Annotated in this window: 49 protein-coding genes, 1 tRNA gene and 3 pseudogenes (2 of these 53 only partly in view); 32 read left to right on the top strand and 21 right to left on the bottom strand. The window is 61.8% G+C overall.

Annotated elements, in window-relative coordinates; genetic code table 11:
* From C8C92_RS26450 to rfbC, 7 genes and pseudogenes are all read left to right on the top strand, one after another.
* Positions 1 to 1873 carry the 3' portion of an HDOD domain-containing protein gene (locus C8C92_RS26450; RefSeq protein ID WP_243420369.1) on the top strand. Its footprint begins 281 nt before the window's first position, so the window shows 1873 of its 2154 coding nt (coding positions 282-2154); the start codon falls outside the window, past its left edge; its stop codon occupies positions 1871 to 1873.
* A gap of 5 nt (positions 1874 to 1878) precedes the next feature.
* A complete protein-coding gene (locus C8C92_RS26445; protein WP_116745724.1) occupies positions 1879 to 4083 on the top strand; it encodes an EAL domain-containing protein in 2205 nt (734 codons plus the stop codon).
* 3 nt (positions 4084 to 4086) lie between these two features.
* Positions 4087 to 5691, top strand: coding sequence for an SEL1-like repeat protein (locus C8C92_RS26440; RefSeq protein WP_116745723.1), 1605 nt, complete (start codon positions 4087 to 4089; stop codon positions 5689 to 5691).
* A 180-nt stretch (positions 5692 to 5871) separates the two neighbouring features.
* A complete protein-coding gene (locus tag C8C92_RS26435) occupies positions 5872 to 6576 on the top strand; it encodes a DUF4197 domain-containing protein (RefSeq protein WP_116745722.1) in 705 nt (234 codons plus the stop codon).
* A gap of 378 nt (positions 6577 to 6954) precedes the next feature.
* On the top strand, positions 6955 to 9888 hold the full coding sequence (locus C8C92_RS26430; RefSeq protein ID WP_099761937.1) for a YjbH domain-containing protein: 2934 nt from the start codon (positions 6955 to 6957) through the stop codon (positions 9886 to 9888).
* A gap of 66 nt (positions 9889 to 9954) precedes the next feature.
* Positions 9955 to 10107, top strand: a pseudogene (locus tag C8C92_RS27915) (IS3 family transposase); the annotation flags it as partial.
* A gap of 34 nt (positions 10108 to 10141) precedes the next feature.
* Positions 10142 to 10429: pseudogene (gene rfbC, locus C8C92_RS27910) on the top strand (dTDP-4-dehydrorhamnose 3,5-epimerase); the annotation flags it as partial.
* 61 nt (positions 10430 to 10490) lie between these two features.
* Here rfbC and C8C92_RS26420 read toward each other — a convergent pair.
* The 3 genes from C8C92_RS26420 to C8C92_RS26400 all read right to left on the bottom strand — a co-directional run bounded on the left by C8C92_RS26420 (position 10491) and on the right by C8C92_RS26400 (position 13889).
* Positions 10491 to 10904, bottom strand: a complete 414-nt coding sequence (locus tag C8C92_RS26420) for a diacylglycerol kinase (RefSeq protein WP_207781052.1) — start codon at positions 10902 to 10904, stop codon at positions 10491 to 10493.
* 1082 nt (positions 10905 to 11986) lie between these two features.
* Entirely contained in the window at positions 11987 to 13111 is a 1125-nt protein-coding gene (locus tag C8C92_RS26405; protein ID WP_133250840.1) for a hypothetical protein, read from the bottom strand.
* A gap of 49 nt (positions 13112 to 13160) precedes the next feature.
* On the bottom strand, positions 13161 to 13889 hold the full coding sequence (locus tag C8C92_RS26400) for a hypothetical protein (RefSeq protein WP_165829553.1): 729 nt from the start codon (positions 13887 to 13889) through the stop codon (positions 13161 to 13163).
* Here C8C92_RS26400 and C8C92_RS27355 point away from each other — a divergent pair.
* Entirely contained in the window at positions 13879 to 14124 is a 246-nt protein-coding gene (locus tag C8C92_RS27355; RefSeq protein ID WP_133250838.1) for a hypothetical protein, read from the top strand. The two genes, C8C92_RS26400 and C8C92_RS27355, sit on opposite strands and share 11 nt — an antisense overlap.
* 41 nt (positions 14125 to 14165) lie before the next feature.
* On the opposite strand, the gene C8C92_RS26395 is transcribed toward C8C92_RS27355, so the two are convergent.
* A complete protein-coding gene (locus C8C92_RS26395) occupies positions 14166 to 15149 on the bottom strand; it encodes an HNH endonuclease (RefSeq protein WP_243420445.1) in 984 nt (327 codons plus the stop codon).
* A gap of 427 nt (positions 15150 to 15576) precedes the next feature.
* On the opposite strand from C8C92_RS26395, the gene C8C92_RS26390 reads away from it, so the two are divergent.
* From C8C92_RS26390 to C8C92_RS26380, 3 genes and pseudogenes are all read left to right on the top strand, one after another.
* Positions 15577 to 15650, top strand: a tRNA-Gly gene (locus tag C8C92_RS26390).
* A 92-nt stretch (positions 15651 to 15742) separates the two neighbouring features.
* A complete protein-coding gene (gene trmB, locus C8C92_RS26385; protein WP_116745717.1) occupies positions 15743 to 16423 on the top strand; it encodes a tRNA (guanosine(46)-N7)-methyltransferase TrmB in 681 nt (226 codons plus the stop codon).
* Between the two features lie 84 nt (positions 16424 to 16507).
* A pseudogene (locus tag C8C92_RS26380) lies at positions 16508 to 16639 on the top strand (UDP-glucose 4-epimerase); the annotation flags it as partial.
* A 146-nt stretch (positions 16640 to 16785) separates the two neighbouring features.
* On the opposite strand, the gene C8C92_RS26375 reads toward C8C92_RS26380, so the two are convergent.
* The 7 genes from C8C92_RS26375 to C8C92_RS26345 all read right to left on the bottom strand — a co-directional run bounded on the left by C8C92_RS26375 (position 16786) and on the right by C8C92_RS26345 (position 24652).
* Positions 16786 to 18072: a Glu/Leu/Phe/Val dehydrogenase gene (locus C8C92_RS26375; protein WP_071075270.1), complete on the bottom strand. Its 1287-nt coding sequence runs from the start codon at positions 18070 to 18072 to the stop codon at positions 16786 to 16788.
* Between the two features lie 277 nt (positions 18073 to 18349).
* Positions 18350 to 19330 (bottom strand): LysR family transcriptional regulator, encoded by a 981-nt coding sequence (locus tag C8C92_RS26370; protein WP_116745716.1) that lies wholly within the window; start codon positions 19328 to 19330, stop codon positions 18350 to 18352.
* Between the two features lie 44 nt (positions 19331 to 19374).
* On the bottom strand, positions 19375 to 19860 hold the full coding sequence (locus tag C8C92_RS26365; protein ID WP_133250836.1) for a hypothetical protein: 486 nt from the start codon (positions 19858 to 19860) through the stop codon (positions 19375 to 19377).
* Positions 19857 to 21680, bottom strand: coding sequence for a DNA helicase RecQ (gene recQ / locus C8C92_RS26360; RefSeq protein ID WP_099761942.1), 1824 nt, complete (start codon positions 21678 to 21680; stop codon positions 19857 to 19859). The genes C8C92_RS26365 and recQ overlap by 4 nt, the downstream gene beginning before the upstream one ends.
* 6 nt (positions 21681 to 21686) lie before the next feature.
* The gene (locus C8C92_RS26355; protein ID WP_099761943.1) at positions 21687 to 22532 is read right to left on the bottom strand and encodes an undecaprenyl-diphosphate phosphatase; all 846 of its coding nucleotides are present in this window, start codon (positions 22530 to 22532) and stop codon (positions 21687 to 21689) included.
* Between the two features lie 167 nt (positions 22533 to 22699).
* The gene (locus C8C92_RS26350) at positions 22700 to 23848 is read right to left on the bottom strand and encodes an MFS transporter (protein WP_116745714.1); all 1149 of its coding nucleotides are present in this window, start codon (positions 23846 to 23848) and stop codon (positions 22700 to 22702) included.
* A gap of 33 nt (positions 23849 to 23881) precedes the next feature.
* Positions 23882 to 24652: a DeoR/GlpR family DNA-binding transcription regulator gene (locus tag C8C92_RS26345; protein WP_116745713.1), complete on the bottom strand. Its 771-nt coding sequence runs from the start codon at positions 24650 to 24652 to the stop codon at positions 23882 to 23884.
* Between the two features lie 231 nt (positions 24653 to 24883).
* Here C8C92_RS26345 and C8C92_RS26340 point away from each other — a divergent pair, with 231 nt between their 5' ends.
* Positions 24884 to 25867, top strand: coding sequence for a DUF5655 domain-containing protein (locus C8C92_RS26340; protein WP_116746133.1), 984 nt, complete (start codon positions 24884 to 24886; stop codon positions 25865 to 25867).
* Between the two features lie 22 nt (positions 25868 to 25889).
* Here the strand turns inward: C8C92_RS26340 and C8C92_RS26335 are convergent, their stop codons facing one another.
* From C8C92_RS26335 to C8C92_RS26320, 4 genes are all read right to left on the bottom strand, one after another.
* On the bottom strand, positions 25890 to 26171 hold the full coding sequence (locus C8C92_RS26335) for a YkgJ family cysteine cluster protein (RefSeq protein WP_116745712.1): 282 nt from the start codon (positions 26169 to 26171) through the stop codon (positions 25890 to 25892).
* 69 nt (positions 26172 to 26240) lie between these two features.
* Positions 26241 to 27110 (bottom strand): head GIN domain-containing protein, encoded by an 870-nt coding sequence (locus C8C92_RS26330; protein ID WP_116745711.1) that lies wholly within the window; start codon positions 27108 to 27110, stop codon positions 26241 to 26243.
* A 174-nt stretch (positions 27111 to 27284) separates the two neighbouring features.
* The gene (locus C8C92_RS26325; protein WP_116745710.1) at positions 27285 to 28532 is read right to left on the bottom strand and encodes an ATP-binding protein; all 1248 of its coding nucleotides are present in this window, start codon (positions 28530 to 28532) and stop codon (positions 27285 to 27287) included.
* The gene (locus tag C8C92_RS26320; RefSeq protein ID WP_099761949.1) at positions 28522 to 29874 is read right to left on the bottom strand and encodes a sigma-54 dependent transcriptional regulator; all 1353 of its coding nucleotides are present in this window, start codon (positions 29872 to 29874) and stop codon (positions 28522 to 28524) included. The genes C8C92_RS26325 and C8C92_RS26320 overlap by 11 nt, the downstream gene beginning before the upstream one ends.
* Before the next feature lie 257 nt (positions 29875 to 30131).
* Here C8C92_RS26320 and C8C92_RS26315 point away from each other — a divergent pair, with 257 nt between their 5' ends.
* The 7 genes from C8C92_RS26315 (at position 30132) to C8C92_RS26285 (ending at position 38000) form a co-directional block, all read left to right on the top strand.
* Positions 30132 to 31427 (top strand): efflux RND transporter periplasmic adaptor subunit, encoded by a 1296-nt coding sequence (locus C8C92_RS26315; RefSeq protein ID WP_243420367.1) that lies wholly within the window; start codon positions 30132 to 30134, stop codon positions 31425 to 31427.
* 31 nt (positions 31428 to 31458) lie between these two features.
* Positions 31459 to 32139 (top strand): ABC transporter ATP-binding protein, encoded by a 681-nt coding sequence (locus C8C92_RS26310; RefSeq protein ID WP_116745709.1) that lies wholly within the window; start codon positions 31459 to 31461, stop codon positions 32137 to 32139.
* The gene (locus C8C92_RS26305) at positions 32136 to 34526 is read left to right on the top strand and encodes an ABC transporter permease (protein WP_116745708.1); all 2391 of its coding nucleotides are present in this window, start codon (positions 32136 to 32138) and stop codon (positions 34524 to 34526) included. The genes C8C92_RS26310 and C8C92_RS26305 overlap by 4 nt, the downstream gene beginning before the upstream one ends.
* A gap of 184 nt (positions 34527 to 34710) precedes the next feature.
* Positions 34711 to 35361, top strand: coding sequence for a TetR/AcrR family transcriptional regulator (locus C8C92_RS26300; RefSeq protein ID WP_071075280.1), 651 nt, complete (start codon positions 34711 to 34713; stop codon positions 35359 to 35361).
* A 169-nt stretch (positions 35362 to 35530) separates the two neighbouring features.
* Positions 35531 to 36181 carry a protein-L-isoaspartate O-methyltransferase gene (locus tag C8C92_RS26295; protein ID WP_116745707.1) on the top strand — a complete coding sequence of 217 codons (651 nt, stop codon included), beginning with the start codon at positions 35531 to 35533 and terminating at the stop codon, positions 36179 to 36181.
* A gap of 13 nt (positions 36182 to 36194) precedes the next feature.
* Positions 36195 to 36518, top strand: coding sequence for a rhodanese-like domain-containing protein (locus tag C8C92_RS26290; protein WP_116745706.1), 324 nt, complete (start codon positions 36195 to 36197; stop codon positions 36516 to 36518).
* A 141-nt stretch (positions 36519 to 36659) separates the two neighbouring features.
* A complete protein-coding gene (locus C8C92_RS26285; protein ID WP_116745705.1) occupies positions 36660 to 38000 on the top strand; it encodes a TolC family outer membrane protein in 1341 nt (446 codons plus the stop codon).
* 69 nt (positions 38001 to 38069) lie between these two features.
* Here C8C92_RS26285 and C8C92_RS26280 read toward each other — a convergent pair whose 3' ends face one another.
* The gene (locus C8C92_RS26280) at positions 38070 to 38537 is read right to left on the bottom strand and encodes a DMT family transporter (protein ID WP_243420366.1); all 468 of its coding nucleotides are present in this window, start codon (positions 38535 to 38537) and stop codon (positions 38070 to 38072) included.
* 91 nt (positions 38538 to 38628) lie between these two features.
* Here C8C92_RS26280 and C8C92_RS26275 point away from each other — a divergent pair, with 91 nt between their 5' ends.
* Complete coding sequence (locus C8C92_RS26275; protein ID WP_116746132.1) at positions 38629 to 39534, top strand: LysR substrate-binding domain-containing protein; 906 nt, start codon at positions 38629 to 38631, stop codon at positions 39532 to 39534.
* A 4-nt stretch (positions 39535 to 39538) separates the two neighbouring features.
* On the opposite strand, the gene gloA is transcribed toward C8C92_RS26275, so the two are convergent.
* The 3 genes from gloA to C8C92_RS26260 all read right to left on the bottom strand — a co-directional run bounded on the left by gloA (position 39539) and on the right by C8C92_RS26260 (position 40905).
* Positions 39539 to 39946, bottom strand: coding sequence for a lactoylglutathione lyase (gloA, locus tag C8C92_RS26270; RefSeq protein WP_010401713.1), 408 nt, complete (start codon positions 39944 to 39946; stop codon positions 39539 to 39541).
* A 124-nt stretch (positions 39947 to 40070) separates the two neighbouring features.
* Entirely contained in the window at positions 40071 to 40493 is a 423-nt protein-coding gene (locus tag C8C92_RS26265; protein WP_099761956.1) for an OsmC family protein, read from the bottom strand.
* A gap of 145 nt (positions 40494 to 40638) precedes the next feature.
* A complete protein-coding gene (locus tag C8C92_RS26260) occupies positions 40639 to 40905 on the bottom strand; it encodes a hypothetical protein (RefSeq protein WP_099761957.1) in 267 nt (88 codons plus the stop codon).
* Between the two features lie 256 nt (positions 40906 to 41161).
* On the opposite strand from C8C92_RS26260, the gene C8C92_RS26255 reads away from it, so the two are divergent.
* From C8C92_RS26255 to can, 7 genes are all read left to right on the top strand, one after another.
* Positions 41162 to 42133, top strand: a complete 972-nt coding sequence (locus tag C8C92_RS26255) for an NAD kinase (protein ID WP_243420365.1) — start codon at positions 41162 to 41164, stop codon at positions 42131 to 42133.
* A gap of 47 nt (positions 42134 to 42180) precedes the next feature.
* A complete protein-coding gene (gene recN / locus C8C92_RS26250) occupies positions 42181 to 43848 on the top strand; it encodes a DNA repair protein RecN (RefSeq protein ID WP_116745703.1) in 1668 nt (555 codons plus the stop codon).
* Positions 43849 to 43998: 150 nt separating this feature from the next.
* Positions 43999 to 45108, top strand: a complete 1110-nt coding sequence (gene hemH, locus C8C92_RS26245) for a ferrochelatase (protein WP_116745702.1) — start codon at positions 43999 to 44001, stop codon at positions 45106 to 45108.
* 344 nt (positions 45109 to 45452) lie between these two features.
* Complete coding sequence (gene grpE / locus C8C92_RS26240) at positions 45453 to 45974, top strand: nucleotide exchange factor GrpE (protein WP_071075290.1); 522 nt, start codon at positions 45453 to 45455, stop codon at positions 45972 to 45974.
* A gap of 91 nt (positions 45975 to 46065) precedes the next feature.
* Positions 46066 to 48009: a molecular chaperone DnaK gene (gene dnaK / locus C8C92_RS26235; RefSeq protein ID WP_099761960.1), complete on the top strand. Its 1944-nt coding sequence runs from the start codon at positions 46066 to 46068 to the stop codon at positions 48007 to 48009.
* Positions 48010 to 48169: 160 nt separating this feature from the next.
* Entirely contained in the window at positions 48170 to 49303 is a 1134-nt protein-coding gene (gene dnaJ, locus C8C92_RS26230) for a molecular chaperone DnaJ (RefSeq protein WP_071075292.1), read from the top strand.
* Positions 49304 to 49437: 134 nt separating this feature from the next.
* Positions 49438 to 50109 (top strand): carbonate dehydratase, encoded by a 672-nt coding sequence (can, locus tag C8C92_RS26225; protein WP_071075293.1) that lies wholly within the window; start codon positions 49438 to 49440, stop codon positions 50107 to 50109.
* Between the two features lie 21 nt (positions 50110 to 50130).
* Here the strand turns inward: can and C8C92_RS26220 are convergent, their stop codons facing one another.
* A complete protein-coding gene (locus C8C92_RS26220) occupies positions 50131 to 50616 on the bottom strand; it encodes an SEL1-like repeat protein (protein ID WP_116745701.1) in 486 nt (161 codons plus the stop codon).
* Positions 50617 to 50827: 211 nt separating this feature from the next.
* On the opposite strand from C8C92_RS26220, the gene C8C92_RS26215 reads away from it, so the two are divergent.
* The 4 genes from C8C92_RS26215 (at position 50828) to C8C92_RS26200 (ending at position 54475) form a co-directional block, all read left to right on the top strand.
* A complete protein-coding gene (locus C8C92_RS26215; RefSeq protein ID WP_099761962.1) occupies positions 50828 to 51712 on the top strand; it encodes a TauD/TfdA family dioxygenase in 885 nt (294 codons plus the stop codon).
* Positions 51713 to 51802: 90 nt separating this feature from the next.
* Positions 51803 to 52759, top strand: a complete 957-nt coding sequence (locus tag C8C92_RS26210; protein WP_243420444.1) for an ABC transporter substrate-binding protein — start codon at positions 51803 to 51805, stop codon at positions 52757 to 52759.
* Between the two features lies 1 nt (position 52760).
* Positions 52761 to 53606, top strand: a complete 846-nt coding sequence (locus C8C92_RS26205; protein WP_099761964.1) for an ABC transporter ATP-binding protein — start codon at positions 52761 to 52763, stop codon at positions 53604 to 53606.
* Positions 53603 to 54475, top strand: a complete 873-nt coding sequence (locus tag C8C92_RS26200) for an ABC transporter permease (protein ID WP_116745699.1) — start codon at positions 53603 to 53605, stop codon at positions 54473 to 54475. The genes C8C92_RS26205 and C8C92_RS26200 overlap by 4 nt, the downstream gene beginning before the upstream one ends.
* Here the strand turns inward: C8C92_RS26200 and C8C92_RS26195 are convergent, their stop codons facing one another.
* A complete protein-coding gene (locus tag C8C92_RS26195) occupies positions 54476 to 55363 on the bottom strand; it encodes an HTH-type transcriptional regulator ArgP (protein WP_099761966.1) in 888 nt (295 codons plus the stop codon).
* Between the two features lie 144 nt (positions 55364 to 55507).
* Between C8C92_RS26195 and C8C92_RS26190 the strand changes: the two genes are divergently transcribed.
* Positions 55508 to 57382 carry the 5' portion of a PBP1A family penicillin-binding protein gene (locus C8C92_RS26190; RefSeq protein ID WP_116745698.1) on the top strand. 564 nt of this gene lie beyond the right edge of the window, so 1875 of the gene's 2439 nt are visible here — the first part of the coding sequence; the start codon lies at positions 55508 to 55510; its stop codon lies off the right edge, out of view.

Raw genomic sequence — 57382 nt, 5'->3', positions numbered from 1 at the left:
CTTCCAGACCTTCAACGGCTTTCCCCATTCCGGCAGTACGGATTTGCGCGCCTTCTGGAAAAGCTCGCTGTCGGTCGCCGTCATGGCGCGCGCGCTGGCCAAGGCCATGGCCTATCCGCACGTCGAGGAAGCGTATCTGGCAGGCTTGCTGCACAACGTGGGCCGCCTGGCCTTGCTGGCCACGGCGCCGAAGGAATACGCGTTCAATTTCACGGCGCGCGACGATGCCGCCCTGTGCGCGGTGGAGCAGCGCACCTTGCAGATCACGCATGCCGAAGCGGGCGCCTGGCTGATCGAGCGCTGGCAGCTCGATTCCTTCCTGGCCGACAGCGTGCTGTATCACCATGAACCGCTGGCGCGCCTGGAGGCCAGTCATCCCTTGATCCGCATCGTGCGCCTGGCGCACCTGCTGTGCTGCCATGCCGACGATGCGGAATCGATTGCGCAGGCGGCGCAATTCTGCGCGCTGGAGCTGGAGGTACTGGACAAGCTGGCCGGCAGCGTCGCGCGCCAGGTGCAGCAGACGGCTCAGCATCTGGGCATCGACCTGGCCGGCGCGGACGATATCGCCACCCCGCCCGCGTATGCGCCGCCATCCGTCGATCCGGTGCAGCAGCGCCTGTCCGACGAAGTGCGCAACATGGTGCTGGTATCCGAAGTGGGCCAGACCTTTGCCCGGCAGCAGGGCGAGAGCAGCCTGCTCGAAGCCATCACCCGCTCGGCGCGCATCCTGTTCGATTTCGACACCGCCATCATCCTGCTGCAAAACCCCACCGGCCATGCGCTGGTGGGCGTGGCGGCGGGCGAACATCAGCAGCGCCTGGCCGGCTTCTCGATCCCGCTGGCCAAGGGCGGGCCCCTGGCCGCCGCGGCGCTGGAAGGCAAGCAGGCGTTCTTGAAACGCGACATGCCGGCGCTGGGCATCGTCGAGGAGCAGATGTTTCGCATTCTTGGTACCGATAGCCTGGTCTGCGTGCCTTTGGTGGCGGGCCAGCGCAGTCTTGGGGTGCTGATCGGCGGCGTGGCGGCGTGGCAGATTGCCGCTTGCCAGAAGCGCGAGGGTTTCCTGCGCGCGTATGCCAACCAGGCCGCCATGGCGCTGGAAACGGCCGTCAGTGCGCGCGGCCTGGCACGGCGCCAGCTCGATCACGTGGCCGAGGAGTACCGCACCGCCTCGCGCCGCGTCGTGCATGAAGTGAATAACCCGCTATCCATCATCAAGAACTATCTGAGCGTGCTCGATCACAAGCTGGAGAAACAGCAACCGGTCAGCAGCGAGATGGCTATCCTGAACGAAGAGATCGACAGGGTCGGGCAGTTGATCGGCGGCCTGGCCGATCTGCAGCCGGTGGCGTCTAGTGGCGTGACCGATTGCGCGCGCGTGGTCGACGATGTGCTGCGATTGTTCCGCGCCACCGACTTCCTGCCGCCGAAGATCGAGGTGGTCACGCGCATGCAGGACGCGCCATGCGAGGTGGAGGCCGATGCCGGCATGCTCAAGCAAATCCTGCTCAACCTGCTGAAAAACGCCGTCGAAGCCTTGCCCGATGGCGGGCGCATCGAAGTGGCGAACCGTGGCCACGTCAACCGCGACCGCCGCCTGTACCTGGAACTGTGCGTCAGCGACAATGGCGCCGGCCTGGCGCCGGAGGTGCTGGCCAATCTGTTTTCCCCTGTGCGCAGCAACAAGGAAGGGGCGCATCACGGCCTGGGCCTGTCCATCGTGCACGATTTGGTCACGCGCCTGCATGGCGTGATCGGCTGCCGCAGCAGCAAGTCCGGCACCTCGTTTGAAATCCTGCTGCCCATTCCCTTGCCGGCGAGCGCTGCAGCCGCGCTGCCCGGGCCCGGCAATACCGCCCTGTCTTTGTAACGTCCATGAACTCCTCCGCCATTCCATTTGACCTGGAAAACAGCCCGCGCATCCTGCTCGTCGATGATGAGCCCCGGCTGCTCGCTTCCCTCCACGAATTGCTGAAGGACCGCGGCTACCAGCTGTACACGGCCACCTGCGGCAGCGAGGCGCTGGCGCAGTTGTCGAAACTGCGCTTCGACCTGATCCTGCTCGACTTGCGCCTGCCCGACATGAGCGGCCATGAAATCATGGACCACATCAACCGGCGCGGCATCGAGGGCGACGTGATCGTCATGAGCGGCGACGTCGGCATCGAGGCGGCCATCGGCGCCTTGAAGCGTGGCGCCTACGATTATCTGCGCAAGCCTTACAGCCGCGAGGAGCTGCTCAAGACGGTGGAGAACGCGCTGCAAAAGCGCAAGCTGGCGCTGGAAAACGAGCGTATCGCGCTGCAGCTGGAAAACTCGGAAAAGATGTACCGCTACCTGGTCGACAGCTCGCCCGATATCATCTATACCCTGAACCACGAAGGCCGTATCACCTTCATCAATGATCGGGTGCAGCAGTTGCTTGGCTTTAGCCGCGAAGAGCTGATCGGCAGCCATTATTCCATCCTCGTGCACGACGAAGACCAGGAGCGGGCGCGCTATGCCTTCAATGAGCGCCGCCTCGACGAGCGCGCCTCGCGCAATGTGGAGCTGCGCCTGAAGTGCCATAGCGGCAGTGGCAGCGACCGTACCTTCAACAACACGCTGATGACGATTCCGCTCAATTCGATCGGCATGCACGGCCTCGATCACGACGCCAGGAAGCAGGAATATTTCGGCACGTATGGCGTGGCGCGCGATATCACCGACCGCAAACGGGCCGAGGAAGTCATCTCCTACCAGGCTTACCACGATATCCTGACGGACCTGCCGAACCGCATGCTGTTCAAGGATCGCCTGGGCCTGGCCGTGATCCAGGCGCGGCGCAAGCTGACGGAGCTGGCCGTGATGTTCATCGACCTCGATCGCTTCAAACTGGTCAACGATACCCTGGGCCACGTGAAGGGCGACGAGTTGCTGCAGCAGGTGGCGTTGCGCCTGAAGGATTGTTTGCGCCGCGGCGATACCCTGGCGCGCCAGGGCGGCGATGAATTCACCATCGTGCTGCCGGAACTGCGCGACCGCCAGGATGCGCGCCTGATCGCCGACAAGTTCCTCGAATGCCTGCACCAGCCCTTCGACCTCGATGGCAACCAGGTGCATATTTCGGCCTCCATCGGCATCGCCATCTATCCGGGTGACGGCGAGACCATCGACGAGTTGCTGCGCCACGCCGACATCGCCATGTACCAGGTCAAGGCGCTGGGCAAGAACGGCCACAGTTTTTATCACGAGTCCATGCTCGACGTGTCGCACCAGAAGATCGCGCTCGAGCAGAGCCTGCGCAAGGCACTGGAGCTGAACCAGCTGGAAATGTATTACCAGCCGCAGGTGGACGTGATGACGGGCCGCATCGTCGGCGCCGAAGGGCTGATGCGCTGGAACCACCCGCAGCGGGGCTTGCTGACGGCCGGCGAATTCCTGCCGTTCGCCGAGGAAAACGGCTTGATGCTGCCGATCTCGGACTGGATGCTGGGCGCCCTGTGCCGCGACCTGGTGCAGTGGAACGCGGCCGGCGGCGAAGCCGTGCGCCTGTCGCTGAATCTGTCGCCGCAATACCTGGACCGGGGCGACTTTTTCGAAAAGATGCGCGGCGCGCTGACGCGCTACGGCATCGCGCCGGAAAAAATCGAAGTGGAAATCACTGAAAACATCTGCATCCGCAATCCGCAATATGCGATCGAGCAGTTGAACAAACTGTGCCAGCTGGGCGTGTCGGTCGCCATCGACGATTTCGGTACCGGCTATTCCTCGCTGTCGTATCTGCACCGCTTCCCCATCCACACCATCAAGATCGACCAGTCGTTTGTGAAGGAAATCCACGACGAGCATGGACACTATCCCGTGATCCTGGCCATCATCTCGATTGCGCGCGGCCTGGGCCTGCACCTTATCGCCGAAGGCGTGGAAACGGAAGGCCAGGCGCGCTATCTGCAGGACAAGGGTTGCACCACGATGCAGGGCTATCTGTACCACCGGCCCATTTCGCTGGGCAGCTTCATCGGCGTGCTGCAGGAGCAGAACCGCCTGATCGTCGATGCCGCCCCCGCGCTGTCGCAGACGCTGGCCATCGAGGCCTGAGCCATGCCGCCTGCCGCTCCCCGCTCCGCGCCCGTTCATTCCACGGCCGCGCATTCCACGGCTGCTCATTACACAGCCGATTATCTGCGCCTGAAAGGGCAGGCCGAGAAGGGCAATGCGCATGCCCAGCACAGCCTGGGCTTCATGTATTTCAACGGCCAGGGTATCGAGCAAAGCTATGCGCTGGCGCTGCACTGGTATGGCCTGGCTGCCGCGCAGGGACTCGAGCACGCCCAATACAACCTGGGCGTGATGTGCCAGAAGGGACAGGGCGTGGCGCAGGATTTCGTGCAGGCCGCGCACTGGTACCAGCAGGCGGCCGAGCAGGGTTACGCGGCGGCGCAGTACAACCTGGGCTGGCTGTATGCCAAGGGCCAGGGACTGGCGCAAGATAGCGGGCAAGCCATGCTGTGGTTCAGCCGCGCGGCCGAGCAGGGCGACGCGGGCGCGCAAAACAATCTGGGCATGATGTATGACAATGGCAAGGGCGTGCCGCAGGATTTCGTGCAAGCCATCAATTGGTATCGCAAGGCGGCCGAACAGGGCTATGCGCGCGCCCAGTTCAACCTGGGCCTGCACTACGACAATGGCCAGGGCGTGCGGCAGGACCGCCAGCAGGCGACCGCCTGGATGCGCAAGGCGGCCGAGCAGGGCTATGCGCCGGCCCAGTTCAGCCTGGCGCTGCGCTATGAAAACGGCGACGTGCTGCCGCAGGACAGCGGGCAGGCGATCAGCTGGTACCGGCGCGCGGCCGGGCAGGGCCACGCCAGTTCGCAGTTCAACCTGGGCCTGATCTACGACAATGGCCAGGGCGTGCCCTGCGATAAACAGGCGGCGCTGGCGTGGTACGTGAAGGCGGCAGGGCAGGGCCACGCGGCGGCCCAGCACAACCTGGGCCTGCACCATGAACATGGCGCGCAGGACTATACCCGCGCGCAGGTGTTCTACCGCCAGGCGGCCGGGCAGGGTTTTCCTGCCGCGCAGTATCAGCTGGGACTCCTGTATGAGCATGGACAGGGCATGCCTGCCGATGCGCAGGAAGCCATCTTCTGGTACCGCAAGGCGGCCGACCAGGGACATGTGCGGGCGCAATTCGACCTGGGCCTGCGCTATGAACATGGCCAGGGCGTGCCGCAGGATCTGGCGCTGGCGCTGGAGTGGTACCGCCGCGCCGCCGAGCAGGACTACGCGCCGGCGCAATACATGCAGGGCGTCTTGCACGACCGCGACGATGGTCCGGCGCCCGACAGCCAGCAGGCCTGCGCCTGTTACTGCCGCGCCGCCGCGCAGGGCCACAGCCTGGCCCAGTTTGCGCTGGGCCTGCGGCACGACAATGGCCAGGATGTGCCGCAGGATTATGCTGCCGCCTGGGACTGGTACGCGCTGGCCGCGCGCCAGGGCCATGCGCGGGCGCAACTGAATCTGGGCTTGATGGCGGCCAGCGGCCAGGGTGGCCCGCTCGATTTGCAGCAGGCGTATATCTGGCTGTCGATGGCCGTCGCGGCCGGCGTGGCCGGTGCGGAAAAATCCTTGCGCCAGACAGCGGCGCGCATGCGCGAGACAGATCTGGTGCGGGTGCGCGAACATCTGGCGGCGATAGCAGGCTGAGCTGCGCCGCCGGCGTTAGCGTGCGCGGATACAACAGTAGGTGCTGTATAGTCCTTTCCCTCCGCCATCTGCGGCCCCCTTGTTTGCCCCGGACACAACAAATTGCTGCAGTATTTGCAGTTTTGATGTGCTAATGTTCCAGCAGAAGGTGGTCTGACTAGTCTTTAGAAAAGGAAAACCATGCGCCTGAACCCTTTCCCTGGCCGTCCGGCCGCCGTCCTGTGCGCGCTGGCGCTGCTGTCGTCCGGCGCAGGCGCCGCCAGTCCCCTCGATGCCCTCAGCAACCAGGATGCCAGCAATGGTTTGAAAGCGGCGCTGCAAGCCGGTTCCGCTGCCGCCGTATCGAAACTGGGCGTCGAGAATGGTTTCCTGAACAACGACAAGGTCAAAATCAAGCTGCCAGGCATCCTGGAGCAAGCCCAGCCTTTGCTGAAAATGACGGGCCGCGGCCAGCAACTGGACGATCTGGTGGTGGCGATGAACCGTGCCGCCGAATCTGCCGTGCCCATGGCCAAGCCTTTGCTGCTCGATGCGGTCAAGTCGATGAGCGTGACCGATGCGAAAAATATCTTGTCCGGTGGCGATACCTCCGTGACGGATTTCTTCCGCCAGAAGACCTCGGCGCCGCTGGCCGTCAAATTCCTGCCCCTCGTGAAATCCGTGACCGACCGTTCCGGCCTGGCCGGAAAATACAACAGCACCATGAGCCAGATCGGCAAGACGGGACTGGTGCCGCAGCAACAATCGACGGTGGAAGGCTATGTCACGGACCGGGCGCTTGACGGCCTGTATCTGATGATAGGCGAGGAAGAGAAAGCCATCCGCAGTAATCCGCTCGCGTATGGCAGCAAGATTATCGGCAAAGTATTTGGCAGTTTGAAGTGAGTATAGAGGCGTGCTGCGAAGCCGCAGGCGGCGTTTGCGCCGCACTGACAGGTGTCGCGCAAGGGAAACAAGTTAAGCATTTGCTACAAGAAAATAATGTTAAAATTCCGCGACATACATTCCAGGGGCATGCTTAAGCAACGCTCAACTGCCCGGAAGTGCCGAATTTAGTGGCGAACTGATGCGTGGTATTGCGAGATGCCCGTCGGTTGGCCTTTTTTCGTTTTATTCACGTCCCCCAAGCTCATTGATTTTCTGAAGACATCGTCAGGAATTCCAGGTGCAGGATATTTTAGGTAGCCGGATTTGTTAAGCGTACTCAGAAAATCAATTAAATATACCTGGTGTGGCTGCCTGGTGCTTGGCGCGCCTTCGGCGATGGCCGCGACGCCGAATCACGGTGGTCAATCCGGGTATATCAATATGCCCAGCGCCGTGGTGGAAACGGACGGTACCTTCAGCGTCGGCTATAGCTACGACAGCCCGTACGGTCAGTTGTGGGTCACGTCGGATATCCTGCCTTTCCTGCAAATGACGGGACGTTATGTGTCGATCACGGGCATTGCTGGTTTTACCAATGTGCCCGGTGAGTATGGCAGTGGCTATGGCCGCTACAAGGATAAAGTCGTCGACGGAAAATTGCGCCTGTGGACGGAAACAGAGTGGATGCCATCGGTCGCCGTCGGCATGACGGACCTGTTCGGTACCGAGCTGTTCAAGGGGCAATATGTGGTTGCCACTAAGACTTTTGGCGCCCGCAAGAATATCGAAGCGAGCCTGGGCTATGCGCATAAACGCCCAGACGGCGTGTTTGCCGGCGCGCGCTGGACCCCGGCCTCGCTGCCGCGCTGGTCGGTGGTGGCCGAGTACGATGCAACGAATTACGTGCGCGACTTCCGCGCCAGCGAAACGACTGCCGGCAAGCGCCGCAAGGGCGCCTCCGTGGGCCTTGAGTACCGCTGGGGCTGGCTTGCCCTGCAAGCGGCACGCAGCCGCGACCAGTTCAGCCTGAACGCCTATGTCAGCATTCCGTTTGGCGAGCGCGAGTTCGTCCCCAAGGTGTATGAGCCAGCGTATTTCGTCGACGACAAGAATCCACCGCCACTGCCGAGCAAGGAAGAATGGCACCGCGACGCCGTGTACGGCGCCGATCTGGTAAAGGCGCTGGTAAAGCAGGACTACAAGAATATCCGTGTCGAGCAGGAAGGCAATACCCTCAGCCTGAGCCTGACCAACAGCCGTATTTCGACCATGGGCCGCGCCGTTGGCCGTGCCGCGCGCACTGCCGTCGCCTTCACGCCGAAGGGCGTGACGACCCTGCGCATCACGTACACCAAGCTGGACCAGCCGATCGCCACCTACGAATTCTTTGATTTGCCAAAACTGAACGACTATTTGGCAGGCAAGATCGACCGCAAGGCTTTCCTCGACGTCGTGCTGCTGCGCTATCCGGAGAAAAGCGATGTCATCCGGGATGATCAGCAAAGCTGGCTGAAAGAATTCCTCGACACGCCGGCGCCCGTCGTGGCCGCTGCACCGGTACCGGCTGCGGTACCTGCCGCCGCATCGGCTCTGGCCATTGCGCCCACTGCGCCTGTCGTTGCGCCGGCAGCGCCCGCGCCCGCAGCCGTCAAGCCAGCCGATGTCCTCAAGGATGATGGCAAGCTGGCCGTCGGTGTCGGCGTCGATGGCGACGTGGTGCAAATCAAATCGCTGGACCGGGAAGCGAACCGTTTCAAAATCGCTCCCAAGGTGGGCTTCTTCTTCAATGATCCGAGCGGCGCTTTCCGCTATTCGATTTCGGCCGTGGCCAACTATGATCGCCGCCTGGGCGATGGCCTGTACCTGAATAGCGCGGCCAGCCTGCAGTTGCTGGAAACGGTATCGGGCGTCAAGCAGCCATCGAACAGCAACTTGCCTCATGTGCGCACGGATGTGGCGGAATATTTGCGCGGCGGACGTTTCTCGTTGAGCCGCGTCTTGCTGAACAAATATGACAATCCCGCCGAGCGCGTGTATACCCGCCTGTCGGCCGGCTTGTATGAAGACATGTTCCGCGGTGTGGGCGGCCAGGTGCTGTACCTGCCGAAGGACAGCCGCTGGGCGGCCGACGTGGCCGTCGATGCCTTGCAGCAGCGTGGCTACAAAGGCTTGCTCGACTCGCTCGACTACAAGACGGTGACGGCAATCGGCTCCCTGCACTACCGCTTGCCGCACGACATTACCGTCACGGCGCGTGCCGGCCGCTTCCTGGCGAAAGACACGGGCGTGCGCGTGGAATTCAAGCGCCGCTTCCAGTCCGGCATCGAAGTGGGCGCCTGGTACACGCATACGAACGGCAACGATATCACCAGTCCTGGCACGCCATCGAAGCCCTATCAGGACCGTGGCATCTTCCTGTCCGTGCCCTTGAACAGTATGTTGCCGATGGATACGCAGTCGACGGCCGGCTTCTCTATTTCCCCGTGGACACGCGACGTGGGGCAGATGGTAGCCTCGCCGGGTGACCTGTACGATATGCTGGAGCGCCCGCGCGCCGATATGCACAGTTACGATGGCCTCGGTAATTTTGCCGAGCGTCCCGACGAGCAGAACCTGCCTGCGGTGAATCCACCAGACCGGCCATTTGTCAGCCCGTGGCCCGCCATGCGCGCGCGCCTGCAGCAATCCGCATCTGCTACGCCGAGCGCCCCTGAATGGCTTAAGGCGACGGCGGTGGTCGGCGGCGTGGTACTGGCATCAGCCCTCAGCGACAAGCCCGTCGACCGTTTCGTCAAGAAACATGAAGATTCCAGGGTGTACCGCAACTGGGACAAGCTGGGCAAGGCCATGCCATACGCGGTAGTGGGAGCGGCGGCGGCCGCCTTCGCCCTGGGCGATGAGCGCATGCAAAATACGGGACTCATTTCCCTGCAATCGGTTGCTGCGGCCACGGGCGTGGCGGTGGCCGGCAAATATGCGTTTGGCCGTGCCCGTCCGGAGGAAGACCTCGGAGCGTGGAGCCGTGTCGGCAGCGGCAGTTCCCGTTCGAACTCATCCTTCCCTTCAGCGCATGCCGCCATCGGCTTTGCCGCCGTGACGCCGTTTGCCAAGGAATACGATGCGCCATGGCTGTACAGCGTGGCTGCCGTGGGTTCAGCCGGCCGCGTCTTTGGCCGCAAGCACTGGGTGTCCGACACGGTCGCCGGCGGCATCGTCGGCTACGCCATGGGCAGCTGGCTGTGGCACGCGCAGCGCGACCAGAGCAAATCGGGTTTGTCGATCAACCCTGGCCCGAAAGAAATCAGCGTGACCTGGCGGAGTAAATACTAAGTCCTGTGGTATTGGGGAATCCCTCCGTCCGGCTTAAGCCGGACATAGGTCTACCGGCTCGACATTCATCAACGTTACGCCACCCGGGCAGACGCGAAAGCCGCAATACAGGAATACATCGAAAGCTTTTACAGCCGCCAGCGGCGCCACTCGCGCCTCGGCAATGTTCCGCCCGCGTTGTTCGCTGAAAAATTCAGCAAACAGCCACGGGCGGCTTGAAACAAGAGTGTCCGCTATTGACAGTACACCTCAGACCGCTGGCATCGTGTTCGATGTGGCTATCGACTTGCGCAAGAGTTCGCCAACGTTTGGCTGCTGGGTAGGTGTCGAGTTATCGGCGTCCAACAAACGCCAGTTGTGGATGGTGGAAGGTTTTGCCCGCGGTTTCGTGATGACCAGCAACAGTGCCGAGTTCCTGCACAAGACCACGGACTAATGGGTGCGGGAACTCGAGCGCAGCATCCTGCGGGATGATCCGGCGATCAGGATCGACTGGTCGCTCGAAGCAGAGCCATTGTTATCCTGCAAGGACAAAGCGGGCACCTTACCGGACGCCGCCGACGTCTTTGCCGGACCGCGGACGCCAGCATGGCGTGACGTGTTCAGTACGCCAATGTTTCAACTAAGAAAGCGACAAAGACGCCCACGGCGCTCAGGCTGAGGACGAGGACCGCTCCTGCGGCGCAATCCTTGGCAATTTTGATACTGGGATGCAAGGCCGGGTGCAAATGGTCGCTCAGCTGCTCAAGTGCCGTATTGAAGAGTTCCGCCGCGAGGACCATGCCGCAGTTGAGCAGCAGCAGCGCCCACCAGATCATGGCTGGTTTGCTCCAGGCAAGCACCAGCACTACCAGGAAGGTGGCAAGGCATTGCAGCCGAAAGCTCGATTCCAGGTGGATGGCGGTAGCTATGCCTTCCAGCGCGTATTTCATGCGCTTGAAAAAAGGCTGGTTCTTCATGGACATGGCAGTAGGGTCTTGATGTGGGAAGATTCGGTTATCGCGGGCATATGGCAAGACTCATGCTTTTGCAACCGAGCAGGCCAGCTGATAGCAATTATTCTTGAGGAAGCAAAAATAAAAGCCCATTTTCAAATGACATGAAAAAGGGCTTTTATTGTGACGCTGGACATATCGCTAGGACATGTCAGCTATCTGTGCTGCAGGTCCACCACCCTTTGGCTCGACATCAAGCCGAGGGGTCGATCTTGGCTGCCTGGGCAGCCAGGTATTAATGGTGGCTTGGGGTGGTGTGCGTGGTGGTCGAATCCGAGCTTGCTGCACCGGCCACAACGGCAACTGCTGCGCCGATGGCGATCAGGGCGCTCGTGCTCAGGCCGGCAGCAGCGCCAATACCGGCAGCAGCGCCAGCGCCAGCGCCAGCGCCAGCGCCAGCAGCACCAGCAGCGGGTGCTGGAACAGGTGCGCCACCAACTGGTGCCGTCGTTTGAGCCATGGCTTGTGCGGAAGCGAAGCACAGGATTGCCGAAGCGATCAGAATTTTCTTCATGGGATATCCTTTTAGGTTGAACAGCGGGAATGCTAAACTGTCACGCGATTGTAGCAACATTTCTCCCGCTAGTCTGCGCCACACCGTTCAAGGCAACAACATTTTATTGTATTCTCGGCATATTCCAGGCTATTCACCGTATCTCGCTGCCCGAAATGTTGCTCTGAATCAACAAAAACGGTGCCATGCAGATACGGTAGTCGATGTTTTTTGTCAAATATCGCGAGAATTCCTGATGAATTCGAAAGCGATCCACAAGTTTGCCAAGTCCTTGCCATCCCGCGTAAAATGCAGGCTTCGCGGGTGTAGCTCAATGGTAGAGCAGAAGCTTCCCAAGCCCCTCCACCTCGTCAAGAGCGACTGTTCATGCGGCTCTGAAGCGCATGAGTCTGCGATCACACCAAAACTCCACCTTAATCAACAAGTTACGTGCCATCACATTTTCGACCCCGCAACTTGTCGAAAAAGCTGCTGATGTGTACTTCTTGCAACTAAACCAAGAATTCGCCTGCTTGTGCCCAGTATCAGACATTGCATTGTTCGTCTTCGACGAAACTGAGGTCGCGAAGGCAGAGCGCTCCGCACAATTCTAAAGGTAGTACCCTCGTACAACTTGCCCGCCCTCCAGTTCCAGAAGCACACGTGGGTTTTGAGCGTGCACCAATCGTTGCTGCAGTTCGTGGACCTGCGCGGAATCTTGTGTGATTAGTTGTTGAACTTTAGCTACCTTGGCTTCAACCATATGTGCATTGGCCTGAGTGCTCTTGCTCAACTCGAAGACCGGCTTCATCTTGCTCAAGTGCAAATCCACGCACCGCTTGGTAACGTTCCACTGATTCAGCAGACCTTGCTCACTGTTCAATTCCTCCAAATAATCATTGCCAGCAAGCACAAATTCCTTGTTCCCTCCGTGTTTGACAAACAGGATCAAGTTCGCCGCCAACAAGCATTGCATACCCAGCAGGTACTCACGCTGCAGATGACTGACCCGGTCTATTTTATTTTGCAATGCGCTTCGCAAATCATTAGAGCCGAACCAACTGGTGCAATCAAAATTCTGGACTTCTGCGTTTGCGTCCTCTAAGTCGCGACGAATGTGCATCACCTGGGCACGTACTTCTTGCGTCTTCTGGGCTAACAAGTGCAAAGTATCAGTGTGCACGCACTCGCCCTCCCCAAGGAGCATGCCAACGCGCTGCAAATGCTCCTGAAACGCTTCGATTTTTACAAGCCTTGATTGCTCCAGGAACTTGTGGATACCCTTGACTTGCTGCTCAATAGCTTTTAGGCGCTCATTGATATCAGCAAGATGCTTCTGAGCAAGCACCTGCGAAGCGACATTTAGTATCAATCCGGTTGTTATCGAAGATTTCAAATGCTTGGCTTCGTGAAAACGCGCCTGTGCTCCAAATTTATTCGAGCCTTCTTTGTAAACAGCGCCAATCGCACCGCTGCCATCTTTGGCCTGGACCAGTTTGCTGTATTCGAAGGTACAGGTCATCAGTTGCTTGGAGTTGCCAGCCACTGCCACAGCGGAGGATGGTACCAATCCCAGCAAATTGTTGAATCGAGATACGCTGTTTGAATCAAGTGCCGAAGTCTGAGATACAAGACCTGCATGCGTTTCGTCAGCTTGGCGAAACTTTACCAATGAGTGATTATGTTCATCCAGCAAATCCATCTCTGGCACGACTGGCAGGCGTCCCTCGTTCATATTCTTTCTCGCTTCTTCAGTGTCAATCGGTTTATTGGCTTGACTAAAACTACGCCTTGGCAGTCAACATCTTGATTCTTGCAATTTGTACTATGAATGGAATCGTGATGCGATACGCTTCGCTTACCGACTGCACCGCAAACCAAGATGCAGTCGCGATAGCAGCAGGTGGAAGCATCCTCAGAGCCACAAAAACTGCTGCACTAGCCGTTGCAGACAGCCCAAAAGCAATGCCTTCAGTATTAAAGCTTAAATTTTTATCTATCTCGAAGAATCCGCTCACCACTTGAATCCCTGTACAGCGGTCCCACCGCTCACGAGCGTCCATCGTTTTCCAGTTCTCGCCAAACAAGCTGAGAACAATCTCCCGCTCTTTTTGTAACGAAGATTTGGTTTTACTGTCCTTTCCATTGAGCTTCTTGTGTGCGTCGGTGAGTAATTCAACGTAAGGAACTGGCTCATCACGAAGAAGGTTCATTATGGAGTGGCCGCCATACTCTTGCAATTCATGCAGTAAATTCCGCAGTCCATCCTCGGTGTAAGTTTTTTCTGCCTTCTGATGTAGCAAAAAATCCCTTATAGATGACGACAAGGCTAGACGCCCCGCGCCGTTGTCGGTCAACACACTCACAAGAAAATCTATCTCTTCTCTATTGCTGTGCTGCAGCAGCTTTAACAAGGCTGTATCGCATTTGACGATCTTTTGCATAGGTGTATATCCATTTTTCAAGCTGAACTGTTTATGATTTTCCGCCGCTGGACCACTCATGTTTTCCATCTTGGGCGCGATGGAGGACGTGATGATCTTTGCCTATGTTCTCAGGCCGGAAATTAAGGTGTCAGCCGCACGCCATTGCTTTAAGCGCAAGTTTTTGGCTGCAAAAGAAAAAATCGCCTCCGGCCGATGCGATTATATGGCTTGCGAAATACTGAAGGGAAGAAGGTATGCTTATTTTTATTATTGCATGCTGCCAGGTCCACAGAGCATATCGGGAGCCGGATCTTCACTATGATGAGAGATGGATCGTTGGTGATTCGATAACGCGTGGTGTCGTCAGTGATCGATATCAGTTAGAAGCGATGCCCTATCCGCGATGTGTAGGCTGTACAGCTGTTCGCGCGACTCGAATACATGTAGACGGTGGTAGTTAAGGTAATATATTTGGTCGTCTTCGAAAGGTGGGGTATTGATCTCAGGATCGATGTGCCATGCGTGGAGTAAGGCAATGTCGAGGTTCTTAGCGCATAAAAGGCTACCTTCGTCGGTAAAGCTGATCCAACCACCATCAAATAAATGGTCGATATGGGGCGCGAGCATTAAGCCATTAGCGCCATCATGATGCTCCCCATCGGCGCAGACGCGCCACGGCTTTATATGACTGGCGACCAAGTGCCGGGAGTCATTAATACCTGTGAGCCGGCAGGCATGGCCGCGAGCAAGAACAGCCTCTCGGAAGCTGCCTTGGCCGATGCGTGCCAATGCGATCTGCTGACGCATTACAGCGCTATAGGCAGGGTTTGCCTCTATGCGTTCAACAACAGTTGACTCATCGATGTCTTGCGCACTGCGTACACGCTCGTCAAGCATGCTTTCAAGAATGTGAAAGAGTTGTTTTCTAGGATTAACACGTCTTAACGCTGGGCCACTAACAGGCGCAACGGCACTAACTTCTCTCTTCGTACGTGTGACCGCCGTATCCCAGTCAACCGCCAGCGAGCGTACGATTTGATCGGGATTAGGATAAAGCTTGCCAGCACCATCACTCTTTTGCAAATTTTTCGGATAGGCAACGGTGCCGATGGCTACAAATCCCGCTTCCTTTTCATAGGCAAACACTAGTTCGCCTGGCGCCATTTCTTCTAGATTGTTAGCGTACTGCTCTGGGGACTCGGCTGGGGTTACAAACAGGCATTTGGCGTCTAGCCAGTGCTTGAACGCAGAGGTATCCCCACCCGCACGTAAATATGGGGTGGTTTCATCAAATTTGTAAAAGCTAGCCATGTCGGTATCTACAAACCACATTGTAGGACGTGCCACTGTTTTCAAAAGCTTACTCCTCGCCACTCTGCGTTGTCTGCGTGCTGTGTTTCATGGATGGTTCCCGTATTGAAAAAACGTGGAAACAGAATGGAACTCTACCATCAAAACTATATTGAGCTGCTGCAACTTCTCCCAGGCCTGCCTGATATGAACAGGCCAACTACGTTGTTCGAAAAAATATCAAAGAATGGTTAATATGTAACTTTTTTTGTATCGTTGTGAGTTGGGTGTCACGGCTGCTTGCCAGTACACGGCGAAAGAGGATGATCAAGACGTGATAGGTTGAATTGTTAAAATCGATCTCCTACTTTTTGATCCGCGTTAGCCATCACACCTCGCTGAAATCGGCCATCGCATTTTCGATCGCAGCAACCATGCGGCAACGTTGCCAACAGTGGTGAAAGCCGCGTAAAATGCAGGCTTCGCGGGTGTAGCTCAATGGTAGAGCAGAAGCTTCCCAAGCTTACGACGAGGGTTCGATTCCCTTCACCCGCTCCATTTTTCGCTGGCGCCTGGTTTTATGCGGCGCGGCCACTTATTTCTTCATTCCCATGTCTTCTGATACCCCAGCAAACGGCCCGGCGCGGCCGATGATGTACGATCCGACCGAACACCGCATCCGCAGCTTCGTGACCCGCGCGGGACGGCTGTCTGTCGCGCAGGCGCGCGCGCTTGAGACCCTGGGGCCGCGGTTCCTGGTGCCTTTCGCCAAGGAACCGCTGGACTTCGAACAGGTGTTCGGCCGCAAGGCACCGGTCATCCTGGAAATCGGTTTTGGCATGGGGGCGACGACGGCGCATATCGCCAAGGCCATGCCGGAGAAGGATTTTATCGGCGTCGAAGTGCATACGCCCGGTGTCGGCAGTCTGTTGAAACTGATCGGTGAAGAGTCGCTGACGAATCTGCGCCTGTTGCAGCACGATGCCGTGGAAGTGCTGACGCACATGATTCCTGCCAATTCGCTGGCCGGCATCCACGTGTTTTTCCCCGATCCATGGCACAAGGCACGCCACAACAAGCGCCGCCTGATCCAGTCGCCATTCGTCAAGCAGCTGACCGATCGCCTGGCGCCGGGCGGCTATCTGCATTGCGCCACCGATTGGGAAGATTACGCGGTGCAAATGCTCGATGTGCTGGGCGCGGAGCCGCAGTTGCGCAATAGCGCCGATGCTTATGCGCCGCAGCCGGCGTATCGCCCGCTGACCAAGTTTGAAAACCGTGGCTTGAAGCTGGGCCATGGCGTGTGGGATCTGGTGTTCATCAAGAAATAAATTCTCTTTGGCGGCTTGCCCACCGGTGCTGTTTGCACGAGAACCAGCCTGCCGCAGCGACGCCGCAGGCTTTTTCATGCGCGTGAGGAGATCCTGGCCGATGTCGTGCATGCCGACGCCCAGTGGCAAGTCGGTGTGCTGCGCTATTTCAACCCTGTGGGCGCGCATGCCAGCGGCTTGATCGGTGAAAATCCGGCTGGTATTCCGAACAACCTGATACAAAAAATCCCGCTCACACGCAAGTGTAGCGGGTTTTTTTTGGAGCGCCATTAAACCAATAGCGTCAAAGGTAGCAATGGCGCCTGAAAAATGTCGGGGGCTAGGCACGGCAACAACGCCCCAGGCATTTTCTCAGGCAGCCATTACGGGTAGAGGCCGCGCACTTCGCGCGCTTGCAGGACGCGCGTGCATGCCAGGATGAAGGTGGCGGTACGCATCGACACTTTCTTCTCTTGCGACACTTGCCATACCGCGTCGAACGCTTCGCGCATGATGCGGGTCAGGCGGCTGTTGATTTCCTCTTCGGTCCAGAAGAAGCTCGAGAAGTTCTGTGCCCACTCGAAGTAGCTGACGGTCACGCCGCCGGCGTTGGCCAGCACGTCCGGCACGATCAATACGCCACGGTCGGTCAGGATGTCGTCCGCTGCCGGCAGGGTCGGGCCATTGGCGCCTTCCAGGATGATCTTGGCGCGGATGACTTGTGCGCGTTCAGCCGTGATCTGCTGTTCCAGCGCGGCCGGGATCAGGATGTCGCAATCGATGCCCCAGAAATCTTCGCGCGGCACGAATGCCTCGGCGCCCGGGAAACCTTCGACGCTGCCCACTTCGGCCACGTGTGCCAGCAATTGCGGGATGTTCAAGCCGCCGGCATGCACCACGGTGGTCTTGTGGTCTTGTACCGCGACGATTTTCGAACCGGCTTCCGCGAACATGCGTGCAGCGACGCCGCCCACGTTGCCGAAACCTTGCACGATGACTTTCGCGCCTTCGAGCGACATGCCGACCTTCGCGGCCGCATCGCAACCGACGACGAACACGCCGCGGCCCGTCGCATCGCGGCGACCCAGGCTGCCGCCCAGCGAGATTGGTTTGCCCGTTACCACGCCGGTCGACATGTTGCCGCCGATCATGGCGTAGCTGTCCATCATCCACGCCATGACTTGTTCATTCGTGTTGACGTCCGGCGCCGGGATATCCTTGTTCGGTCCGATGATCATGCTGATCTCGCTCGTGTAGCGGCGCGTCAGGCGTTGCAGTTCATTGCGCGACAGGGTCTTCGGATCGACACGGATACCGCCCTTGGCGCCGCCGTATGGCACGTTGACCGCTGCATTCTTGACCGTCATCCAGGCCGACAGCGCCATCACTTCCGACAGGGTCACGTCCTGGTGGAAGCGCACGCCGCCCTTGCCGGGGCCGCGCGACAGATTGTGCTGCACGCGGTAGCCTTCGTAGTGGGCAATGCTGCCGTCATCGCGCTCGATAGGCACGTCGACCGTCAGGATGCGCTTGGGACGCTTCAGCGTTTCCACCCAGCGCGACAGGTTGCCCAGGTACGGCGTAACGCGGTCGATCTGCTCGAGGTAGACGCCCCATGGGCCGAGGTCTTCAGGATTGAGGTAGGAAGGAAGTGCGTGCTTGCTGGTCATGCTTGATAAGCTCCTGGACAAAACGGTGGTGTAATGCCGAAAAATCTACTGCGCGTCGTGCTTTGCGGCCGGCGATGCTCGCTGTACCTTCGTACAGCTGCGCTTCTCGGCCACAAATCACTGCCGCTCGCTACGATTTTTCCTGGCATTCAAAAATGCTGTGGTAGGCGCAATCAATTGAGTTGCGCGCAGCGGAACCGCATCGTAGGCGATAGCCTCATGCCCCGGCCAATGCTTTGTGCGCATCCGGTTATGCATTTATTGCATAGTTAGGAGATCAGGATGGAATTGCGGTGACGGCTGCGCGCCGGCGTTTTTTTCCGCCGCGCGCGGCGCTTTCCTGCGCCTGCACCAGGTACTGCCACAGGCTTTCGACGATCTGCTTGCCGGGGCGCAGGCTTGACGGGCGTTCGCGGTACAAACGGATTTCCAGTTCGATTTCCCAGCCCGGCGCACCGCCGTCGGCGCGCGCCAGGTGCTTGTATTTGACGTCGCGCATGACGGCCGATTCGGGCAGGAAGGCGATGCCGCGCCCTTCCAGCGCCATCATTTTGAGGCCTTCTGCCATATCCGTTTCGTAGCAGGTTTCCAGGAACAGGGGCGCCTTGGCGTCGGCCACCAGCAGTTCCACCATGCGTCCCAGGTAGGCATTGCTGGTGTAGGAGAGGAAGGGCAGCGGCTCCTTGGCGCTGCCGGGCAGGACGAAGTCGGGTACCTTGTCCTGGCCGCAGCGCGCATACGCGCGCACGGTTTCGCGGCCCATCACCAGCATGTCGTAGCGGCCAGGGTCGAGCTGCACCGGCTGGCGCGGATGGTGGTAGCACAGCAGCAGGTCGCAGCCGCCATCGACCAGCTGCAGCACGGCGTCGTGCACGTTGAGGGCCATCAAACGGCTGTTGATCGGTGCAAAACCGTCTTCCAGCGCCGTCAGCCACTTCGGCATGAAGGTTAGCGACAGGGTATGCGGCACGGCGAAGTCGACGCTCGTTTGCGTGGCCGCCCGCTTGCCGCGCAACAGGGCGCGCACGCCGTTGATCTGCCCAAGCATTTCCAGCGCCTGCTCGTAAAACACGGCGCCGGCCGGCGTCAGGCGCGTGGGGTAGGAGGTGCGGTCGACCAGGTCGATGCCGAGCCAGTTTTCCAGCGACTGGATGCGCCGCGAGAAGGCTGGCTGGGTGACGTGGCGCAGGGCCGCGGAACGGCTGAAATTATGCGTTTCAGCGAGCGAGATGAAGTCTTCCAGCCATTTGGTTTCCATCGCGGCAGCGTTCCGTTATCAAGGGCAGGGGCAAAGTAAAGTGGTCAGGGCGTATCGGGCGATACCGGCGCCTGGTACAACGCAGCGGGCAGGCCGAAGAAGGACGGCGGGCCAAGCGTCGTGCCATCGAGCGAGCCGCCCGCGTTCAGTCCCTTGTTGATGGCCGACAGCAAAGAGCTGCGGTCGGCCAGGTTCTGCATCAGCGCGCGCGGGCCGTTGTGAAAGGTGTGCTGGGCGATGTCCAGGGCGACGACAAAGATCGGTTCGCGGCGCAGGGGGAATTCCACCCACTCGCCATCCTCGTCCTGGGCGCAGAAAGTGTCGGGCAAGGTCATGTTTTCGGCGCCGGTAAGGTGCGACGCCAGTACCAGGCCGAAGGCTTCCGGCACCACGTCGGCCAGGCGGCGCACGGTAAGGTCGTCGCCGACCAGGATACGGACTTGCGCTTCCACCGCGTCGTCGGCATCGGGCTGGGCGCCAAGGATTTTCACGGCCTGATAGATCAGGTCGGACGAGAGTGCTTTCATCACATCATCTCCAGGATCATGGCGACGATTTCGTCGCCGTACGAGGCCAGTTTTTTCTCGCCCACGCCGCTCACGCCGCGCATCTGCTCGAGCGAGGTAGGCTTGGCCTTGGCGATTTCGCGCAGGGTGGCGTCGACGAAGATGACGTAGGCCGGCACGTTGTGCGTGCGCGCCGTCTCCACGCGCCACCAGCGCAGCTTGTCGAAAATCGCCTGTTCGCTGGTCGACAGGTCCGTCTCGACATAGCCTTTCGCCACGCTGGTGCTGCGCTTGCTGGTTTTGACCGGTTTCTGGTACTGGCGCAGCTGCACCTTCTGGCCGCCCTTGAGCACGGGGCGCGAAGCGTCCGTCAGTTTCAGCGAGCTGTATTGTTCATGGTCGACCGAGACGAGGCCCAGCGCGATGGCCTGGCGCAGGATGGCTTTCCATTCCGCTTCGCCCAGGTCCGAGCCGATGCCGAAGACGGACAGCGAATCGTGGTGCCAGGTCTTGATGCGTTCCGATTCCACGCCGCGCAGCACGTCGATCACGTGGCCGCCGGCGAAGCGCTGGTCGACGCGGTAGATGGCCGACAGCAGTTTTTGCACGGGCACGGTGCCGTCGAAGGACACGGGCGGCACTAAACACGTGTCGCAATTGCCGCACGGCGAAGCCGGTTCGCCAAAGTATTCGAGCAATCGCATGCGGCGGCAGCTGAGCGTTTCGCACAGGCCCAGCATGGCGTCGAGTTTGACGCCCAGCACGCGCTTGAAGGTGTCGTCCGCTTCCGATTCGTCGATCATGCGCCGCTGCAGCACCACGTCCTGCAAGCCGTACGCCATCCAGGCGTTGGCGGCCATGCCGTCGCGGCCAGCGCGGCCCGTTTCCTGGTAATAGCCCTCGATGCTTTTCGGCAGATCCAGATGCGCCACGAAGCGCACGTCGGGCTTGTCGATGCCCATGCCGAAGGCGATGGTGGCGACCATGACGATGTTTTCTTCGCGCAGGAAGCGCGCCTGGTTGGCGCTGCGCTTGGCGTACTCCATGCCGGCGTGATACGGCAGGGCGCGGATGCCGCTCTGGTTCAAAAATTCCGCCGTCTCTTCCACCTTCTTGCGCGACAGGCAGTAGACGATGCCGCAGTCGCCCGTGTGTTCCGTGTTGATGAAGTCGAGCAGCTGCTTGCGGCCATTCGCCTTTTCCACGATCTGGTAGCGGATGTTCGGACGGTCGAAGGACGAGACGAACTGGCGCGCATCTTCCAGTTGCAGGCGCATGGCGATTTCGGCGCGCGTCTGCGGGTCGGCCGTGGCGGTCAGCGCGATGCGCGGCACGTCCGGGAACTGCTCGTGCAGCACCGACAGCTTGATGTATTCGGGACGGAAGTCATGGCCCCACTGGGCCACGCAATGCGCCTCGTCGATGGCGAACAGGGAGATTTTCGACGCCTGGAACAGGTCCAGGCAACGCTGCGTCATCAGGCGCTCGGGCGCCACGTAGACGACGTCGATGCCGCCCGTGCGCACCAGGCGCTCGATGCGGCTCGCCTCTTCGTAGGTTTGCGTGGAATTGAGGAAGGCGGCGCGCACGCCGACTTCGGCCAAAGCGTCCACCTGGTCCTGCATCAGCGCGATCAGCGGCGAGACGACGACGCCCACGCCATCGCGCAGCAGCGCGGGAATCTGGTAGCACAGCGACTTGCCGCCGCCCGTGGGCATCAGCACCAGCGCGTCGCCGCCATGGCTGACGTGATCGACGATGTCGGCTTGCTGGCCACGGAAGGCCGGATAGCCGAAAACGGTTTGCAGCAGGTGCAGCGCGCGCTGCTCAAGATCTTGATTCATAGTGCCTTATTCTGCCCAAACAACCCAGCCGTAGTGGGCGCTGGCCAGGACCAGCAAGCCAAACACAATGCGGTACCAGGCAAAAAACGTGAAGTCGTGCGAGCTGATGTAACGCAGCAGCCAGCGCACGCACAGGAAGGCGGAGATGAAGGCGGCCACGGTGCCCAGGCCGAACAGGGGCACGTCGGTGGCCGACAGGATGTCGCGCGCTTTGTACAGAGAATAGGCGGTGGCGGCCAGCAGCGTGGGGATGGCCAGGAAGAACGAGAATTCGGTAGCCGTCTTGCGCGACAGGCCCAGCAGCATGCCGCCGATGATGGTCGAGCCGGAACGGCTGGTGCCGGGAATCAGTGCAAACGCCTGCGCGCAGCCCACTTTCAAGGCGTCGAGCGCGGTCATTTCATCGACCGAGTTGACGCGCACGGTGACGGGATTGATGCGCGCGCGGCGCTCCACCAGCAGGATGATGATGCCGCCGATGATGAAGGCCATGGCGACGGGCACGGGCTTGAACAGCGCATGCTTGATCATCTTGCCAATCGCCAGTCCGATGACGGCCAGCGGGAGGAAGGCGATGGCCACGTTCAGCACGAACTTGCGCGATTTGACCTCGGTGCTGAAGGTGGACAGCACACTGCCGATGCGCTGGCGGTATTCCCAGCACACGGCCAGGATGGCGCCGGCCTGGATGGCGATTTCGAAGACATCCATGACTTCTTTCGATACATCCTTGGTAAAGTCGAGCAGGCTGCCGGCCAGGATCAGATGTCCGGTGGACGAAATCGGCAAGAATTCGGTAAAACCTTCGACCAGCCCCATGATGATGGCTTTTAACGCAAGAATGAGATCCATAGATGTATAAAAGAGTATAAGTACGGGTATAAGTGGCAGGATGGGGTGAGCGCGTGGCGCCAGCAATGCGCGCGGGGTCGAAGCTTACCACGACAGAGGCTTGCTGACCTTATTTGGGCGCTGACGGACGGTGCTTTTTAGTGCCGTCCGCCAGGCAAGAGGGAGGATCAGGATACCTGTTTTGCCGGCGCCACCAGGCGCGCGCTGGCCGCCACCAGCAGCAGGGCGGCGCCCAGCATGGCGAAGGCGATATTCAGGCTGGTGGCGTGCGCCACGAAACCGATGACGGCCGGACCGGCCAGGATGCCGGCATAGCCGATGGTGGTGATGGCCGCCACCGCCAGGCTGGCCGGCATGGCGCGCTGGTTGCCGGCGGCCGTGAACAGGATGGGCACGATGTTCGCCGCGCCCAGGCCGATCAGCACGAAGCCAAGCATGGCCAGGCTGGCGTGCGGCGCCAGCACGGCCAGGAAGAAGCCGGCCGCCGCGCACAAGCCGCCAAAAGTAAGCACCCGCTTGCCGCCAAAGCGGCTGACTACCTTGTCGCCCGTAAAGCGGCCCACCGTCATGGCGATGGCGAAGGCGGCATAGCCGAGGCCACCCTTGGCTTCCTCCACGCCGCGCGTGGTGGTGAGGAACAGGGCGCTCCAGTCGAGAATCGCGCCTTCGGCCAGGAAGACGATAAAACACAGCAGGCCGATGAAAATGACGGCGCCATGCGGCATGACGAACAGCGGCGTCTTTTCGCCCGAGGCCGACGCCGTCGGCAGCAGATGGCCTTGCGCCGCGCCCAGCACGCCGCACAGCAGCAGCATCACCACCACGCAGGACCAGGCCGGTGTCAGGCCCAGCCACAGCAGCAGGGCCATGCAAGCGGCACCGGCGAAGCCGCCCACGCTGAACAGCGCATGAAAGCCCGACATCATGGCGCCGCCGTTGGCCTTTTCGATGATCACGGCCTGGATGTTGATGGCCACGTCGAACGTGCCCATGGCCGCGCCGAACACCAGCAGCACCAGACCCAGTTGCAGCGGCGTGGCGGCCAGCGCCAGGCCGGGCAGGATGGCAGTCAAGAGCAGGCCGGCGCCGACGATGACCTTGCGGCAGCCGAAGCGGGCCGTGAGCATGCCCGTAAACGGCATGGCGCACAGCGAGCCGGCGCCTAGGCACAGCAGCAAGATGCCGAGCGTGGCTTCATCGAGGCCCAGGCGCGACTTGGCGTAGGGAACCAGCGGTGCCCAGGCGGCCATGCCGAGGCCGGCGGCGAAGAAAACCAGGCGCGTGGCGCGTTGTTGCAGGGTACCGGTGAGATGCATGGGAGAGCTTTTCCAGAGTCGGGGTGGATAACATCAGGCGCGGGTGCGCAGCACTTGCACGCCCAGCCGTTGAAAGGCGGCCACATGGGCCGCGTCGGCATCGGCTTCGAGCACCAGGTACTGCAGCAAGCCCGTGGCCAGCACGCCGAAGGGGGCGGCCGTGCCCAGCTTGTCGCTGGTGACGGCGACCACGACGGCCTTGCTGGCGCCGGCGATGCTGCGCTTGAATTCGGCCTCGTCATAATTAAAGGCCGTTACGCCTGCGTCCGCATCGGCGCCGCAGGCACCGAGGAAGCACAGGTCGGGATGCATGCGCTCGACCGTGCGCAAGGCCTGCGGTCCGAGGCTGGCGCCCGCGCGGCGGTCGACCCTGCCACCCGCCATGATCAGCTCGATTTCCGGGCGTTCCATCAGCGCCATGGCAATCGAGGGCGCATTCGTGATGACAGTGAGCGCCAACTCCGGCAAGGCGCCGGCGATGGCCAGGTTGGTCGATCCCGCATCGAGGAACAGCACCTGGCCCGCGCGCACGAGGGACACGGCGGCCTGCGCTAGGCGCGCCTTGCGTTCCGGCGCTTCCTGCTTGCGCTGGGTCAGGGTGCCGCCATCGGGCGCCAGCGGCAGGGCGCCGCCATACACGCGCTGGCACAGGCCGGCCGCCGCCATCTCGCGCAGGTCGCGCCGTATCGTATCTTCGGACACGTCGAGCTGGCGCGCCAGGTCCAGCGCCAGCACGCGGCCGTCGGCGTGCAATTGTTGCTGGATCAGCGCATGGCGTTGTTTGAGGAGCAGGGTGGCGGACATGGGTCTATTTCTAAAACGTGCAGGAATGCGCATGAATATACGCAAACGTGCAAAACTCGTCAACGTTTACCTGATGTAGGTATCTTCCTCAGGATTGGCGCGGGCAGGGACTGCCCACGGCATCCCTGTTGCAAATGAATTTGCAAAAAAGATAAATTTACGTTTATGCTCATCGCCGATATCTTGATGCACCTTGGTGTTTGCTTGCCGAGGAATAAGGGAAACAGACGGATGAGTGACATTAAACTTTTCAAGTTGGCCAATGGCCAAGCCCAGGAATTGCAAGGTAGCGCATCGGATCTGGAAAAACCATTACAGACCCTGATCGAGGCAAACCTCGAAACTTTGCTGAGTATTCGTTTCCTGGCGAGCGAGTATTCGACCGGCAAGACGCATGCTGGCCGCATCGATTCCCTTGGATTGGATGAGAATAATTGCCCGGTCATTCTTGAGTACAAACGGTCGGTTGGTGAAAATGTCATCAATCAAGGTTTGTACTACCTGGACTGGTTGATGGACCATCAGGCCGACTTTCAACTGCTGGTCCTCGATAAGCTGGGCAAGCTGGCATCGGAGGCCATCGACTGGAGCGCGCCGCGGGTGATTTGCATTGCGGCCGACTTTACCAAGTTCGATAGCCATGCCGTCCAGCAGATAGGCCGGACGATTGAACTTATCCGCTACCGCCGATTTGCAGAGGATCTGCTTCTGCTCGAGTCCGCCAGCGCTGGCATGGATCCAGCAACAAAGAAAGGCACCGCCAGGCGGCAGACGTCGCTGCCAGCCAGGTTGGAAACCATGGCTGCTGGGTCCGCAGATGGGGGCACGAACAGGTCGACAGGACCAGACAAGGCATTTGTGGAAATACTGACAGGTCTGTCGGAGCCCATGCGTCAGTTGCTGACCTCGCTGGAGGATTACACGATGTCGTTGGGGGATGACGTTGAGCGTAAGGAACTGCGCTTGTACTTGGCGTTCAAACGGCTGAAGAACTTTGCCACCGTGGTGATACACAAGAAGAATTGCCTCGCGCTGTACTTGCACGTCGACCCGGCGCCCGTATTGCAGGTCCTGCCAAAAGCGCGCGATGTGACCGCCATCGGGCATTGGGGCACGGGTAACCTGGAGATCAGCATCAGCACACTCGCCGAACTTGATGCGGCAAAGCCGTTCATTTTTGCCGCGTATGCAGGTCAGCGTGGCGTGAAAACGTAGCGGACGGTGATCTGTGCGCGTGTCAGTTGTGGGGTGTCGTTGCCTGTTCCAGTTCGTCCAGCCAGCGGATGGCATGTTCGCGGCTGGTACCGCACATGTCTGCCGATGGCTGCAAGCCGCCGCAAAACGCGGGCCGCTGCGGCTGGCCAAAGATCTTGCAGCGGTTGTCGTCGGCCAGCTGTATGCAGCGCACGCCCGCAGGTTTTCCATCCGGCATGCCGGGAATCGGGCTGGTGATGGACGGTGCGGTGCAGCAGGCGCCGCAGGATGGGCGGCATGCCAGGGAAACGGCGGGGGACGGCATGGCGATGAGTGAAAAGGGATAGGGGCCGACAGTATAGCAAGCCGGCCCGCGTGCTTCGCCAGAGCGCGTTTAGCGCACGATGCTGACGCGCTTGCCCGACAGGGTGCGGCGGGCCGGATCGCCATGCACGGTGATGCGGCCGGAACCGCTGGCGCGGGCATTGACTTCATTCTGGACGGTGACATCGATGTCGCCGGAACCGTTGCTCGCCAGATAGGCAACGTCGCTGCGCAGGGCCGCCAGGTTGATGTCGCCCGAGCCATTCACGTTGGCGTCGAGGCGCTGCACGGTGCCGCTGGCGCTGATGCTGCCCGAGCCGTTAAGGGCCACGTTGATGCGTTCGCCGCGCAGGCTGCCCAGCTGGATATTGCCCGAACCGTTCTGCACCGCGTCGGTGTTGCCGCTGGCGAGGGCCGCCGCGTTGATGTTGCCCGAGCCATTGTTGGCCACGTCGAAGCGTCCCACCGTGCCCGACAATTCGCTCTTCATCGAACCGCGCTGCTCCAGGCTGAAATCTTCGCCATTGAAACCGCTGGCCACCAAGCGGCCCGAGCCGGAAATGCGGATCTTCTTCAATTGCGGCGTCGTATAGATGACGTGGATGCCATTGCTGCTGCGAATGTTCGTATCGCTCCAGATGCGCAGGGTATTGCCGCTCACTTCACTATGGATGCGCGGCTGCAGATTGCTGTCCGCCTCGATCACCAGCGATGTTGCCGGGCCGACGCGCACGTCAATCTTCATATCGATGCGCTTCATGCTGTCGATGTCGAGCGTGTTGATGGTGCTGACCTGGCGCACATCGCGGCTCACTTGCTCGTTGCCCTGGATGGCTATGCCGCCCGTGTCGGCATAGCGCACTTCGCCATCGTTGGGGTTGATGACGATGGCGCAACCGCCAAGGGCAACGGCACAGCACAGGGCCAGCAAGGTACGCATGGTGTTTCCTTTATGATAGTTCAGGACAAGAAAAAAGCCGGCTGCCGCGCCGCGGCTGCCGTGCTGTCGATAACAAGATAGCAAAGCGCCTATCTTTACTGAACGCAAATGCGATGAACTGCGTAAAACGCGGCGTGAACTGCTGGCGCGTGTACCTGATGCGGTGCCGTCGGCTTAAAAGCTGAGCAGGAAACATGCGCCGGCAGCGACCGGGCGCGCATGGCGCAAGGTGCCGCCGTTGGCATGGGCCAGGTGGCGCACCAGCGCCAGGCCGATGCCGCGCCCCTGTTTCCTGGTCGAGAAAAACGGCATGAAAATGTGCGCGGCCAGCGTATCGGGCACGCCATGGCCGTTATCGCGCACCTCGATGCGCAGACGCGCGCCCCGGCTCAGGCGGGCGCTGACCGTCACGCGCGGCGCGGCAATATCCTGCGTGGCCTCGGCCGCATTTGTGAGCAGATTGATCAGCGCCTGTTCCAGCTGGCCTGCATCGATCCGCACTTCCAGCGATGCCGGTTCGACGGAAAATGTCGCCGTGCCGCCGCGCGCCTGCCAGGCCGGTGCCAGCAGGGCTTCCAGGCGCTGGAACAGGTGTTCGAGGCGCACCGTTTCGGGCTGCGGCGCGGGCACGCTGGACAGGCTGCGGTAGCTGGCCACGAAATCGGCCAGGCTGGCGGCGCGGCGGGCGATGGCGTCGAGCGCTGTCGCCAGGTCGGCATGGATCTCGTGCGGCAGCAGGGGGCGCACGTCCGCCAGCAGGTCGCAGGCCGTGCGCGACAGCGAGGCGACGGGCGTGAGCGAATTCATGATTTCATGCGTCAGCACTTGCACCAGTTCGCGCCAGGCATTGAGCGCCTCGGCTTCCAGTTCGCTTTCCACCGGCATCAGCGCGGCCAGGTGTTGCGGCGCGCCTTGCAAGGTCAGCGCCGCCACGGCCACCAGCGCCCGTTCCACGCCCCGTTCCGTGTCAAAACTGAGCAGGCGGCGCTGGCCGGGAGGCTGCGCCGCCAGCAGTTGCTGCCACCGCTGTGGCTCGCTCGCATGCCCGGGCGCCAGCTGGCGCCGGGCGCTGGCGTTGAGTGGCGTCACCTTGTGTTCCACGGCGCCGCTCTGGATACGGAACAGGGCAATGGGCGCGTGTTCGAGACAGGCTTCGAGCGCCCTCAGCGATTCTTCATCGGGCGTTGGCGACGCTGCCGCCGCCATGGCCGCTGTCGTTGTCGACTCCTGGCGCGACACCCGCAGCGCCAGGCGGTTCAGGCAGCGGCACAGCAGCCACGCCGGCGGCATCGCCAGCAGCAGGCACAGCACGCTCAGGCGCGGCGACGCGAGTGCGAAAAAATACCCGGCGGCGCTGGCCAGCGCCAGCATGGCGGCGATGCTGGCGCTGGCCGTCGTCTTGAGGTTGCGCTCAGATGCCATGTTTGTTCAGCTTGCGGTACAGCGCGGCGCGGCTGATGCCCAGGGCCTTGGCTGCATGGCTGATATTGCCGTCGACCTGTTCCAGCGTGCGATGGATGGCGTCGCGTTCCAGCGCGCCGAGCGTCTGGCGTGCGTGGGCAGGTGTCGCGGGCACCGCTGCCGCCTGGGCGTGGCTGTCGAACAGGCCGAAGTCGCTGCGCGTGTAGTGCGCCTCGCCCCCCAGGATCACGGCACGTTCGCAGGCATGGCGCAGCGCGCGCACATTGCCCGGCCAGTCATGCTGTTGCAGGTAATCGAGCGCCTCCGCTGCGGGCGTGCGCGGCGTGCGCTGGTACTGGCTTTCGTAGTGCGCCAGGTAATGCCGCAGCAGCATGGCGATATCATCGCGGCGCGCGCGCAGCGGCGGCACGCGCAGCACGATGGTATTCAGGCGGAACAGCAGGTCGGGCCGGAACACGGCCGGATCGAACAGCCGCGCTTCATCGACATTGGTGGCGCTGAGGATGCGCACGTCGATCGCTTCCGGACGGTCCGCGCCCAGCGGCGTCACTTCGCGCCGTTCCAGCGCCGTCAACAGCTTGGCTTGCGCCGCCAGCGGCAGGTTGCCGATTTCATCGAGAAAGAGCGAGCCGCCGCGCGCCGCCTGGAAGCGCCCCGCGCGTTCCTGTCTGGCATCGGTGAACGCGCCTTTGCGATGGCCGAACAATTCGCTTTCAAAGGTAGCCTCCGGCACGGCGCCCATGTCCACCGCCAGCATGGGACCGGCGGCGCGGCGCGAGGCCTGGTGCAGGGCGCGCGCCACGAGTTCCTTGCCGACGCCGTTTTCACCGAGCACCATCACATTCGCCTCCGTGGGGCCGACGCTGGCGACCATCGCGCGCAGCTCGCGCATGGCCGGAGAGTCGCCCATCAGGTCTGGCGCGGCAGTGGCTGTGGCGGCCGTACCGGCGCGGCGCGCCAGCGCATGTTCGACGGTGGCGGCCAGGCGCGCGTTGTCCCAGGGCTTGGTGATGAAGTCGCCCGCGCCGCGCTGCAGCGCCGCCACCGCCAGCGGCACATCGGCATACGCCGTCATGGCGATCACGCAAGGCGGCCGTGGCAGCGCGCGCAGCAGGTCGAGCAAGGCCAGGCCTTGTGCGCCATCGGTCTGGCCGGGCTGGAAATTGAGGTCGAGCAGCACCACCTCCGGCACCGCCCTGGCCAGCAGTGCGGGCAGTCCTGCAGGGTCGCACAGCGTATCGATTTTGCCGTCGCGATAGCGCCGCCGCAGCAGCAGCTGTGCGGCGCAGGCGACATCGATATCGTCGTCGAGGATCAGGACGTGGGCTGCGGTGTTGGCCATGGAGAGCATAGTGAGCGTCGGTCGGTGGCGCATTCTAGCAGCCGTGCTGGTATCGTGGCGGCCGCTGCGGGCATGCCTGTTTGCCGGCGCTGTGCGCTTGCGAACAGTCGCTGTCCGGAAATGGACACTGCGGGATACCGCGTCGTGCCAGCATGCTTGGCGAACGGCTGCGGGGCGCATGTCCGCGTGGCGTCCGCTGCTGGCACGCTGCTTGCTGATAGATGGCGAATACTTGTGCCAAAGACGTGAAAATAAATATGCGTGCTCCTCCATCTGCCATGCCCCATTTGCCGTCCAGCGGCGCCGCCATGGATACGCGCGTGCCGCGCAGCCGGCGAAAATTTGTCGTTGCCGGCCTGGCGGGCATGCTGTTGCTGGCCGCGCTGGCCGCCGCTGGCTGGTGGGCCATGCCACGCGGCTTGCAGGTGCCTGTCGCCGAATTGCGCATCGGCGCCGTGGCGCGCGGTATTTTCCTCGATGAAGTGGTGGTGCGCGCCAGCGCCGAGCCGCTGCATTCCGTGCTCCTCGATTCGGTCGAGTCGGGCCGCATCGAAGAGGTGCTTGCCAGTGATGGCGCACTGGTGAGCAAGGGCCAGCTGCTGTTCCGTATCTCCAATCCGCAGCGCAACCTGGAACTGCTGGCCCGCAAGGCCGAACATGCGCAGCAGATTTTCAACTTGTCCAATTTGCGCGTGGCGCAGCAGGCCAGCACCAGCGAGCATCAACGCCGCCTGGATGACCTGGCGTTCGCGCTGCAGCAGGGTGGCAAGCAGCATGCGCGCAATGTCAGGCTGGCGGCGCAGGGCTTCATTTCCAGCGTGGCGCTGGAGGAATCGGCCGACACGCTGCTGCAGCAGCAGCGCGCGCTGGCGCAGGAACAGCAGGCGGCGCAGGCGGAGTCGCGGGTGCGCCGCGATGCGGCCAGCCAGCTTGGCGCGTCCATCGCCGGCCTCAGTTCGGGCTTGCTGCTGGTCGGTGCCACGGTCGACGCCCTGGCCGTGCGCGCGCCGTCCGCCGGCCGGCTGACGGACTTCCGGCTGCAGGTGGGCGAGTCTATCGCGACGGGCAAGAATGTGGGCCGCATCGACGACCCTGTGCGCTACAAGCTGTCGGCCAGGGTGGACGAGTTTTACCTGAACCGCATGGCGGCGGGACGGCAGGCCAGCATCGTCCAGGCTGGGCAAAATTACGCGCTGAGCGTGCAGACGATTTATCCGCAGATCAAGGAGGGCCGCTTCACGGTGGAACTGGTGTTCACGCACGGCCAGCCGCCCGTGCTCAATCCTGGGCAAAGCCTCGATGCGCAGATTACCCTGGGCGAGCCGGCCGCCGCGCTGCTGCTGCCGAACGGCGCCTTCATCAACGACAGCGGCGGCGCCTGGGTCTACGTGCTCGATGCATCCGGCGGCCAGGCGCAGCGGCGCGCGGTGCGTATCGGCCGGCGCAACAACAGCCAGCTCGAAGTGCTGCAAGGGCTGCAGGCAGGCGAGCGCGTGATCTTGTCGGCCTACGCTGCCTATGGAAATTCCCCCAGATTGCACATAAGCCGGTAAATTCCCCTCATCCTCCATAAAGGTAGCACCCATGCTCAAACTAGTCGGCGTCAGCAAGATGCATCAGTCAGGCGATATCCAGACCAAGGCCCTGGATCGCATCGACCTCGAGATCGAGGCGGGCGAATATGTGGCCATCACCGGCCCCTCGGGCTGCGGTAAATCGACCCTGCTGGGTCTGCTGGGATTGCTCGATATTCCCAGCCATGGCGAATACTGGTTCGAGGGCCAGAATGTGGCAGGATGGACCGAGGCAAAGCTCAATGCGCTGCGCCGCGGGCGCATCGGCTTCATCTTCCAGAGCTTCAACCTGATCGAGGAACTGAGCGTGTTCGAGAACGTGGAGCTGGCGCTCGAGTACAACGGCACTCCGGCGCGCGAACGGCGCCAGCGCGTGGCCGCCATGCTCGACAAGCTGGGCGTGGCGCACCGCGCCGGACACCGGCCGTCGCAACTGTCGGGCGGCCAGCAGCAGCGCGTGGCGATCGCGCGCGCGCTGGTGGCCGGGCCGGCCGTCTTGCTGGCCGATGAACCGACGGGCAACCTCGATACGGCGCACGGCAATGAAGTCATGCGCCTGCTGCGCAGCATCAATGCGCAGGGCACGACGGTGGTGATGGTGACGCACTCGCCCGACCATGCGGCGCAGGCGTCGCGCACCCTGCATTTGCTGGACGGGCGCGTCATGGTCGACGCCTTGCAAGCCGCATGAAGGCGGCCGATTTTCGCATCGGCTGGCGCCTGATGGCGCAGCAGCGGGGCGCCTCGGCGGCCGTCATCCTGGGTCTGGCGGTCGGTTTCGCCGCCTGCTTCCTGCTGCTGGGCTTTGTCGGCTACAGCCTGGGCTACGATAGCCAGGTGCCGCAGCGCGAGCGCGTGCTGCTGGTCAAGCAGCGCATCAATCTGTTCATCCGCCCCGAGTGGCAGAACTTTGCCTATTTGTCGCTGCGCGACGTGGCGCGGCGCAGCGGCGCTGTCGGCATGGCGAGCATCGTCAAGGAACTGGATGTGCCGGTGCAGCGCGGCGAGCGCCCGTATGCGCTGAACGTGCAAGCGGTCGATGCGGATTTCGCCAGCCTGTTCGGCGTCACGGCGCTGCAGGGCGATCTGCGTTCGGCGCTGGCGCAGCCCGATGCCGTGGCGCTGACACAGACGGCGGCGCGCAAGCTGTTTGCCGACGCATCCGCGCTGGGCCAGCTGCTGCAGATCGGCGGCGTCACGCTGAAGGTGCGCGCCATCCTGCCTGACCATCAGCGCAACACCAGCGTGCCGTATGAAGTGCTGGTGGGCACGCTCAGCAGTGCCTGGCCGGCGGCGCAGCGCGAGGCCGCTTTTGCCGGCACGGGGCGCGGCGCCATCTACCTGCAGCTGCGCCCAGGCGCAGACCCCGGTGCGCTGGCGGCGCTGCTGCAGCAGGCCGTCAACGACTCGCCGCAAGACCGGCACGTGCGCGGCGCCTCCATGGGCCGTGCGCTCGCGGGGCGCAACGTCACCGACATCGCGCTGCTGCCGCTGGCGCAGGCTTACTTCGATGCGGACCTGTACCACAGCCGCGCGGCGGCGCGTCACGGGCAGCGCGCCAGCGTGGTGGGACTGGCCGTGCTGGCGCTGCTGATACTTGCCCTGGCCGTCATCAATTACGTGAATCTGGCCACCGTGCGCACCTTGCGCCGCCAGCGCGAGATCGGCGTGCGCAAGCTGCTCGGCGCCGGTGCCGCGCGCCTGGTGCGGCAGTTCCTGGCCGAGTCGGTGCTGACGGCGTTGCTGGCCGCCGCCGCGGGCTTGCTGCTGGCCTGGCTGGCGCTGCCGCTCTTCGCCGAGCTGGTGCAGCGGCCGCTGGACGATATGTTCACCGCCTGGCGCTGCGCCGGCGCCTTGCTGTTTGGCGTGCTCACGGGCTTGTGTGCGGGCGTCTATCCCGCCTGGTGTGCGCTGCGCGTGCGGCCCGGTCCCGCGCTGGCGGGCCGCGGCAACAGCGAAACAGCGGCTGGTCTGTGGCTGCGCCGCGTGCTGACGGTATTGCAGTTTGGCGCCGCCATGGCGCTGTGCGCCGCGACCCTGGCGGTCGGCTGGCAATCCTGGTATGGCAGCCACGCCTCGCCGGGCTTCATGCCGGACGGCTTGCTGGTGCTGGATTTGCCGCCCGGGAGCGAAGACAGCCCGCAGGCGCGCGCCTTCGAAGAGGCGCTGGCGCGCCTGCCCGGCATCGGCGGCGTGGCGGGCATCGCGGAAGCGGTCGGGCGCGATGGCAGCAAGGTCGTCGGCAGCGTCAGGACGCGCGACGGGCGCGACGTGCGCCTGGAATACAAACCCATGACGCCCGGCTGGTTTGCCCTGCACCGCATCGTGCCCTTGCACGGGCGATTGTTCGATGCGGCGCAGGACCGGATCGGCAGCCAGGTAGTGGTGCTCAATGCGGCGGCGGCGCTGGCGCTGGGCTATCCCACGCCGCAGGCCGCCGTGGGGCAGGCGATGCCGGATGGGCAGGTGATTATCGGCATCGCGCCGCCGATCCGTTTCCAGGACATGCGCCAGGCGGCCCAGCCGATGCTGTTCGATTTGCGCCACGGCGGCGCACTGTCCTTGCGCAGCAATGATGATGTGGCAGCGGCGCATGCACGCATCGAGCCGCTGTGGCAGCGCTATTTTCCGCAGCGGATGCTGGAACTGCGCACGGCGCAAAGCCTGTTGGCGCAGATGTATGCCGAGGATCTGCGTCTGGCGCGCATGCTCGGCCTGGCCAGTCTGATCGCCATGTTGCTCGCCGCCTTCGGCATCTACGTGCTGTCGGCCTACAGCGTGCAGCGCCGCAGCCGTGAAATTGTGCTGCGCAAGTTGCATGGCGCGGGCCGCGCCGCCATCGCCCGCCTCGTGGGGCGCGAGTTCATGCTGCTGCTCGCCGCCGGTGCCGTACTGGGCTTGCCGCTGGCGGCCCTGGGTATCGCGCGCTACCTGGCCGGCTTTGTCGAACGCGCGCCGGTGGGCGCCTGGCCACTGGCGGCGGCATTGCTGCTGGCCATGCTGGTGGCGCTACTGGCCACCGTGCGGCACACTTGGTCGGCCATGCGCATGGCGCCGGCGCAAGCCTTGCGCGATTGAGATGCGCTGGCGGCATGGGATCAGTGTCGGACACTCCCTGCCGATGGCCGTCCTGCAACTGCGACGCGTTACAATGGCGAGCGTGCACGTCAGCCAGCAGGATGGGCCTGGCAGCCTGCGCTTGACCTCGGCGGTAGACAGGTCTACTATTAATGACTCAAAAGTAAGTTACTTGGAAAGATACATGCAAGCCCCGATTGATACCAAGCCCCGCTGGGAGCGGCGCAAGGATGCCCGCCCGCAGGAATTGCTCGCCGCCGCCCTCGACCTGTTTGTCGAACGGGGCTTCGCGTCGACGCGCCTGGAGGATGTGGCCAAGCGGGCCGGCGTGTCGAAAGGCACCCTGTACCTGTACTTTGAGAATAAACAAGAGTTGTTCAAGGCCGTGGTGCGCGACAATATCGTGCAGTCGATCGGCGAGGCGGAAGACAGCATGGCCGCCTCGGATAGCAGCAGCGCCGAGTTGTTGCGCAAGGTGATGATGCAGTGGTGGGAAGAGTTCGGCGCCACGAAACTGGCCGGCTTGACCAAGCTGATGCTGGCCGAAGCAAACAATTTCCCGGAACTGGCGCAGTTTTACAACGAAGAAGTCGTCACGCGCGGCAATGCGCTGATCGTCAGCTTGCTGGAACGGGGCATGCAGCGTGGCGAATTCCGCCAGGTCGATGCCGTGCTGGTCAGCACCATCCTCAGCGCGCCCGTCACCATGCTGATGATGTGGACGCACTCCTACCTGCCGTGCGAGGTCAAGAATATCGATCCGCTCGCCTACATGGATGCGTTCATCGACATGAGCGTGCGCAGCCTGCAGGTGGAGGCGCCCGGCAAAAGCTGATGCGCCGGGCCTGGCTACAACCGTTCAGTTGCCCCTATCCAAGGTTCGCCCCCCCAAATCTGCAGATCGTCGCAAATTTCCTCCATTCCCCGCCTTTATGGTTAACATGTGCTTTCAGCCAGTTCAACGATAAAATGGCGGATTATTACTTCACTTACCGAGTCCAAAGATGAATATCGAACAAGCCCGCTTCAATATGATCGAACAGCAGATCCGTCCATGGGACGTACTGGATCTCGACGTGCTGGAGTTGTTGAACGTGGTCAAGCGTGAAGATTTCGTGCCGGCCGCCTATAAAAACCTGGCCTTCGTCGATACGGAAATTCCACTGGGCGGCGGCGAATGCATGTTGACGCCGAAGCTGGAAGCGCGCATTTTGCAAGACGTAGCCGTCAAGAAGCATGAAAATGTGCTGGAGATCGGCACCGGTAGCGGCTACATGGCCGCTTTGCTGGCGCACAAGGCGCGCCATGTGACGAGCGTGGAAATCGTTCCCCAATTGAAAACCCTGGCCGAGCAGAACCTGGCCGCCAATGGCGTGACGAACGTCACCGTGGAACTGGGCGACGGCGCCCAGGGCTGGAGCAAGGGCGCACCGTACGACGTGATCGTCGTGTCCGGCTCCCTGGCCGTGTTGCCGGAAACACTGTTGCAACAAGTGAAAGTCGGCGGCCGTATCCTGGCTATCATCGGCGAAGCGCCGATCATGTCGGCGCACCTGATCACGCGCAGCTCGGACAAGGCTTACGACACGCGCAAGCTGTTTGAAACCAATGTCACGCCGCTGCAAGCGGTGGCACCGTCGCATTTCCAGTTCTGAGGCGACCGATTCGATGGAGCATTTGAGTGCACCGCAGCTGGCCGCCTGGCTGGCTGACCCTTCCCGTCCGCGCCCGTTGTTGCTGGACGTGCGGGAACAGTGGGAGTTCGACCTGTGCCACCTCGACGGTGCCACCTTGATGCAGATGAACTCGATTCCTGCGCGCATCGATGACCTCGATGAAGACGCCGAGATCGTCTGCATCTGCCATCACGGCATGCGCAGCATGCAAGTGGCGGCCTTCCTGGAGCGCAATGGTTTTGGCAAGATCAGTAATTTGACGGGCGGCGTGCATGCCTGGACGCTGCAAGTCGACAGCGCAATGCCTAAATACTAAGTCATTTTGTAGTAGATGCACCCAGGCATGTTTTCCTGCATGCCTGCGGAGGCCTGTACCCCGCTCATCCGGCGGGTGCAAGGCAAGCGGTAGCAGATTTTTGATTCCATCAACTTTTGACGACTCCAACGGAGAAATGCAATGCGGAAACCCCTTATCGCCGTGCTGATGACCAGCGCCTTTGTCTCGATGACATGCTCGCTGCAAGCGCAGGCGGCCGATCTCATCCAGGTGTACCAGCAGGCGCTGGCCAATGACGCGCAGTACGCCAGCGCGCGCGCGGCCCTGTCGGCCGGGATGGAGCGGGTTCCGCAGGGGATGGCAGGCTTGCTGCCGCAAATCTCCGCGTCGGGCAGCAATACGCGCGGCAATCAGGAGCAAATCGTCCAGAACAATGGTGGCAACAAGATCACCTCTCCGTCCGTCAACGTGCGCACGAACAGCTACAACCTGACCCTGGCGCAACCGCTGTTCCGCTGGGACCGTTGGGAAACCTACCAGCAAAGCAAGCTGGCGCAAGCGATTGCTGAAGCGCAATTTGCGCAAGTCCAGCAAGACCTGATCACGCGCGTGGCGCAGGCGTATTTCGACGTGCTCAGCGCGCAAGACAACCTGGGCGCGACGCAGGCGCAAAAGGTCGCCACGACGGAACAGCTGGCATCGGCCAAGCGCAATTTCGAAGTCGGCACGCAAACGATCACCGACACGCACGAAGCGCAAGCGGCCTACGACCTGGTGGTGGCGCAGGAATTTGCCGCCATCAATGACCTGGCCAACAAGCGCAGTGCCTTGCAAACCATCATCGGCGAAGCGCCAACGTCGCTGGCGCCGATGCGCACGGGCGTGGTCATCAGCGCGCCCGAACCGGCTGCCGTCGAACCGTGGGTGGCGTCCGCCGAAGAGCAGAACTATGGCGTCGTCACGGCGCAGTTCAATGTGGAATCGGCCAAGCGCGACATCGGCCGCAACCGCGCCGGCCACTACCCGACGCTGGACCTGATCGCCAACGCTGGCCATAGCTATTCCTCGGGTGGCGGCAATGGCAACGGCAACAACAATAACGCCATCGGCGTGCAGTGGAGCATCCCGATCTTCAGCGGCTTTGCCGTCACCAGCAAGGTGCGCGAATCGATCGCGCTGGAAAACAAGGCCCGCAACGACCTGGAAACGGCACGCCGCACGGCATCGCAGGGCGCGCGCCAGGCTTTCCTTGGCGTCAACAGCGGCCTGGCGCAAGTCAAGGCGCTGGAAGCGGCGGAAGTGTCGAGCAAATCGGCGCTGGAATCGAACCAGCTCGGTTATCAAGTGGGCGTGCGCATCAATATCGACGTCTTGAATGCGCAGAAACAATTGTTCTCCACGCAAAAAGACCTGTCGAAAGCCCGTTACGACACCATCATGAACGGCTTGCGCCTGAAGGCCGCGGCCGGCACCTTGAAGGAAACGGATTTGATGCCCGTCAACGCCTTGCTGGACAAGTAAGCGCGGTCTTGTTGTCAATTAAAACCAGCACCGGCAACGGTGCTGGTTTTTTTTCGTCTGGATGTGTTGTCACATAGTGCGGCTGTTGGCGATCTGTGTGAGCACGACCCCGGCCACCACCAGGCCCGCGCCGGCCCAGTGCAGCGGAGAAATATGCTTGACGGCAAAGCCCAGCAAGCCGTAGCGGTCGATGGCCAGCGCGGCCAGCATTTGTCCGCCGATGACGGCCGCCATGAAAGGGCCGGACCCCATGCGCGGCGCCAGCATCAGCGCGGCCGTAATATAAAACACGCCGGCCACGCCACCCAGCCACGACCAGCCGGGCCCGCGCACGGCGAGTTGGAAATCGGGTGCCGGCACTCTCCAGAGCAGCATCACCAGCGAGGCGAGTACGGCGCTGACGGCCAGCGAGGCGAGGGTGGCCCACAGCGGGTGGCCCAGGTTACGGCCCAGCGCGGCATTCGCGCCCGCCTGGAAGGGAACGACGGCGCCGGCCAGCATGGCCAGCGGGGCAAATACGGTAATCCATGCATGCATCGGTGACTCCTGCAGTTGAGTTGATGGCGTCATCGTATTATGCTGTCTTGATTAAATCCAATTCGTATTTTGTCATCCAACTATGCACGAAATGAATAATCTGCGGTCCGTCGACTTGAATTTGCTGGTGATCCTGGACGCGCTGCTCAGCGAGCGCCACCTGTCGCGCGCGGCGCAACGCTTGCATATGAGCCAGCCTGCCGTCAGCCATGCGCTGGCGCGCCTGCGCCATCTGCTCGACGATCCACTGCTGCTGCGCGGCAAGGGCGGCTTCCAGCCGACGGCGCGCGCACTGGCATTGGCGCGGCCGCTGGCCGAAGCGCTGCAAAGCGTGCGTTCCGTGCTCGGTGGCGCCGTTTTCGAGGCGGCCACGGCGCAGCGCGTGTTTCGTCTGGCCATGTCGGATTACGGCGCGGCCTTGCTCTTGCCGCGCTTGTTGCGCCGCTTGCGCGTGGAAGCGCCCGGCATCGACCTGGCCGTCAGCTACGCCAGCCGTCCTGCCGTGATCGCTGGCGTGCAGGATGGCGAGATCGACCTGGCGCTGGGCGTGTTCCCGCAACTGCCCGAGCAGTTACATAGAGAAACCCTATTCGAGGAAACGTTCGTGTGCGCGCTCGATCCGGCCAGCCTGGCGCCGGGCGAAACATTGAGTCTGGAGACTTATCTGGCGCGCCCGCACGTGCTGGTGGCATCCGGCGAGGGGGGCATGGCGGCCGAAGTCGATGCAGCGCTGGCACAGCTGGGCCAGACGCGCCGCATCGCCGTGCGCGTGCCGTATTGGACGGTCGCAGCCGATGTCGTGCTGGGGACGGACGTGATTTTGACGGTGGCGCAGCGCGCCTTGCGCGGTAGCGCGGCGCAAGGGCTGGCACAATATTCTGTGCCGTTTGCCATCGCGCCGTTTGCGTTTGAAGCGATACGGCACCGCCGTACGGACGGTGATGCGGGCATCGCCTGGCTGCGCGCGGCCGTTGCAACGGCCGCGGGGCCAGGCTGAGCAATTACAGGCCGCCGCCCTGGCCGTCGAACTTGCGCTCGATCAATTCGATCTTGTAGCCGTCCGGGTCGGTGATGAAGGCGATGACCGTGTTGCCGCCTTTCACGGGGCCCGGTTCGCGCGTGACGTTGCCGCCATTCGCGCGTGCCGCGTCGCAGGCGGCGACGATGTCGTCGGCCGAGATGGCGATGTGGCCATACGCCGTGCCCAGCTCGTAGCTGGTGGTGCCATAGTTATACGTCAGTTCCAGTTCCGCGTGGTCGGGGTTCGAGCCATAGCCGACGAAGGCCAGCGTGTACTGGTATTCGGGATTGTCGCTGGTGCGCAGCAACTTCATGCCCAGGACCTTGGTGTAAAAATCGATGGAGCGCTGCAGGTCGCCGACCCGTAACATGGTGTGCAAAATACGCATCGTAAATCCTTGATGGTGATAGGGGAATGGCAGGATTTTATGCGCTTTATGGCTTTCTTGCCGAGACCGCCCCGGCCGCCCTGGTGCAGGACAGCCGCAGACGGTGACGTTAGTGCCTGTGGATTTACTCCAGACGGGCGTCCAGCGTGATTTCCGTGGCCAGCAATTTGGACACGGGGCAACCGAGCTTGGCGCGCAGGGCCACATCCTGGAACGCTGCGTCGGTGGCGCCGGGAATGGTCGCCACCAGGGTCAGGTGCACGGCCGTGATGGCATAGCTGCCATCGATTTTTTCCAGGCTGACATCGGCCGTGGTTTTCAGGGCCGTGGCGCGCAAGCCTGCCTCGCCCAGTTGGCCGGACAGGGCCATGGTAAAGCAGGCGGCATGGGCGGCGCCGATCAATTCTTCCGGATTGCTGCCGGGACCGTCTTCGAAGCGCGTATTGAAGCCATATGCCACATTGTCGAGCGCGCCGCTTTCGGTGGAAATAAACCCTTTGCCATCTTTAAGGCCGCCACTCCAGACGGCTGATCCTGTTTTTTTCATGATGTACTCCTTGCGTGGTTCGAACGTCCATCATGCGCGCCCTGCCTTTGCGCTTCCGTTCGTTGCGTCACACAGGGGGCGCATGCGCGGCATCAACGCACTCATGGCGCGGAATCGGCAAAGGCGCGGTGCCTGACAGTTCGACTCAGCGCGCCTTCTTTGGTTCCAGTTGCGCATCGGGGCGGGCTTGCTGCGGCGCGGCTGGCTTGACCTTTTCCACGCCGGGCTGGGCATGGCGGTCCGTGTCGACCAGGCCGCGTTCCAGGTCGCTGGCCGCCTGTTGCATGATTTTGCGCGGGCGCACGTCTTGCGCATCGGGCGATTCGTCACGCTCGTGCGGCAGGCGGTCGACGCCGTCATTTTTGACCTTTTCATCGGTATTGATCTTGCGTTCGCTATGCTGGCTAACCATATGGCCTCCTGACAGTAAAGTGCTACCAGTGTCCTGCCGCGCCAGGCCGTCTGCAAGCGGATTTGTCCGTGCTGGGAGCGCTGGCGCACGCATGGACGATTCTTTTTCTGCGCTACACTGCGTGCAACACCAAGAACGCCCCTTGCAGGCACACGACAGGCACACTATACTGTGCATATATACAGTATCATGCGATGCCGGCGTGCGACGCGACAGCCTGGGGCGGTTTGCCACCGAATTCACTACCGAGATTCTTATGCCCGTCGATACACACGCCGAACAACGTGCCGAACAGCCAGCCGCGACCTTGCCAGCCCCGGGCGAGCGCTTCAACCTGGGCGCCAAGACCATCGCCCTGGTCGTGCGCCAGAATACGGATGGCATTGCCGAGCCCGTCAAAAGCATCGTCGATTTCCTGCAGGTGCTGGGCCACACGGTGGTCTTCGAGGCGGAGACGGCCGTGCATCTGAACCTGGCGTTTCCCGGCGTGCGCGCCATGTCGCCAGCCGAGATCGGCGCCGCCGCCGATTGCGCCATCGTCATGGGCGGCGACGGCACCATGCTGGGCATTGCGCGCCAGCTGGCGCCATTCGACGTCCCCTTGATCGGTATCAATCAGGGACGCCTGGGCTTCATGACCGATATCCCGCTCGAGCGCATGCTGCCCGTGCTGGCGCAAATTCTCGGTGGCCGCTTCAAGGCCGAACGCCGCACCTTGCTCGAAGGCAGCGTGCTGCGCGACGGCGAGTCGATTCACGTGGGCATGGCCGTCAACGATGTCGTCGTCTCGCGCGGCGCCGGCGCCGGCATGGCCGAATTGCGCGTTGAAGTCGACGGCCACTTCATGTACAACCAGCGCTCAGACGGCTTGATCATTTCCACGCCCACGGGCTCGACCGCGTACTCACTGTCGGCCGGCGGCCCTTTGCTGCATCCGACTCTGGGCGGCATCGTGCTCGTGCCGATTGCCCCGCATGCGCTGTCGAACCGCCCCATCGTCTTGCCCGACTCCAGCCAGATCGTGGTGGAAATCGTGCGCGGGCGCGATATCAGCGTCAATTTCGACATGCAGACCTTTGCCAGCCTGGTGCAGCAAGACCGCATCCTCATCCGCCGTTCGCCGCACACGATTACCTTCCTGCATCCGGAAGGGTGGAGTTACTACAACACCCTGCGTGAAAAACTGCACTGGAATGAGTACCCGTCGGGCGAGGGCAAGCTCAGCTAACATTTTCTCCACGCTAACCCGCGGTGCGCCGCCTAACCACAGAAGCCATGCTCCATACACTGTCCATTCGCGATTTTGTCATTGTCGATACCATTGAACTGGAATTTTCCGCCGGCTTCAGCGTGCTGACGGGTGAGACGGGCGCCGGCAAGTCCATCCTCATCGATGCGCTGACCCTGGCCCTGGGCGGGCGCGGCGATGCCAGCGTGGTGCGCGAAGGCGCGGCCAAGGCCGACATCACGGCCGATTTTTCCGTCAGCGAGGTGGCGCAGGCCTGGCTGGTGGCCAACGAATTCGCCAACGATGATGGCGGCGCCCTGTTGCGCCGGGTGATCGACAATGCGGGCCGTTCGAAGGCGTACATCAACGGCATTCCCGCCACGGCCGCGCAGTTGCGCGAACTGGGCGACATGCTGGTCGATATCCACGGCCAGCACGCGCACCAGTCCTTGCTGAAAAGCGAGGCGCAGCGCGCCTTGCTCGACGGCCAGGCGACGGCGCGCGAAGCGGGCGTGGAGCAGGATGCGCGGCAGGTGGCGGCGCTGCACAAGCGCTGGCGCGCCCTCGTGCGCCAGCGCGAAGAATTCGAAACCAACGCCGCCAACGTGCTGTACGAGCGCGAACGCCTGGAATGGCAAGTGGGCGAACTGGAAAAACTGGCTGCCAAGCCCGGCGAGTGGACCGAGATCACGAACGAGCACAGCCGCCTGTCGCACGCGGCCAGCCTGCTGGAAGGGGCGCAGGAAGCGCTGTCGCTCATTTCCGAGTCGGAAGACCACCCGATCGTGTCGCAACTGTCTGCCCTGAACCAGAAGTTGGGCAAGCTGGTGTCCGTCGATGCGGAATTGCAGCCGATCGTCGACCTGATCGAATCGTCGCGCATCCAGCTGCAGGAATCCGTGTACGCGCTGAACAACTACCTGGACCGCGTGGAACTGGACCCGGAGCGCCTGCACCAGCTCGACGCGCGCATGGAAGCCATGCATAGCACGGCCCGCAAATTTCGCGTCACGCCCGAAGAGCTACCCGAGGAACACGCCAAGCTGTCGGAAAAGCTGCAGCACCTGGCCGACGCTTCCGATATCGACGGCTTGCTGCGCCAAGAAGCGAAGATCGAAGCCGAGTACCGCAGTGTTGCCGAGCGCTTGTCCGACACGCGCCGCGCCGCCGCCCTGGAGCTGGGGCACGCCGTCACGCGCGCCATGCAGGAACTGAGCATGACGGGCGGCAGCTTTGAGATCGCCCTGCACCCGTGCGCAGCGGCCGCGCACGGCCTCGAGCAAGTGGAATTCCTCGTCGCCGGCCATGCGGGCACGGCGCCCCGTTCGCTGGCCAAGGTGGCGTCCGGCGGCGAACTGGCGCGCATCGCGCTGGCCATTTCCGTCATCACCTCGCATGCCACCACCACGCCGACCCTGATCTTCGACGAGGTCGACAGCGGCATCGGCGGCGCCGTCGCGGAAGTGGTGGGGCGCTTGCTGAAACGCCTGGGACAGGGACGGCAAGTATTGTGCGTGACCCATTTGCCGCAAGTGGCCAGCCAGGCGAACCAGCATTTTCAGGTGGCAAAAAGCACCCTGGACAATGGCAAGACGGCGTCGCGCATCGACATGCTCGACGCCAAGGCCCGCGTGGAAGAAGTGGCGCGCATGCTGGGCGGCCTGGAAATCACCGCCACCACGCGCAAGCATGCACGCGAATTGCTGGCGATTTGACCGCAGGCTTAAATCCGGGGTCAGACCCCCGGATGCGTTAGCGCTGAGCTTGACGTTAGCGGCATTGGGGGTCTGACCCCAGTGCTTTGCTATTAACTCAATGCAACTATAATAACTGCCTAATCCATCCAACGCCTTCGAAGAGCCTTCATGTCATTTCAAACAGAACCGCCGTACACGCATGGCAGTATCGACCGCAGCGCCGTGGTGCTGGTCAACCTGGGCACGCCCGATGCGCCGACCTCGTCGGCCGTGCGGCGCTACCTGAAGCAATTTTTGTCCGACCCGCGCGTGGTGGAGATTCCCCGCCTGGTCTGGTGGTTCATTTTGAACCTGATCATCTTGCCATTCCGCTCCGGCCAGTCGGCCAAGAAATATGCATCGATCTGGACGCGCGAGGGCTCGCCCCTGAAAGTGCATACGCAAAAGCAGGCGAAATTGCTGGCCGGCGCGCTGGCCGAGCGGGGCCACGACGGCGTCACGGTGGCCATGGCCATGCGTTACGGCTCGCCTTCCCTGCCCGAAGTACTGGCCAGGCTGAAAAGCGAAGGCTGCGAGCGCATCGCCATCCTGCCAGCCTATCCGCAATACTCGGGCACGACGACCGGTTCCATCTACGACGCCGTGTTTGCCCATTACGCCACGGTGCGCAATGTGCCGGAATTGCGCTTTATCAAGCAATATCACGAGCACGACACGTATATCGACGCCCTGCGCGATTCCGTGCTGAACCATTGGGAAGCGCATGGCCGTCCAGAAAAACTGGTGATGAGTTTTCATGGCGTGCCCAAGCGCACTTTGCTGCTGGGCGACCCCTATCACTGCCAATGCCTGAAAACGGCGCGCTTGCTGGCGGAAAAGTTAAAGTTAAGTAAAGAGCAATACGTGGTAACCTTCCAGTCGCGCTTCGGCAAGGCCGAATGGCTGCAGCCGTACACGGCACCGACCCTGGTGGCGCTGGCGCAACAGGGCGTCAAGCGTGTTGACCTGTTGTGTCCGGGCTTTACCAGCGATTGCCTGGAAACGCTGGAAGAGATCGCCATGGAAGCGAAGCATGATTTCGAAACGGCCGGCGGCCAGCAGTTTCATTACATCGCTTGCCTGAACGAAACGCCAGCCTGGATCGCGGGCATGGCGGAAATTGCCGAACAACACATGATCGGCTGGCCGACGATGAAGACGGCACCGCAGCGCGAAGCGGACAAGAAAGCGGGCGAGCAGGCGCGCACGGCGGCCCTGGCCTTGGGCGCGGCGAATTAAGGATAGTAATTTTTTTGACAATCAAAAGCCGCGCTTGCGCGGCTTTGTCATGTCTGGTGCGACAAAAGTACTATCCAGATAGCAACGCCGCCAGTGGCGATGGCGGCGGCGCGGCTGGTAGAATGCCCGCTTTACGGTGGGAAGCCTGCAAAATCAAGGGGGCGCGCACGGATCGCTGGCCGAAATGGGTAGCGTTTTGTAAATAGCTGTAACATGGATCGATGTAAATCTGGTTTTGCCATGCATACCCCTTGAAACAATAGGATATAGCCCCATCTGCCCGTTAGTGTTGTAAAGATAATTAGACTAACTCATTTAAGTCATTGATTGTAGGAGCTTTCTAGATGCAAGATCAGGAAAACCAAGCTGTACCTAATCCGCAAGCGGACGCCGCGGCTCCCGCAGAGCCTACTTTGGAAGAACAGTTGGCGAGTACCGAAGCGCGTCTTGCAGAGATGCATGATGCCTTCATGCGCGCCAAGGCCGATGGCGAAAATATTCGCCGCCGTGCGCAGGAAGATGTTGCTAAAGCGCATAAATTCGCAGTGGAAAGCTTTGCCGAAGCCATGGTGCCGGTGAAAGACAGCCTGGAAACGGCGCTGACGGTGGAAGCACCGACCATCGAATCGCTGAAAGAAGGCGTCGAGATGACCCTGAAGCAACTGAACGCCGCGTTCGAGCGCAACCGCCTGGTGGAAGTGTTGCCGGTGCAGGGTGAAAAGCTCGATCCGATGAAACACCAGGCTGTTGCCGTGGTGCCAGCGGAGCAGGAAGCCAATACCATCGTATCCGTCCTGCAAAAGGGCTATATGATTGCGGACCGCCTGCTGCGTCCAGCCATTGTCACGACCGCGCAAGCAAAATAATCAGAGTGCGGCATCAAGCAAGCCTTGAAACCATGCCGCTTTGCCACATATAAGAACCATCTGAAATCTAGCAAATAAAAGGAAAAAAATCATGGGTAGAATTATCGGTATCGATCTGGGAACCACGAATTCCTGCGTTTCCATCATGGAAAACGGTCAACCAAAGGTAATCGAAAACGCTGAAGGCGCACGCACGACGCCGTCGATTATTGCTTATCAAGAAGATGGCGAAATTCTCGTCGGCGCGCCGGCGAAACGCCAGGCCGTGACCAATCCGAAAAACACGCTGTACGCAGTCAAGCGTTTGATCGGTCGCAAGTTCGACGAAAAAGAAGTACAAAAAGACATCTCGCTGATGCCGTACCAAATCATGAAAGCCGACAACGGCGATGCATGGATCGGCGTACGCGACAAAAAACTGGCGCCGCCACAAATTTCCGCTGAAGTGCTGCGCAAGATGAAGAAAACGGCAGAAGACTACCTCGGTGAAGAAGTCACCGAAGCCGTCATCACCGTGCCTGCGTACTTCAACGACTCGCAGCGTCAAGCCACCAAGGATGCCGGCCGTATCGCTGGTCTGGACGTCAAGCGCATCATCAACGAGCCAACCGCGGCAGCGCTGGCGTTCGGCCTGGACAAGACCGAAAAGGGCGACCGTAAAATCGCCGTGTATGACTTGGGTGGCGGTACGTTCGACGTGTCCATCATCGAAATCGCAGATGTTGATGGCGAGAAACAATTTGAAGTTCTGTCGACCAACGGCGACACCTTCCTGGGCGGCGAAGACTTCGACCAGCGCATCATCGATTACATCATCGACGAGTTCAAGAAGATCAACGGCATCGATCTGAAAAAAGATCCGATCGCTCTGCAGCGCATCAAGGCTTCTGCCGAGCGCGCGAAGATCGAATTGTCGTCGTCGCAACAAACCGAGATCAACGAGCCGTACATCGCCATGGCGAACGGCGCACCGGTCCACCTGAACCTGAAGATGACCCGCGCCAAGCTGGAGTCGCTGGTGGAAGAACTGATCATCGCGACGATGGAACCATGCCGCATTGCCATCAAAGATGCTGGCGTGAAAGTGTCGGACATCGATGACATCATCCTGGTCGGCGGCATGACGCGTATGCCGAAGGTACAGGAAAAAGTGAAGGAATTCTTCGGCAAAGATCCACGCAAAGACGTGAATCCGGACGAAGCCGTGGCCGTGGGCGCAGCGATTCAAGGTTCGGTCCTGTCGGGCGAACGCAAAGACTTGCTGTTGCTGGACGTCACCCCTCTGTCCCTGGGTATCGAAACCCTGGGCGGCGTGATGACCAAGATGATCCACAAAAACACGACGATTCCGACCAAGTTCAGCCAGGTGTTCTCGACGGCCGACGACAATCAGCCTGCGGTGACCATCAAGGTCTTCCAGGGTGAGCGCGAAATCGCCGCCGGCAACAAAGGCCTGGGTGAATTCAATCTGGAAGGCATTCCACCATCGTCGCGCGGTACGCCGCAGATCGAAGTGACCTTCGACATCGACGCCAACGGCATCTTGCATGTCGGCGCGAAAGACAAGGCTACCGGCAAGGAAAACAAGATCACGATCAAGGCCAATTCCGGCTTGACCGAGGCTGAAATCCAGAAGATGGTGAAAGACGCCGAGTTGAACGCGGAAGAAGACAAGAAGGTCAAAGAATTGGCCGAGTCGCGCAACCAGGCCGATGCTCTGGTACACTCGACCCGGAAATCCTTGACCGAATACGGCGACAAGCTCGATGCGGGCGAGAAAGAGAAGATCGAAGCGGCGATCACCGACCTGGAAGCAAGCATCAAGGCGGGTGACAAGGCTGAGATCGACGCCAAGGTGGCTGCACTGTCGAGCGCATCGCAGAAACTGGGCGAAAAAATGTATGCCGACATGCAAGCGCAGCAAGCTGCCGGCGGCGCGGAAGGTGCACAGCAAGCTGCTGGCGCATCGGACGCAGGCGCCAAGCAAGACGACGTTGTTGACGCTGACTTCAAAGAAGTCAAAGACAGCAAGTAATGTCTTGCGCTCCCATGAACTGGGGGCAGCCGGGCTGAACGCTACATCGCGGGATTAGCCGCGAAGACCGGCCGAGCCGAGTCGTTGCCCAGTGCAGCACTCGACTCGGCTTTTTCGTGTAATTTTTACATCAGTAGATAGACTGCAAGGTGCCGACAACATGGCAAAGCGTGATTTTTACGAGACACTCGGTGTCGCAAAAAATGCTTCGGAAGAAGAGATCAAAAAGTCTTACCGTAAACTGGCGATGAAATACCATCCGGACCGCAATCCGGATAGCAAGGAATCGGAAGAAAAGTTTAAGGAAGTCAAAGAAGCCTACGAAATGCTGACCAATCCGGAAAAGCGCGAAGCGTATGACCGCTATGGTCACGCTGGCGTGGACCCGAACATGGGCGGCGGTGGCGGCTTCGGCGGCGGTGCTGGCGGCTTTGCCGACAGCTTCGGCGATATCTTCGGCGACATCTTTGGCGGTGGCGGTGGTCGCAGCCGCAATGCGGGGCCACAGGTGTACCGTGGCGCCGACTTGCGCTACAACCTGGAAATTACACTGGAGCAAGCTGCGCACGGCTTCGACACGACCATCCGCGTGCCGAGCTGGGACAAGTGCGACACCTGCCACGGCAGCGGCGCCAAGCCGGGCACGTCGCCAACCACCTGCGGTACTTGCGGTGGCCACGGCCAGGTGCGCATGCAGCAAGGTTTCTTCAGCATCCAGCAAACCTGCCCGAAATGCCATGGCAGCGGCAAGGTCATCACCGACCCCTGCACGCCATGCGGCGGCGCCGGTCGCATCAAGCGCAACAAGACCCTGGAAGTCAAAATTCCAGTCGGTATCGACAACGGCATGCGTATCCGTTCGTCCGGCAACGGCGAACCGGGCACGAATGGCGGTCCGTCGGGCGACCTGTATGTGGAAATCCACATCAAGCCGCACGCCGTGTTCCAGCGCGAAGGCGACGACCTGCATTGCGAAATGCCGATCTCGTTCACCAAGGCGGCCCTGGGCGGCGAAATCGAAGTGCCTACCCTGAACGGCAAAGTGTCGTTCACGATTCCTGAGGGCACCCAGTCGGGCAAGACCTTCCGCCTGAAAGGCAAGGGAATCAAGGGCGTGCGCTCCGGTTACGCGGGCGACCTGTTCTGCCACGTGGCGATCGAAACACCGGTGAAGCTGACGGAAAAACAGAAAGACCTGCTGCGCGACTTTGAAAAGTCGACCACCGAGGGCGGTGCCAAGCACAGTCCGCAAAGCAAGACCTGGAAAGACAAGGTCAAGGACTTCTTTGAGTAAGCACACGTAATACCATGCGCCGGGATGCTTCAACATCCCGGCGTTTTTTTCACTACGACTGAGCCATGTGCGCACATCGCCGGCCTATGGGCGCGATCTGCAGCCCTCAGTCGTACTTACACAATGGGAGCGATATGACCGAACCGAAAAATGGCATGGCCCTGGCGGAACTGCTGCAGCGTAACCGCCGCTGGGCCGACTCGATGGTGGCGAAAGACCCGAACTTCTTCAAGAACCTGGAAGCGCAAACGTCGCCCGAATACCTGTGGATCGGCTGCTCCGACAGCCGCGTGCCCGCCAACGAACTGCTGGGCATGGCGCCTGGCGACGTGTTTGTGCACCGCAATATTGCCAACGTGGTCGTGCACTCCGACCTGAACTGCCTGTCCGTGCTGCAATTTGCCGTGGACGTGCTGAAAGTCAAACATGTCATCATCGTCGGCCATTACGGCTGCAAGGGCGTGCATGCGGCCATGACGGGCACGCGCATCGGCCTGGTCGACAATTGGTTGCGTCACGTGCAGGACGTGGGCCAGAAGCACGAACGCTACCTGGGCGACGTGCTGACGAGCCGCCAGCGCGGTGACCGGCTGTGCGAACTGAACGTGGTCGAACAAGTCTTGAACGTGTGCCAGACCACCATCGTGCAAGATGCGTGGGAACGGGGCCAGGAACTCAGCGTCCATGGCTGGGTCTACGGCTTGAAGGATGGCTTGCTGAACGACCTGGAAGTGACGGTGACGGCCGGCCACGAGCTGGCGCCGCGCATGGCGACCCGCCTGGCCCGCTACGAAGCAACGGCGTAAGCCAGCAATGCTGGCGCGGCGCTAGGGTGCCGCGCCCTCCAGGCGGCCCAGATACTCGGCCGCCTCCGGCACACCTTCTTGCGCCGCCTGCCGCAGCCAGGTCTTGGCCTGGGCAATATCCTGCGGCGTGCCCCGGCCTTCGGCCAGCGCCACGCCATAGTGATAGCGCGCCAGCCGCGCATAGGCGGCGTCATCGTTCGTCTGCGCACCACGCCGCATCAGCGCCGTCGCCTGTTGCAAGTCCTTCGGCACGCCGATGCCCGTTTCATACAGCTGGGCCAGCCAAATCATCGAATACACATCGTTCCAGCGCCGGATGCAATCTTCAAAGATGGCGACGGCGGCCGCATGGTCGCCCGTCTTGTCGGCCGCATAGCCGTACAAGCACTTGATGCGCTTGTCGCTGTGCACATAGGCTTTGTAGCTGAGATCGCCTTCATCCTGGCTATCCTGGGCGTGGACGGGAACAGCGAACAGAACGGCGAGCAGCAGGGCGTAGGTGCGCATGGTTTTCCTGGTCGATGGTTGAAGATTGGCAGACAAGCAAGTTGCGTGCTAGCTCCCTTTCCGGGCAAAGCCGGTGCCGCTGTGCCATTGCGTGACAGCCGCTGTTGCAGCCTGGCGCAACGCGCCGCGCATATCCATATCAGAAATGCTTCGTTTGCAGGATGGGCGAGCCGGCTTACAGTGGACTTCCCCTGACTCTAGTCGAGTTCCCATGTCGGCCGTCCTGAAACCCAAGTACTCCACCAGCCATTTCCGTATCGAGACGTTCGATGCACCGCTCGGCGCGCAAGTGCTGGGACTGGACCTGGCGCAGCCGCTGTCGCTGGGCGACTTCCAGCGCCTGCACCACGCCCATCTCGACCATCACGTGCTGGTGTTCCGCGAGCAGCACATCACGCCGCAGCAGCAGGTCGATTTCAGCCGCCGCTTCGGCCCGTTGCAAATCCACGTGCTGCGCCAGTTCCAGCTGCCAACGCAGCCGGAAGTGCTGATCATCTCGAACATCGTCGAGGATGGCCAGCCCATCGGCCTGGGCGATGCGGGCCATTTCTGGCATTCCGATTTGTCGTACAAGGAAGTACCCAGCCTCGGCTCCATGCTGCACGCGCAAGAGTTGCCGGACGAGGGCGGCGATACCGTGTTTGCGAACATGCACCTGGCCTGGGAAAGCTTGCCGGCCGCGCTGCGCCACGCCGTGCGCGGCGCCCGCGCCGAACACAGTTACCTGAGCCAGTATGAGGAATTGCGCCGCCGCAATCCCTGGCGTCCCGCACTGACGCAGGCGCAGATCGATGAAGTCACACCCGTGACGCACCCCGTGGTGCGCGTGCACCCGGAAACGGGGCGCCGCGCCCTGTTTGTCAGCGAACATTTCACCACGCGCATCGTCGGCTTGCCCGAGGATGAAAGCCGCGCCCTGCTCGACGAATTGTTCGTGCACAGCGTGCGCCCCGAACATTTATATGTGCACCGCTGGCAGCCGTACGACCTGGTGTTCTGGGACAACCGCTCGCTGATGCACCTGGCGACGGGCTGCCCGCCCGAGCAGCGCCGCAAGTTGTATCGCACTACCATCGAAGGCGATGCGCCGTACTGATTTTTCCCTGTAAGCCTGACCCAAGGAGTGTCCATGTTGCCGATCTTTAGCTTTTCCCGCCGCCTGCTCGCCACCATTGCCCTGCTGTGCATGGCCATGCCCATGGCCCGGGCCGAAGGCCAGATCCGCATCGCGGGCCAGCATGGCATTACCTTTTTGTTGCTCAATATTGCGCAGGAACAAAAGCTGATCGAAAAGCATGGCAAGCAGCAGGGCGTCGACGTGAAGGTCGAGTGGATCACCTTGTCTGGCGGCCCCGCCATCAACGATGCCTTGTTGTCCGGCAATATCGATATCGCGGGGGCCGGACTGGGGCCGCTGTTGACGATCTGGGACCGCACCAAGGGAAGGCAGAACGTGCGCGGCGTGGCGTCGCTCGGCAACTTCCCCTACTATTTGATCAGCAACAACCCCAAGGTGAAAACCCTGGCGGACTTGACGGACAAGGATCGCATCGCCTTGCCCGCCGTCTCCGTCTCGGTACAGGCGCGCATCTTGCAAATGGCCGTGGCAAAACAGTGGGGCGACAAGGAATTTGCCCGCCTCGACAAGATCACGCAAACCCTGCCGCACCCGGATGCGGCCGCCGCCATCATCGCCGGCGGCACGGAGTTGACTGGTCACTTCGGCAATTCACCGTTCCAGGAACAGGAACTGGCGCAAAACCCGAACGCCCACATCCTCCTCAATTCCTACGATGTGCAAGGCGGGCCCAGCTCGTCGACCCTGCTGTATGCGACAGAAAAATACCGCAAGGACAATCCGAAGACGTACCGCGCCTTCATCGCCGCCCTGGCGGAAGCGGCGCAGTATGCGAGCAGCAATCCTCAGGGCGCGGCCGACATCTATATCAAGGTCAACAAGAGCAAGGTGGACCGCAATCTGCTGTTGAAAATCTTTGCCAACCCGCAAGTGCAATTCAAGATCGCGCCGCAAAACACCTATGGCCTGGCGCAATTCCTGCACCGCGTGAGCGCCATCCGCAATCTGCCCGACAGCTGGCGCGATTATTTTTTTGACGACCCTGCCATCACGCAAGGAGGCTGAGATGCACGCACCCGCTTTTCACCTGGTCCGTCCTCCGGTTGCGCTACAACCCTTGCTCAGCGTCAAGAATGTCAGCCTGGAATACCGCACGGAGCAGCGCACCGTGCGCGCCACGCACGACGTCAGTTTCGACGTGTTCCGCGGCGACCGTTTCGTCTTGCTGGGGCCATCGGGCTGCGGCAAGTCGTCCTTGCTGAAAGCCGTGGCCGGTTTCATCGCGCCGCGCACTGGCAGCATCGCCATGCACGGCCAGCCGATTCATCAACCGGGGCCGGACCGTGTCGTCGTGTTCCAGGAATTCGACCAGTTGCCGCCGTGGAAAACGGTGCTGGAAAACGTCATGTTCCCCTTGCTGGCCAGCAAGCGTCTCGACAAGCAGGCGGCGCGCGAGCGTGCCCATCACTGGATCGCCAAGGTGGGCCTGGCCGGCTTCGAGGATGCCCATCCGCATACCTTGTCGGGCGGCATGAAGCAGCGCGTGGCCATCGCGCGCGCCCTGGCCATGCAGCCGGAAGTGCTGCTGATGGACGAGCCGTTTGCCGCGCTCGACGCCTTGACGCGGCGCAAGATGCAGGAAGAGCTGAGCCGATTGTGGGAAGAGTTGCGTTTTACCCTCGTCTTCGTCACGCATTCGATCGAGGAAGCCTTGGTCGTGGGCAACCGCATCCTGCTGCTGTCGCCCCATCCGGGCAGGGTGCGCGCCGAACTCAACAGCCATCAGTTCGGCTTGCACAGCGCGGGCAGCGCGGAATTCCAGGCCGCCAGCAGCCGCATCCACGGCCTGCTATTCGATGAGGAAAACGCTCCCGTCGCGCGGGTAGAGCCTGTTCACCGGGAGGCCGTATGAACGTGTTGCTGGAGCCACCCATTCGCCAGGAGGTCGTGTATGCGGCGCCGCCGCCGGCCGGCGTCACCGTCGAGCAGCCGCTGTCGCGCTGGCAACGGCTGAGCCAGCACGCGCTGTGGCGCAAGGCTTTCATTTTGCTCAGCCTGGCCCTGCTGTGGGAAGGCGCGGCGCGCTGGACAAACAACGATTTACTCTTGCCCAGTTTTCTGCAGACGGCGCAGGCGTTTATCGGCGGCATCGCCAGCGGAGAATTGCTGACGCGCACGGCCGCCTCCCTGGTCGTCTTGCTGCAAGGCTATGCGGTGGGCGTGCTGGCCGCCTTCGTGCTGACCTTGCTGGCCGTGTCCAGCCGCCTCGGACGCGATCTGCTGGAAACCCTGACGGCCATGTTGAATCCCTTGCCGGCGATTGCCCTGCTGCCGCTGGCCTTGCTGTGGTTTGGCCTGGGACGCGCCAGCCTGATCTTTGTCATTGTCCATTCCGTAATGTGGCCGCTGGCCTTGAACACCTATGCGGGCTTCCAGGGCGTGCCGGAAACCCTGCGCATGGCGGGCCGCAATTACGGGCTGAACGGCTTGCGCCTGGTGCTGCACATCCTCGTGCCGGGCGCCTTGCCCTCCATCGTCTCGGGCTTGAAAATCGGCTGGGCGTTTGCCTGGCGTACCCTGATCGCGGCCGAACTGGTCTTCGGCACCACCTCGGGGCAGGGCGGCCTGGGCTGGTACATCTTCCAGAACCGCAACGAGCTGTACACGGACAAGGTGTTCGCCGGCCTGGCGGCCGTCATCGTCATCGGGCTGCTGGTGGAAAACCTTGGCTTTCGCAGCCTGGAGCGCGTGACTCTGAAGCGCTGGGGCATGCAGCGATAGCTATTTCAAGATTTTACGCGCCGCCGCGATGATTTGCCGTGACAGCTGCTCCATGCGCGGCGACTGCACCTTCCACGTGTGCCAGTACAGGACCACGTCGGCCGGGGTCTTGGGCGTGAGCATTTCCACCAGCGCGCCATCCGTATTCGCCTTCAGCAGCAGCTCGGGCACCATGCCGTAGCCGAGGCCATAGCGGATGGCGTTGAAGTGCGAGGTGGCGCCCGGGACGTAATGGCAGGGGTAAGCGCCTTCGGGCAGCCCCAGCGCCTCTTGCAGGAACGACGATTGCAGGGTGTCCTTGCGTGTGTAGGCGACCACGGGCGCCGTGCGCGCCGCCTTGCGCGTCAGGCCGTGCGCGAACCACTGCTGGCGAAACGCGGGCGTGGCCACCAGCCAGTAGCGCATCACGCCCAGCGGCTCGGCCGTGCAGCCGCGCATGGGCTTGGCTTCCGTGCTGATGCAGCCGATCGCCATGCCCGTCTCCAGCAAGGTGTAGGTATGGTCCTGGTCTTCCACCGTCAGGTCCAGCAGCACGCGCTCGCGTATCAGCACTTCCGACAGGGCGGGGAAAAACCAGGTGCCCATCGAATCGGCGTTCAGCGCCAGCACCAGGGTCAGCGGGGCGTCCTGCTGCACCGCCAGCTCCGCCTGCAGGTCCGCTTCCAGCAGCTTGGCGCGTTTCAGGTACTGCATCAGGCGCTGGCCCATGCGCGTGGCGCGCGCGGGACGGCTGCGCACGATCAGCGCGTTGCCCAGCTGACTTTCCAGTGCCCGCACGCGTTGGGAAATGGCCGGGGAGGTCAGGTGCAGCCGCAGCGCCGCCTGCTCGAAGCTGCCCGTTTCGACGACGGCGCGGAACGCTTCCGTGTGCTTGGGATTCAGATCCATGGTGCGTGCCTAACATAAGAAAAATTTATCAATACTAAATAATACTTACTTTTGATAAGGATAGGTGTGTTGCAGTGCACAATGCCTCTTTGATGGAATGCCACGCGCCTGCGCGCGGCCTCCTGGCAGCAAGGAAATACCACCATGGAAGCACAAGCGAACGAAACACCTACCCGCAAGCCGCAATCTAAACTGGCGCGCAATCTGAAATTCGGCCTGGGATTGACCCTGGGCCTGGGCTTGTCCGTAGCCCTGGCGGGCGGCTGGTGGCTGCGCCAGGCATGGCAGGATTTGCCGGCCGTCGAGCACCTGGCCCAGTACAAGCCCGCGCTGCCGCTGCGCATTTTCTCCAGCGAAGGCGAGCTGCTGGCCGAATACGGCGAAGAGCGCCGCGAATTCCTGCCGCTGAAGGAGATCCCGCTGCGCATGCGCCAGGCCTTGCTGGCCATCGAGGATGCGCGCTTTTATGAACACGGCGCCGTCGACTTTTATGGCTTGACGCGCGCCACCCTGGCCAACATCGTCACGGGCCACCACGTACAGGGCGCCAGCACCATCACCATGCAGGTGGCGCGCGACTTTTTCCTGTCGCGCGAAAAGACCGTGCAGCGCAAGCTGACGGAGATGCTGCTCGCCTACAAGCTGGAACAGCATTACGGCAAGGACAAGCTGCTGGAACTGTATATGAACCAGATTTACCTGGGCGAGCGCTCCTACGGCTTTTCCGCCGCCTCGAACATTTATTTTGACAAACCGCTGGCGGAAGTGAGCATCGCCGAAGCAGCCATGCTGGCCGGCTTGCCGAAGGCACCGTCGGCCTACAACCCCGTCGCCAATCCGCAGCGCGCCACCGTGCGCCAGCATTACATCCTGCAGCGCATGCGCGAACTCGGCTACATCACGCCAGCCGAATACGCCGCCGCCGTGGCGGAAAAACTGGCCCTGAACAAGGACCGCAACAGCTCCGTGCACGCGGCCGCGTATGCGGTCGAGGAAGCGCGTCAATTGATCTTGCAAAGCTATCCCGAAGGCGCCTACAGCATGGGCCTGGACGTGACGACCACCATCCGCATGGCGCCGCAAATCGCGGCCGACAAGTCGCTGCGCGATGGGCTGTTAAACGCGCAGGCGCGGCGCGGCTACCGTGGCCCGGAAGCGCGCCTGGCCCCTTCCGCAGACAGCGTGGCGCGCCAACTGGCCGCCTATCCGGACAGCGGTGAATTGCGCGCCGCGCTGGTGCGCAAGGTCGAGACGGGCGGCAAGCGCCAGCTGACGGCGCAGCTGCGCAATGGCGACGACATCGTGCTCACCGCCTCGGATGCGCGCCTGGGCGGCAAGCTGCAGTGGGATGGCAAACGCGCCATCGTCGCGGGCAGCGTGATCCGCGTGGTGCACGACGCGGCGAAAAAACGCTGGCTGGTGAGCCAGCTGCCCGAGATGGAAGGCGCGCTCATTTCCGTCGAGGCGCACAGCGGCGAAATCGTCGCCATGGCCGGCGGCTTCGATTTTTACCGCAACCACTACAACCACGCCATGCAGGCTTACCGCCAGCCCGGCTCCAGCTTCAAGCCCTTCGTGTATTCGGCGGCGCTGGAAAAGGGATATTTTCCCGGCACGGCCGTCGATGACACGCAGCGTTTGCTGCTGCCGCAGGAAACGGGCGCGCGGCAGTGGCGTCCGCGCAATTACGGCAACAACTATGAAGGTTTCATCAGCGTGCGGCGTGGCCTCGTGCGCTCGAAAAACCTGGTGGCCGTGAGCCTGATGCAGGCGGCCGGTCCCGGCTACGTGCAGCACTACGCCACGCGCTTCGGCTTCGAGGGCGCGCGCAATCCCGTCTCCCTGCCGCTGGCGCTGGGTGCGGGCGCCGTCACGCCGCTGCAGCTGGCGCAATCGTATGCGGTGTTCGCCAACGGCGGCATGCAGATGCCGCCGAAACTGATCAAGGAAGTGCGCAGCCGCAGCGGCGAAGTGCTGTTCAGCGATGCGGCGCCACGCGCCAAGGGCGCGCCGGCACGC

This window comes from Janthinobacterium sp. 78, from assembly GCF_003096775.1.
GTDB lineage: Bacteria > Pseudomonadota > Gammaproteobacteria > Burkholderiales > Burkholderiaceae_D > Janthinobacterium > Janthinobacterium tructae.
This window is presented reverse-complemented; position numbering and strand designations above follow the sequence as displayed.

What these genes read in the sequence shown, in the direction of transcription:
- C8C92_RS26445 (WP_116745724.1), top strand. Translation starts at nt 1,879, where the DNA reads ATGAACTCCTCCGCCATTCCATTTGACCTGGAAAACAGCCCGCGCATC.
- C8C92_RS26440 (WP_116745723.1), top strand. Translation starts at nt 4,087, where the DNA reads ATGCCGCCTGCCGCTCCCCGCTCCGCGCCCGTTCATTCCACGGCCGCG.
- C8C92_RS26435 (WP_116745722.1), top strand. Translation starts at nt 5,872, where the DNA reads ATGCGCCTGAACCCTTTCCCTGGCCGTCCGGCCGCCGTCCTGTGCGCG.
- C8C92_RS26430 (WP_099761937.1), top strand. Translation starts at nt 6,955, where the DNA reads ATGGCCGCGACGCCGAATCACGGTGGTCAATCCGGGTATATCAATATG.
- C8C92_RS26405 (WP_133250840.1), bottom strand. Translation starts at nt 13,111, where the DNA reads ATGAACGAGGGACGCCTGCCAGTCGTGCCAGAGATGGATTTGCTGGAT.
- C8C92_RS27355 (WP_133250838.1), top strand. Translation starts at nt 13,879, where the DNA reads ATGTTTTCCATCTTGGGCGCGATGGAGGACGTGATGATCTTTGCCTAT.
- C8C92_RS26400 (WP_165829553.1), bottom strand. Translation starts at nt 13,889, where the DNA reads ATGGAAAACATGAGTGGTCCAGCGGCGGAAAATCATAAACAGTTCAGC.
- trmB (WP_116745717.1), top strand. Translation starts at nt 15,743, where the DNA reads ATGATGTACGATCCGACCGAACACCGCATCCGCAGCTTCGTGACCCGC.
- C8C92_RS26375 (WP_071075270.1), bottom strand. Translation starts at nt 18,072, where the DNA reads ATGACCAGCAAGCACGCACTTCCTTCCTACCTCAATCCTGAAGACCTC.
- C8C92_RS26370 (WP_116745716.1), bottom strand. Translation starts at nt 19,330, where the DNA reads ATGGAAACCAAATGGCTGGAAGACTTCATCTCGCTCGCTGAAACGCAT.
- recQ (WP_099761942.1), bottom strand. Translation starts at nt 21,680, where the DNA reads ATGAATCAAGATCTTGAGCAGCGCGCGCTGCACCTGCTGCAAACCGTT.
- C8C92_RS26355 (WP_099761943.1), bottom strand. Translation starts at nt 22,532, where the DNA reads ATGGATCTCATTCTTGCGTTAAAAGCCATCATCATGGGGCTGGTCGAA.
- C8C92_RS26350 (WP_116745714.1), bottom strand. Translation starts at nt 23,848, where the DNA reads ATGCATCTCACCGGTACCCTGCAACAACGCGCCACGCGCCTGGTTTTC.
- C8C92_RS26345 (WP_116745713.1), bottom strand. Translation starts at nt 24,652, where the DNA reads ATGTCCGCCACCCTGCTCCTCAAACAACGCCATGCGCTGATCCAGCAA.
- C8C92_RS26340 (WP_116746133.1), top strand. Translation starts at nt 24,884, where the DNA reads ATGAGTGACATTAAACTTTTCAAGTTGGCCAATGGCCAAGCCCAGGAA.
- C8C92_RS26335 (WP_116745712.1), bottom strand. Translation starts at nt 26,171, where the DNA reads ATGCCGTCCCCCGCCGTTTCCCTGGCATGCCGCCCATCCTGCGGCGCC.
- C8C92_RS26330 (WP_116745711.1), bottom strand. Translation starts at nt 27,110, where the DNA reads ATGCGTACCTTGCTGGCCCTGTGCTGTGCCGTTGCCCTTGGCGGTTGC.
- C8C92_RS26325 (WP_116745710.1), bottom strand. Translation starts at nt 28,532, where the DNA reads ATGGCATCTGAGCGCAACCTCAAGACGACGGCCAGCGCCAGCATCGCC.
- C8C92_RS26320 (WP_099761949.1), bottom strand. Translation starts at nt 29,874, where the DNA reads ATGGCCAACACCGCAGCCCACGTCCTGATCCTCGACGACGATATCGAT.
- C8C92_RS26315 (WP_243420367.1), top strand. Translation starts at nt 30,132, where the DNA reads ATGCGTGCTCCTCCATCTGCCATGCCCCATTTGCCGTCCAGCGGCGCC.
- C8C92_RS26310 (WP_116745709.1), top strand. Translation starts at nt 31,459, where the DNA reads ATGCTCAAACTAGTCGGCGTCAGCAAGATGCATCAGTCAGGCGATATC.
- C8C92_RS26305 (WP_116745708.1), top strand. Translation starts at nt 32,136, where the DNA reads ATGAAGGCGGCCGATTTTCGCATCGGCTGGCGCCTGATGGCGCAGCAG.
- C8C92_RS26300 (WP_071075280.1), top strand. Translation starts at nt 34,711, where the DNA reads ATGCAAGCCCCGATTGATACCAAGCCCCGCTGGGAGCGGCGCAAGGAT.
- C8C92_RS26295 (WP_116745707.1), top strand. Translation starts at nt 35,531, where the DNA reads ATGAATATCGAACAAGCCCGCTTCAATATGATCGAACAGCAGATCCGT.
- C8C92_RS26290 (WP_116745706.1), top strand. Translation starts at nt 36,195, where the DNA reads ATGGAGCATTTGAGTGCACCGCAGCTGGCCGCCTGGCTGGCTGACCCT.
- C8C92_RS26285 (WP_116745705.1), top strand. Translation starts at nt 36,660, where the DNA reads ATGCGGAAACCCCTTATCGCCGTGCTGATGACCAGCGCCTTTGTCTCG.
- C8C92_RS26280 (WP_243420366.1), bottom strand. Translation starts at nt 38,537, where the DNA reads ATGCATGCATGGATTACCGTATTTGCCCCGCTGGCCATGCTGGCCGGC.
- C8C92_RS26275 (WP_116746132.1), top strand. Translation starts at nt 38,629, where the DNA reads ATGAATAATCTGCGGTCCGTCGACTTGAATTTGCTGGTGATCCTGGAC.
- gloA (WP_010401713.1), bottom strand. Translation starts at nt 39,946, where the DNA reads ATGCGTATTTTGCACACCATGTTACGGGTCGGCGACCTGCAGCGCTCC.
- C8C92_RS26265 (WP_099761956.1), bottom strand. Translation starts at nt 40,493, where the DNA reads ATGAAAAAAACAGGATCAGCCGTCTGGAGTGGCGGCCTTAAAGATGGC.
- C8C92_RS26260 (WP_099761957.1), bottom strand. Translation starts at nt 40,905, where the DNA reads ATGGTTAGCCAGCATAGCGAACGCAAGATCAATACCGATGAAAAGGTC.
- C8C92_RS26255 (WP_243420365.1), top strand. Translation starts at nt 41,162, where the DNA reads ATGCCCGTCGATACACACGCCGAACAACGTGCCGAACAGCCAGCCGCG.
- recN (WP_116745703.1), top strand. Translation starts at nt 42,181, where the DNA reads ATGCTCCATACACTGTCCATTCGCGATTTTGTCATTGTCGATACCATT.
- hemH (WP_116745702.1), top strand. Translation starts at nt 43,999, where the DNA reads ATGTCATTTCAAACAGAACCGCCGTACACGCATGGCAGTATCGACCGC.
- grpE (WP_071075290.1), top strand. Translation starts at nt 45,453, where the DNA reads ATGCAAGATCAGGAAAACCAAGCTGTACCTAATCCGCAAGCGGACGCC.
- dnaK (WP_099761960.1), top strand. Translation starts at nt 46,066, where the DNA reads ATGGGTAGAATTATCGGTATCGATCTGGGAACCACGAATTCCTGCGTT.
- dnaJ (WP_071075292.1), top strand. Translation starts at nt 48,170, where the DNA reads ATGGCAAAGCGTGATTTTTACGAGACACTCGGTGTCGCAAAAAATGCT.
- can (WP_071075293.1), top strand. Translation starts at nt 49,438, where the DNA reads ATGACCGAACCGAAAAATGGCATGGCCCTGGCGGAACTGCTGCAGCGT.
- C8C92_RS26220 (WP_116745701.1), bottom strand. Translation starts at nt 50,616, where the DNA reads ATGCGCACCTACGCCCTGCTGCTCGCCGTTCTGTTCGCTGTTCCCGTC.
- C8C92_RS26215 (WP_099761962.1), top strand. Translation starts at nt 50,828, where the DNA reads ATGTCGGCCGTCCTGAAACCCAAGTACTCCACCAGCCATTTCCGTATC.
- C8C92_RS26210 (WP_243420444.1), top strand. Translation starts at nt 51,803, where the DNA reads ATGGCCATGCCCATGGCCCGGGCCGAAGGCCAGATCCGCATCGCGGGC.
- C8C92_RS26205 (WP_099761964.1), top strand. Translation starts at nt 52,761, where the DNA reads ATGCACGCACCCGCTTTTCACCTGGTCCGTCCTCCGGTTGCGCTACAA.
- C8C92_RS26200 (WP_116745699.1), top strand. Translation starts at nt 53,603, where the DNA reads ATGAACGTGTTGCTGGAGCCACCCATTCGCCAGGAGGTCGTGTATGCG.
- C8C92_RS26195 (WP_099761966.1), bottom strand. Translation starts at nt 55,363, where the DNA reads ATGGATCTGAATCCCAAGCACACGGAAGCGTTCCGCGCCGTCGTCGAA.